Genomic DNA, 57671 nt, shown 5'->3' on the forward strand with positions numbered 1-57671 from the left:
TATGACGATATTGTTGAGCAGTGTTCCATTGCATGGAATCGATTTATTGCAGAGCCGGAAAGGGTGATTCAACTATGTTCTAGACGGTGGACAAAATTGACCAATTAATTAATGTAAATGGTATAAATCATGCACAACAACCAATATCGTTACTGCAAGCGTAATTGATATGTCTCTAAAACGCCTCAATAAAATGATTCTGTCAACATAAGGGTGAACGTAAAGATAAACGCAAACAGCGCACATTATTCATTACAAAAATCAGCCGAAGTAAATGCTCCGTAACGTGGTAAACTAGCGTCGATTAAATTAGCATCTTCTGCAACACCTAAAGCACACGAGGTTCACGTGGTATCGCCATCAAAATCCGACTCATCTCCAGTCTCTGCGGGTATTCCCCACTTAGCTATGCTAATCCCTATGCTGGCCGCTATTGTTGCCATCACGCCTTTAGCTATCGATATGTACCTACCGGCAATGTCCATCTTGGCATTAGGTTTTGATACCGACATCACCACAGTGCAGCAGTCACTCAGTATTTATCTTGCCGGTTATGCCTTAGGTATGCTGATTTTTGGCCCTCTTGCCGACAAAATTGGTCGTCGACCCCTAGTTATCTTTGGGTTGTTAGGTTTCACCATTATCAGTTTGTTAATTGCACTCAGTACCAGTATTGAACAGTTTTTGATATTGCGTTTTGCACAAGCTCTCATTGGTGCTGCGGCCACCGTTGTAGTACCGGGTTACATTAAAGAGATCTATGGCGACAATACTGCTAAAGGTATGTCTTATGTCAGCCTTATTATGATGTTAGCGCCATTACTTGCCCCAACGATGGGCAGTTTAATTATGGAGCTCGGCGATTGGCACCTTATCTTTTTAAGCCAAAGTTGTTATGCCATCACATTATTGGCGTTAGTATTATTCAAGCTAAAAATGCCCAGCGATAAAGACCTAGGCGGTCGTAGCCAAAAGACTTTTTTAGGCGGTTACTACACAGTCTTTGCTCGCAATGGTGTAAAACTGAATTTATCTAGCGGTGTATTAACGTCGTTTGCTTTCTTTTGTTACTTAACCGCTTCGCCATTTATTTACATGGAAGTGTTTAATTTAGATAAATCGCTGTTTGCGATTTTATTTAGCACCAATGTGGGAGCCTTGATGCTCGCCAACATTGTTAACTCTAGAGTGGTTACCCGGTTCGGATCTAAACGGATGTTGCATGTGTCAACATTCTTCGGGATTATTGCCGCAACGGGCTTGCTCGCGGTTAATTTACTTGATTTAAGCTATCACTTTACCGTATTAATGCTTATCCCTTTAATGGGTTCGCTCGGGGTAATGTCGGTCAATGCCGACGCCATTGTATTAATGAAGTTCAAACAAGAAACCGGCACCGCAACGGCCGTTATCGGCACGTTAAGATTTGGTTTTGGCGCAGTAGCAGGGCCATTGTTGGCGTATTTTTATGATGGTAGCGCCGTGCCCTTTTCTGCACTGATGCTTGGTTCAATATTGCTAGTTGGTGTATGTCAGTTTTTTCAAAGCACTTTAACTAGAACTGAATAACACCACATATTCCCGTCAGAACATTATGTAAAGGCCACTATTTTAGTGGTCTTTTTATTGCCTATTTGTTGGCTTTAAACATTATAAATAGCTTTCCTAAACGCCTATAACCGTACGTAAATATCAAACTCGCCACAACAACCAAAACCAGCCCATAAACATGAAATGATTTCAACCTTGATAAATAATTAACTAAAGGGGTTGCAGTAAAAATAAATTTACATAAGATGGAGGCTAGTTACTGATTCAGTAGCAATGAAACCAGCCATTGAATATTGCGACAGCAATTTCAATTTTCGAGTTTGAATTATCCTTCAAACTTATTGATTAAAACGATTACCGTCGTTGTATACAAGATACTGTTTACCATACGGTAACTTAACAAGGATTCATTTCATGGAAAAGCTTTCTGGCGCGAGTATGATCGTGCGCTCACTAATAGATGAAGGTGTCAGCCATATCTTCGGTTATCCCGGCGGTTCGGTGTTAGACATCTATGATTCTCTGCATAAAATATCTGGTATTGAACACATCCTAGTTCGTCATGAGCAAGCAGCTGTGCACATGGCTGATGGTTATGCCCGTGCAACTGGCAAAGTTGGTGTCGTGTTAGTCACTTCAGGCCCTGGTGCTACCAATGCTATTACAGGTATTGCCACCGCTTATATGGATTCAATCCCACTGGTTGTGTTGTCTGGTCAAGTACCGAGTAATTTGATTGGTAATGATGCTTTTCAAGAATGCGACATGATTGGTATTTCTCGCCCAATCGTTAAGCACAGTTTTTTAATAACAGACGCTAAAGACATACCAGAAACAGTTAAAAAAGCCTTTTTCATTGCCGCTACCGGTCGCCCTGGCCCTGTGGTCATTGATTTGCCTAAAGACTGTTTAAGCCCAGATATACTGCATGATTATGTTTATCCGGACAGCGTTAAAATGCGTTCGTATAACCCCACTACATCAGGTCATAAAGGCCAAATTCGTCGTGGTTTACAAGCCCTGTTAGCGGCTAAAAAACCAGTATTATACGTCGGTGGTGGCGCGGTTATTTCGGGTTGTGATGCACAAATACTTGCCCTTGCTGAACGTTTAAATATCCCCGTCGTGAGTACCTTGATGGGCTTAGGCGCGTTTCCTGGCACCCATAAGCAGAGTTTAGGCATGCTAGGGATGCATGGTTTATACGAAGCAAATATGGCAATGCACAACACCGATTTAATCTTTGGTATTGGGGTCCGTTTTGACGACCGCACCACCAACAATGTTGAAAAGTATTGTCCTAACGCAACCATTTTACACATCGATATTGATCCATCTTCTATCTCTAAAACAGTTCGGGTCGATATTCCAATTGTTGGCTCTGCCGATAATATTTTAGACGGCATGTTAGATCTACTTGATGAATCAAAAGATACTAATGATGCTACCGCGATGGCTGCATGGTGGAGCGACATTGAAATTTGGCGCTCACGCAAGAGTTTAGAGTTTGATCGCACAACAGATAGAATCAAACCACAACAAGTTATTGAAACATTGTACAAACTCACCAATGGTGATGCTTACGTGGCTTCAGATGTCGGCCAGCATCAAATGTTTGCCGCGCTATATTACCCGTTCGATAAACCACGCCGTTGGATTAACTCAGGTGGATTAGGCACAATGGGCTTTGGTTTGCCTGCGGCAATGGGCGTTAAAATGGCGTTCCCTGAAGCTACCGTGGTGTGCGTTACGGGCGATGGTTCTATCCAAATGAATATTCAGGAGCTTTCAACGGCACTGCAATATGATACTCCGGTTAAAATTATCAACCTAAACAACCGTTTCCTTGGCATGGTAAAACAGTGGCAAGACATGATTTATTCAGGTCGTCATTCCCATTCTTATATGGATTCTGTGCCTAATTTTGCCAAAATTGCTGAAGCCTATGGTCATGTTGGTATGAACATTAGTCACCCAGATGAACTTGAATCTAAGCTCGCTGAAGCGTTGGCGATGAAAGACAAGTTAGTGTTTGTTGATATCAGCGTAGATGAAACGGAACACGTTTACCCAATGCTCATTCGCGGCGGCGCGATGAACGAAATGTGGCTAAGCAAAACGGAGAAAAGCTAATGCGTCGTATAATTTCTGTATTACTTGAAAACCAACCAGGCGCATTGTCACGAGTAGTGGGATTATTTTCTCAACGTGGCTACAACATCGAAAGCTTAACCGTTGCGCCGACTGAAGATGTGACCTTGTCACGCTTAAATATTACCGTGATTGCCAATGAAAATATTCTTGAGCAAATTGAAAAGCAATTGCACAAGCTTATCGATATTTTGAAAGTGGCTAACATCACAGAATCGGCCTACATTGAACGTGAAATTGCGTTGGTGAAAGTAAAAGCCCAAGGCGAACAACGCGAAGAAGTGAAGCGAACAGCAGATATCTTCCGCGGTCAAATCGTTGATGTTACCGCCAATATTTATACGATCCAAATGGTTGGCACCAGTGATAAAATTGATGCGTTTATCCATGCTATTAGCGACACAACTAAGGTGATTGAAATATCACGCTCAGGCGTGGTCGGTTTAGCCAGAGGTGAAAAGTCAATGAGAGCCTAATGGCTTATTGATATAAAAAAGCAGAGCCCTATTGGACTCTGCTTTTTTATTGGCTATTTAGTGCTGAATGGCGTGATAACACGTTCACTGAATCATTAATTGAAATGATTCTTTAATAATAAAACGTTCAGCCCTCATGACGTTCAAATAACATAACCTCTAAAGCACATAACCTCTAAAGCACATAACCTCTATATCTTATGGCATTCAAACCTCAAAAAGTCCCGACGGTCTCAAACTTATCAGCCACCCCAATCGAACACGGAAACCTTCCTGTAATTTAACTGTATAAAGGGTTGATCACTACCGGCTTAGCTTCAACAATATAGCGATACTCAGCATTGCCACTCAATTGGTCAAACGGATAACAGGTTATCAAGGTTAAATGACTTTCAGCTGTGGGAGCCAGCACATCTAAGTCGGTTTCATGCACCACATGCGTGGTAGTAATTTGATATAACACTCGCTCACCTGCAGTGCTATAAAGCTCAATCATGTCGCCAATCTTAACGTATTGTAAACGCATAAAATGACTGTCTCGATGGCCGGCAATAATCATATTGCCCTGCTCACCCAACGCCGCCCCCGCTAACATTAACCCAGGCCCAAAGGCTAAATTACGCCCAGAGGCCCCTGCTAATACGTACAAGTCACTGCCTAAAGGTTGCAAGCTATCATTGTGTTGTTGCAACACACGCATCTTAGCTACCGGATGAGTGTCTGCCCAAGACCAGGGTTTATGTGGTTGGCTATCTGCCAAGGTTTTTTCAAAAGCCCGTTCAATTAAAAACTGGGCAAAATGGGCTTTAGCTTGCATATAACCTCCCTGTAATAATAATGCACATCCCAGTACGCTTAGAAGCACAATCACAATCCAATGCTTGGTCGGTGATATTGTTCTCTGCATATTTCCGCTCCTGTTTAATCATGTGATTCAATCACTAACAATTGGCCTGGTAAGCGTTGTCTTAACCATAAATAGTGCAACAATCCTAAGCCTAATAAACTAAAACCAATTAATAACCATAATCGACTAGCGGTACCGGTTTGTGGCAATACTTGCGACGATTGAGCTGCATTTAATCCATGGGGCATATGCGGCTGTAACTGCACATCTATTGGATTATCAACCAATGGGTTAACCGGAGTGACATCAACAGCAACTAAACTGGTTTGACTGGTCACTAAATGGTATAGCAAGCCTAATGCTTCTACTTGCTTATTGACGCGGTCGCGGCTGGCATTGTCTTTATAAAGCTCAAGTGATGTTATTTGCGCATTTGCCCATAATAAATCAATGCCTTTAGCTGCTTGGTTTTCTTCAAAATCAAGTTGTTGCTGCCAATACTGACCATTAATGCTGCCAGACACTATGATAGGCTGTTGTTGGTGTGACGCCGATTTAATGCTTACCCAAAGGGGTTCATTTTGGTATAAATCACTAATGGTGGTCGGCCAATAATCCGGTACGCTGCCATCAAGATAGTACAAACCAATATTGGTCAACACGGGTTGCTCTATTTTATTAAGTAATTGCTCAATTTTTTGCTGCACTTCAGACTCTTTGCCAATGTAGGTAAATGTTCCTCGCCCCATTGTTGCCGCTCGGCGCATAAAATCTGAGTTCGGCGCAGAGCCAATACCAACCGTAAATAATCGGCTGTCACCTAACTGATCGTTAATAAGCTGATACAACTCATGTTCATTGCCAGCGGCACCGTCGGTCATAAAAATCACTTGGCGTAGCATTTCACTGTGGGCATCGATTTGATCAAAATCTTGCTGTACGCTGTCCACCAACGCAGTTTGTAATGCAATGCGCATTTCGGTGCCGCCATCAGCGTCTAATGACTGAATAAATCGGTTTGCTTTGCCAATATTACGGCTATTAGCAGACAATGGAGTGGCAGATAACATTGTTACGTCACTATTAAATTCAATAATATTAAAGCTGTCTATGTCACGCAGTCCCGCTAGTGCGAACTGTAATGCTTGCTTGGCTTGAGTGATAGACTGGCCTGACATAGAACCAGACGTATCGATAACTAAAATCAGTTCTCTGGCAATAAGGTGTTGCTCGCTTACTTCCACACTCGGCGGCATTAACATCACTAGCGAGTACATATTGTTATCAACCGGATTAGGTTGTCTTTGTGCAGTTTCTGAACGCTCATCGCTATTGTCAGCTACATGGGTTTTACCGGTTTGATAAAACGTCGCAGCTTGTGGTACTGCGCCAACATTAGCTTGCCATTGCAATACAAAATCACGGTCGGAAATTTGTTTGCCGGCAAAGTTAACACTGTAATGATTACCTACATTAGATTGCTTAATCGGATGATAGAGACTGTCGAGTGACGTTAATTCAAAACCAGCATCAATGTTCACCTGCATCTTTACATCTAGTGCAGGCCTGACGTGCTTAACAGTTGTCGCAGTATTAGCACTCGATGGCATGGCCAATGGCAGCTGCTCGGATATGTGCTCAGCTTGCGGGTTATAACGCGGCGTTATCGCTAATGGAAAACGTAAACTAAACAGCCCATCACGATACTCAACCTTTTGTTGATAACTAATTTCGACCACGAGTTGTTCGTGTGGCCCTAAATTGGCCACATCTGAGGTAAACAAATTGCGTCGTTGTTGCTGTAACAAACTCGCTTGCTTACCTTGTTTTTTGGCGTTTTCAAAAGTCTGTAATGCTTGTTTTTTAGGTTGAATTTGTCCTGCTATGACTTTGTCGCCAATGCGTAACTGCATGCTATCGACCGCTGCATTTTCAGGTAACGGGAATAAGTATCGCCCATTCACCCATTGATCAGAATCATTGATAAACACTTGCTTAACCGTGACCCGATTGAGTAATCCCGACACATCCATGCTCACTTGTGTATCTAGCGCAAAAGCTTGTATTACTTGATTTTGTTGAAAGTACTCTAATGTGCCTTGAGTGATATCGTCTTCTTGATATCCAGACGGTGATGCAAATGCCGTTGTAATACTGGCATAAATGACAAACAACAAACCAAAACACAGCGATTTACAAACATTTTTAATAGACAAATGTGAGATTAAAAACAACGGACGCATACTAGCTCCTCACCCATTTAGGCTACAACATCAATGTTTGCGCCTAGATGGGTAATATTCAAAACAAAAAGGAAAATCGACGTGTAAATTTAGTTAGCAGCAAGTTCAGCACCTGGGGCTAATAACTTGAGCGTCACGCGACGATCAAAAAAGTCGTTTTCAAAGTTTTGTTCCTGGTGCATTGGCAACGTTGAACCATAAGCCTGTCCATGCAAACGCTCGCGGGCAATGCCTTGGGTAACTAAGTATTGTGTCACTTCGGCTAAACGCTGTTCAGACAAGGCTTGGTTGAAATCATTATCACCACGTCGATCGGCATAACCGGTTAAATCAATGGTTAATTCTGGTGACAAGCTCATCATGTAAGCCACATTATCTAATTGTTGTTCAAATAACGGCTCAATATGGCTCGATCCGGTTTTAAACTGCACATTCATCCCAATGGTTAACTCATTAAGTGTTTGTTGTTGATTCGCTTTTTGTTCAGCCAAGTTAGACTGTAATTGATAATATTTCTCCGACACTTGCTCCAACGACTGCTGCTTAGTACTCAATGCCATTAATTGCTCATTAGTTTGCGTTAATTTTTGCTCTTGCTGCACCAATTGTTGTTTCTGGACACTGAGTTCAGCTTCATCGCCGACCGACTTACCAATAAACGTACCGGTAAATGCACCAATAATGGCACCCACTGGGCCGCCGATAACTGCGCCAAGTAAAATCCCAGAACTCAAACCCACTAGCTCTTCTGTGTGTTCGCGCTCTTCGCTCATGTCATTGTCATTTGCCCAACTGACGTTTGAAATCATCATGGTAGAAATAATTGTTGCGGCAATAAGTTGCTTTTTCATAAAGAATCCCTTTTAGCGGTTGTTTAAAGTGGTTGTTAAAAAATGATGGTTATCATCAATACATGGGTTAATGCGTTGCTGATTAACTCTATGTCGCTATTAAACACCTCATAGGTGGCTTTATTGGGGAGCAAAAATGGCAATGTGGCGATCAAATGTGGCAACAATATGGCAATTGCCGTCAACGGCTTTTTTGGACCATAAAATCCTGTATAGTCAGCACTGTATCTATTTATCAGCCTATTAATTGAAATCATCCCATGAAACGAATTGCCATTGTTGAAGACGAAGCCGCTATCCGCGAAAATTACAAAGATGTCCTGCAACAGCAAGGTTATAGTGTTCAAGCCTATGCAAATCGCCCCGCAGCCATGCTCGCCTTTAATGCTCGCTTACCAGACCTAGCCATTATTGATATTGGTTTAGAGCATGAAATAGACGGCGGTTTTACCCTATGCCAGGCACTGCGTGCAATGTCGAGCAGCCTACCAATCATCTTTTTAACCGCACGCGACAGTGACTTTGACACCGTGTGTGGTCTGCGTTTAGGGGCGGATGATTATTTAACAAAAGAAGTCAGTTTCCCCCATTTAATGGCCCGTATCGCGGCCTTATTTCGCCGTTCAGAATTAATCGGTTCAAGCCCAATAGAAGACAACTTACTTGAGCGCGGCCACCTCACCATCGATGGCAATCGCATTCAGGTATATTGGAAATCGCAACCCATTGAACTGACCGTGACCGAGTTTTGGATGGTTCATGCCATGGCCAAACATCCAGGACATGTGCGCAGCCGTCAGGATTTAATGCAAGAAGCTAAAATTTACGTCGACGACAGCACAATCACCTCGCACGTTAAGCGCATTAGGAAAAAGTTTATCGTTATCGACGCTGAGTTTGACTGTATCGATACCGTTTATGGCATGGGCTACCGCTGGGACAATATCTAACAGATGAATTTACCGATAGGGCTGCGTGCCAAGGTCGTCATTTTGTCGCTGTTTTTACTCTGCCTACCATGGCTTGGGTATGAATATGTGTGGGAAATGGAAAAGTACCTGCGTTATGGCCAAGAAAAAACCCTTGAAGGCACCACTCAAGCGCTTGCTACGGCGCTACATGAGCGACCAAAGTTATTTGACAACCAAGCTAGCTTTTTAAACCAAGTCGAGAAAGGCCGCGACTTATACGCCTACCCGTTAGCTGGGCCCATTCAACTCGACGGTAAACTGAGTGACTGGGACTTATACCAACATCGCACCCTTAACTATTCGGACAAACATGTTATTTATCAGCTCAGCGAAACTGAGCCAATCGATATTAGCTTTAGCCATATGGTGGGCAAATACGGCGGCTATTTATACGGATTTTTCAACGTCAATGACCCGAACCTGATTTTCCGTAACCGTAAAAGCTTACGCATTGATAGAAACGATCACTTAGTCATGGCGACTCAATCACCAGACGGTCAGTTCAGGCGTTATATTATTGCCAATACCAAAAGTGGTTGGCTTAGTGCGTTTGAATTACCCGCCGACCCCAGCCAATCGATGCCCGTTACCCCCGAGTCACGCATTCAAGGCCAGTGGTTAAAAACAGCCAAAGGATACAATATTGAATTTAGACTGCCACTTGAAATGGTAGGCAGTAAATTAGGTTTTGCGATTCATAATGTAAACGATACAAAAACACGTCAATTAGTGAATGTTATTGGTACCTCAGCCACCGATTCAGTAGCCAGTTTAGGTACGGTATTAGTGCCCTCGCCTGAAATTGAAAATATCATTAAAGGCATGAGCCACAATAGCTCACGTATTTGGGTAGTGGATAATCATGGCCGCGTACTGGCAAAATCTGGTGATATTCGTTCATCGTCCAACACCTGGGCAGATGATATCGAGGTCAATCAACCTGACTCGTTTTGGCTGCATTTTAAGCAGCAATATATTCTGCCGTTGTACTACAAAATATTGACTCGTCCGCCACAAGACTTTATCGATTCACTGCAAGACTCAACTGAACTCACTGGCAGCCATATTGAAAAAGCCTTAAGCGGCAAACAAGGCTCTACATGGCGCTTAACCCCAGACAACAAAGCCGTAGTATTAGCCGCTGCAAGCCCTATATGGATTGACGATAAAGTCATGGGAGTCGTTATTGCAGAAGAAACCACTCACGGCATTCGCAGCCTGCGTAACCGCGCACTGGAAAAACTGTTTAACGTTATTTTGACCATTATGAGCATGGGCACATTAGCCTTGTTTATTTTTGCCTCGAGTATTTCAAGCCGCATCCGCCGTTTACGTGATCAGGCCGAACTCGCTATCGACAGCCAGGGCCGAGTAAGACAGCAAATTGTCGCATCCAAAAACCGAGATGAAATAGGTGACTTGTCACGCAGCTTTTCAAGTATTGTCAGTCGCCTAGGACAATACACTCATTATTTAGAAAACATGTCGTCACGTTTATCGCACGAACTGCGTACCCCTGTTGCCGTGGTGCGCAGCTCACTTGAACACTTAGGCTTGCAACAACTGGACGAGCAATCACAAAAATATGTTAGCCGCGCCCAAGAAGGTGTCAGCCGCTTACACCTTATTTTAAATAACTTAAGCGAAGCAACTCGTCTTGAAGCCAGTTTGACACAAGCTGAAAGCTGTCGTTTTTCATTAAAGAAAGTGATTAGCGGTTGCATGCAAGGCTACCAAATTACTTATCCAGACCAACTGTTTGCTGTTCACATTGAAGACAAAGTTATGTTTTGCGACGGTGTGCCGGAATACATCGCCCAATTAATGGATAAACTGATCAACAATGCCATTGAATTTCATCAGCCCGACAGCGCCATCACCGTCAGCCTGACCCAATATCATAAACCGGCAATATTAAAAGTCAGTAACATCGGTCCCTTACTGCCAAAAGACATGAACAGCCAAATTTTTGAATCTATGGTGTCTATCAGGCCTCAAGGTATTAATGGTAAGCCTCATCTTGGTTTAGGCTTATACATTGCCCGATTAGTTACCGACTTCCACCATGGCAGCATTAAAGCAACCAACATGATAGAGAACGGCATTGAAGGGGTTGAAATATGCCTGACGTTACCCTTGAGTGATGAAAAATAGTCAACCACAGCATTTAGGCGCTTTTATTTAGGTTTGTTGGTGCTAGGATGATGAATATCAGTAAATCATTCACCGTAGCGCATTTATCCATGTCATTGATATTTTGCTAATAACATTAGCTAAAACATAAACCGTGGACTCTACACATAATGGAAATAAAAATATGAGCAAAGACGATAAACTGGCCACCCAAATTGTTAGCGTTGGCCGCGAAAAAAAGTTCACTAAAGGCATTATTAATCCACCTGTATTTAGAGCATCTACCGTGGTGTTCGACACCATGGATGAGATGCGTTTTGCGATTAAAAACAAAACCAACGGTGAAATGTTTTACGGTCGTCGCGGCACCCCAACCCATTTTTCATTTCAACAAGCCATATGTGAACTTGAAGGTGGTGCTGGCACTGCGTTATACCCTTCTGGTGCGGGCGCGATCAGTAGCGCTTTGTTGTCATTTTTAAAAAGTGGCGACCATTTATTAATGGTCGACACCGCCTATGAACCAACGCGCGATTTATGCAATAAAATGCTGGCAGGTTTTGGTATCGAAACCACCTATTACGACCCAATGATTGGCGCAGGCATTCGTGAGTTAATTCGTCCTAACACCAAGGTATTATTTTTAGAATCACCAGGTTCTATCACCATGGAAGTTCAAGATGTACCAACGCTTAGCCGTATCGCTCACGAACATGATGTCATTGTAATGCTGGATAATACCTGGGCATCACCGATTAATTCTCGTCCATTTGATATGGGTGTCGACATCTCTATTCAAGCCGCCACCAAGTACATTGTCGGCCATTCAGATGTCATGATGGGTACCGCCACTGCCAATGAACAACATTGGGAACAACTGCGCGAAAACAGTTACTTAATGGGCCAAACTACCTCGCCGGATGACGTCTATTTAGCTGCGCGAGGCTTACGTACCCTAGGGGTACGTATGGCACAACATAATAAAAATGCCTTAAAAGTGGCGAATTGGTTGGTGACTCGTGCAGAAGTGGATCATGTCCGTCATCCAGCATTTGATACTTGCCCAGGTCACGAGTTTTTTAAACGCGATTTTAGCAGCGGTAACGGTTTGTTCTCATTTGTACTTAAGCAAGGCGACTTAGCGTCAGTCACAGCTTTTGTTGAAAACATGGACCATTTTAAAATGGGCTTTTCATGGGGCGGTTTCGAAAGCTTAATCTTAGGGGTATTCGGTATTAACAATATCCGTACTGCTACCCAATGGGACAGCAGTAAACCATTAATACGCTTACACATTGGACTTGAAGATGCCGACGATTTAATTGCCGATCTCGATGCTGCCTTTAGTCGATATAATGCAATATTACAGAAATAGCCATTACTCATTATTGACGGTAAAATCTGTACACTGTTTCTAAAAAAACGTTTATGGAATGTTCAAACGATAAGGAAATAAATGAATATCATCAAATTAGTCATACTCAGCCTGTGCATTAGCATTGGCTATTATGCATTGAGCATAGTGGCAATCGGCCAGTCTGCTGCCGGCAACTTATTTTGGCGATTAAATAGCAGTGAATATCCATTACTGGCTCACCTTGCGCAGAACTTTATTGGTATCGGCTTAGCCGCGTTAATTCCTGCATTTCTAGTCAAAAGTTACGAGGCAGCAAGACAATGGATAGCCATCACCATAGTGATTTTAGGTGCTATGTTATTGCACGGCAATATTCATTACATGCCATGGGATCCTATGGGTATTGTGAGGTTTGTAAACAACACCTTGTTTTACGGTGATATCGGTGCAAAAGTGCTGTTTTTCTATATCTTACTGCTCCCTGTATTGTGGTTGTTACTGCTTAAACGTATAGCTCGTATTTAACAAAACCCGAATTTGGGCGCTAAACCAAAACAGATTTAACACACCTTACTAGTTAGGATGACCAATAATCTAAGCCCTGAGCCATTATCGTCTCAGGGCTTTTTTACTCTCAATAAAAGCTATTGAAATAATCACTAAGCATTTAGCGAAACCGTTGTTCAAAACATACTTTTGGTCACTGTGAAAATGATAAAAATCTCAGCGTGCTCATGCGATGATATCGCCCGCCAAATGTAAATTACTCAACCAATGAAATGTAATCTCACCCTAGTCGGTCTTATTAAGTACACCAGCATTTGCCAACTAGGGTATGACTATGTGTAGCACACCAAAAACCAGTCTAGCCGCCAAGCCCAAAGTTCCCTTTCGAAGCTTTATGGCCAGCATGACATTGGCACAACGACAACAGTTCGCCGAAGTCGCGAACCGTGCCGATGAACGGCGCAAAATAAGAGAAGATCGACTTAAAGGTCAATCTAATAGCAAAAGTGCAGTAAGGGCATCAAACTCGACTGGAAACCAAAACATGCCATTGATGAAAAAGCTGCTTCAATTTTGTAAGCAACACATTGTGATATAAGCCAATATATCTTTAATGGCTAAACGGCTTATTGCAGATTAGTCTTCTAGTATTGAGATAAAAATTCTGTCAGCATTCCACAGTTCAATGATCTTGCGAGTCTTCTTTGAGTTCCAAAAACATTTTCCAAACAAAATAATCCCCGCTCCTTCTAACTGACGCCCTTCCGATACATTGAAACGTTTCAATATTATCGATTTATATTTAGAGATAGGAATGCCAACATCAGTACAATCAGATGGATTCAACCAATCAAGCTCTTTATCTAGATGTGAAATAGTACCCCAGTACATTTTAGGCTTTGCCTCTTTGGCATTAGCATTTGGCTCAGCCTCAGCAAAGTTAACAAATAAATTCTTGGCTTTAAATTTATAACCCGTATCAAGCTCAATCAAAGTACTCGATTCAGCTAAGTCGCTGCCGCGCATTAAGCTATTGAGGATTTTCTCTAGCCCTAATACTTTGACCTTAGCTTGTTCATTGCTGCCAGCATGTTTGCGACTGGCATTATCGATTTTTGGGAGGCGGGTTGAGATGAGGCTTGATGTGGCGGCGACAGTTTGCACCTCTGTAACTGGCTTTTTGCTGTTTGATAACATGAAATCAATGCTAATAATATCAGCATCAGAAATGACCTTATTCACTTCTACACTATGTCTGGTCTCTCGGTCTCGTTGAGTTGAAGGATGGCCTTCATCGCATCCTGCAACATGATATCGAGAGCCAAAACACGCCGCTTTACCGTCTGAGCTTATCTTACGATAGTAAGCCTTTCCTTCGCACTCTGGGCATTGTAAAAACTGCCTACATTTTTCAATTTCAGTTTCAGGTAACGCCTGAAATTTCAAAATTGAAAAAGTGTGTCTTTGCCCACCATAAGTACAAACAGCATCAATCATTTAATACCCACATCATCTATAAAAACGGACCTTTAACATTCGCGATAAAGGAACCTTTAAGCCCAACAGAACAATATCAAGTTATTAATAGGAATACTATTTTACAATAGTCACATTGGCCATTCCTTTGGCAGATATTAGAAAATTGAACTTAACAGGCTAGAATCAGCCCATGAATTTGGCTGTTAATTGATTGTGGTTTGATCAGCGCGACTATCCATAATAGACATAATTCAAATTGGAGTGAATCCACCAGCGACTGACAATATGATTTGATCACTTTGTAGACCATTGGGTTGTAAGGGATTAGAGCCTAAGTCCAAAACTCACCATTGGCACTATTTGTAGTCGTTAAGATAAGTAAGATGCCATAGTCTCTTTGTATTTACGGTTTACTCGAATGTTTTGCCGGATCATTGTATTGCCACAAAACGTTAATTATTTTCCACTCATTATTTTCATTTTTATATAGATGCATGTAATCAATCCAATCATCGACGGTTAATTTTACCGATGCAACTCTATTATCAATATCCAAAATATTGATATCAACTTTAGGAGATGACGGGAATTTATTACCCTCTTTGTTATAGTTTTCAGCCACCCACACCATAGTGTCAAAGTCAGTTTCCATTATAATTTCTGAGCCATCTTTAGATTGCCAATAAGTTCTTTTAGCTAACTTTTTATCAACGCCTCTTCTCATCAACTCCGGCTCGACGTTGTGTTGCGATTCTATATAGTCGAGCACCGCTCTTGTTACATTTTGACTATCAACATTTGTATCGGCTGTTGCCGTACAAGAAAAAAATACTAATAAGATTAAAACTATCATGCGATTCATTTGACGTCCTTGAGTAAGCGAACAGCGGATTAGTGAGAATGCAGCTAAACGTCCTGAGAAGCCCAGTAACACTCAACATTCAAATTAAGATAATTGTTAATAACGTTAGTTACTTATCAGCTTAATTAACTCGAATCAATTAAACTAAAACACTGCCTATTTTTATGATAATCCAACAATCGTGGCCATATTAATTTCTATGCTTACCCCAGCGGAAATTAATGTTTGTTAGTTATTATCTTCCTTTGTGGCTTCTTTCAACTTCACAACAAAGCCGAAATAAAATGAAACACATACAATTAAAGATTGCCACACAACTGCAAAGTAAAACTTACCTGGATTAGAGCTTGCAGATACATAATACACACTCCCTGTATTTTGGTACTTATATCCGCCTTCTATCAACATATCGATAACCGTTATGGTAAAGACAACACAAAATAATCGAGCAACAAATCGCATCTTATTATCAATTTTAATAGTCAAATCCTTACTAACACTTACTGACGGTAACGAACAACTAACGCTTATTGAACAGAGAACCCTATAAAGTCAGCTGTTTAAATTATTGATTACAATAACCTTATACTTACTATGCCTTTGGTGTAAATGATAAATTATTAGTGACACTCAAAACAAACCAAGTTTTCCAATATAAAGTGTTAACAAACTACCTGTGAAATTTATTGTACACAATAACAATATATTAAGTTAGGCCACAAAATTTAACAGCCCTACTTTAGACCGACCGGCTGGATTATTTGATTAGCAATAGGCCTAAACTCGTTATAACTTTATATAAAACCAGCTTGTTCGATTACACCATTTACACAAAACACAATGGTATTTGTAGTAAAGCGATATCAATTTTCTTTTATAATGAAAAGAAGAAAAGCACGAGATCTAACTCACTTTGGTACAAAACAAGTTAGTGTTCTTTACTTGAAAATGGACAAATTCAACGCTGAACTTAAGGACATCTGGTGAGATTTCGTGGCAGAGGTCGTTTATTGGCATCTGACCCACTGTAGATATGGAACATGTTTTAAACGAGCATTTACGTTGCCATAAAAAACGGGATTGGCGTACTGGAGCCAATCCCGTTTTCAGTTTTTAATGCATAGTGCTTAGTGCCTAGAGCTTAGAAATTGCTACTTGTTACTTAGCACTGGCGTGCGATGAGGAATAACGCGCTTGCTGCCCGTTGCCTCAAATGCACTCGCAAACCGAAGCAAGTCGTTGTCATCATAAGCACGGCCAGCGAAAGTCAAACCAACCGGCATGCCAATGTCGGCCATTACGCCCATTGGCACAGTCACAGTCGGTACACCTAAGTGGCGAATAGCAAGGTTACCGTTGGCAACCCAAACACCATTACTCCACGCAATGTCAGCAGAAGCAGGATTAACATGCGCATCTGCTGGGCCTACGTCTGCCACTGTTGGGAATAACACTGCATCAAGTTTTAGCTCGTCCATCCAGTCTTCCAGATCCAGTTTGCGAGTCTTCTCTAAGCCGCGCAGACCATCCGGTATGCTGTCGATTTGGTTATACGACTTAAGGCCTCTTTTGGCCATATTGACGTATTCATCCATGCCAGCAGCAAGGTCGCCCTCACGATTGGGCAAGGTGCCCAGATCATGCGGGAAAATCAAATGGCCGTTGACGTCTGCCAGTTTGTTCAGTTTAGGATCATTATTAGCACGCAAGAACTCATCTAAAGCCCAGCCTGATAATGCCCATAGCTCATCATCGAGAAACTCAGGGGTGACGATGCCGCGATTAAACACGGTCGGCGCACCAGGGCGATCACCTTCACAGTTAGAAACCAGCGGAAAATCGACTTCAATGACTTCAGCTCCGGCAGACTCCAGCGCTGAGCGTGCAGCTTCCCATAGGTCGATAACTGACGCACGAGTATGGATTCTCTGACCAGTCGGGCCGCCGATGCCTGGGTTTTCGCTGGTGCCAGCCAATTCATCTTTATTGATGTACATGCGCGGCACCCCAAAACGCTTGCCTTTAAGCGTATCGGCTTGAGCGGCAAGAGCCAGATAAGATGTTGGACGCACGGTTGATGCTTTTGGGATTTCAACCCAAGGTTGTAGACGCCATAAATCGCCACGAGTAATAGGGTCGTCTGCCACGATAACGTCAAGTACTTCGAGCATATCGGCCATAGTACGAGTGTAAGGCACCACAACATCCATAGTCGGTGTCAACGGCCAGTTACCACGCACAGAAATCACCCCACGTGACGGAGTATAAGCACACAGGCCGTTGTTCGATGCTGGCCCACGACCGCTCGACCATGTTTCTTCGGCTAGGCCGAAAGCAGAATAGCTTGCCGCCGTACCTGTACCCGCGCCATTTGAAGAACCAGAGGCAAAGGGAGCGGTAAGATAATTAGCATTATATGGGCTTTCGGCACGGCCATAGTGACCGCGCTGCATACCACCATTAGCCATAGGCGGCATGTTGGTTTTGCCCAAGCAAATAGCACCCGCTTCGCGCAGACGTTCAACGGCAAATGCGTCGTATTGAGCAATTAAGTCCTTAAACGCTGGACTACCAGAAGCCGCAGTGAGCCCTTTAACTAAGTAGCTATCCTTCGTAGTGTAAGGAATACCATCGAGCGGGCTCAGTGTTTCACCACGAGCTCGGCGAGCATCAGAAGCCTCAGCTTCTTTGATGGCATCGGGGTTGTGAACCACCAGTGCATTCAGCTTAGTCTGCGTCGCGGGGCCGTCATAAACCTCAACCCGAGCTAAATAAGACTTCACTAACTCAACCGCTGTGGTGCGACCGGATTCAAGGGCTGCACGCAGCTCGGCAATAGAAACCTCAGTGACTTCGAACATGTTACGACCTCTTCTTAAAAGCCAAAAGTGTTGAAACAACAGTGATATAAATGATCATTGTGTTCTCCTTCGCGGTTACTTATTTTCCAGAAGGGATCTGTTGAGTAATACAATGGATATTACCACCACCTAATAAAATCTCACGGGCAGGCACACCGACAATCTCATACTCAGGGAAAATTTCCTGCAATTTCTGTGCAGCAATTTCGTCGGTTGCCGGGTCGAGTAACGGGAAAACAATACGATTGTTGGTAATTAAAAAGTTCGCATAAGAACCCGCTAAACGTTCACCCGCTGTGCGCGGAACACCAGTTCCTTCTGCTACACCTTGCGCTTCTTCTTCTGTGCAATATAAAGGACCAGGCTGTGGTATTAGATGAACTTTTAACTTACGCCCTTGTGCATCAACAGTATTTTGCAAAATATCCAAAGCGGCTTTTGAACGAGGATATTGCGGATCACTTTGATCATCAGTCCAGTGTAAAACCACTTCGCCTGGGCGAGCAAAACAGCATATATTATCAATGTGTCCGTCAGTCTCGTCCATGTACACGCCGTCTGGCAACCAGATAAACTGCTTAACATTTAAATATTCAGCCAGTAATGCTTCTATCTGTTCACGAGTCAAATCGGGGTTGCGGTTGCTGTTAAGTAAACATTCAGCCGTGGTCATGCAAGTGCCTTCACCGTCGACATGAATAGAACCACCTTCAAGAATAAGCGGAGCCTGATAACGATCAAAACCATGCTGACTTAGCATCTTTTGCGCGACTTGCTCGTCCTTATCCCATGGTGAATACAAACCACCGTTATCGCCGCCCCAGGCATTAAAGCCCCAGTCAACACCACGGCATTCGCCCTTGGCATTGACAACTACTGTAGGTCCGGTATCGCGAGCCCAGCAATCGTTGCTATCTATTTCGACCAAAGTAACGTGAGAAGGCATAACCGTCTTGGCTTGTGCCAAAAATGCCTTGGGTACACCCATATAAACAGGGGTAACCGCACCAATGGCATCTGCTACCTTGGCAAATGTCGCCTGAGCATAAGCACCTGCAGAGCGCCAGTTATCAGGACGATATGGCCAAATCATCCACACAGCCTGCTGCTGCGCCCATTCGGCTGGCATGCTAAAACCATCTTGGGATGGTTTAGTCGTTAACTGCGTGGCATCCACATTCATGTTTGTCATGAGTTTTGTCTCCGGTAATGCTGAAAAACTATAAGGGAGTGCGCCCTAACATAGGACGACAGAATAAAAATACACCTAACATTAATCAAATGAATAAATCGAATTTCCACATTCATCATGCGGACAGTTAGGCCGAAATTGCCACGTCTACACTCGTTGAGTTTTAGTTTCGATGAAATATCACTGTATATCATATCATTTAAGACAGCTTGCGCTAAAGAATTGTATGTAGTGAATAAATGAGTTAATTCCCGAACCCACTTATAGACATAAATGCATTAACGTTAATGCCTATTTTCCAAATGAAAATATGCCATCGGAAGTGTTTAACACCTGCAAAGTAATTTCAATCAATTGAGAGATTAGTTGCTTCACTAACTCTTCCGTAGGATTTTATTGGCTTCATTAACCCTCAATTCACTTTTATTCTTTCCACTAAAAAGTCTACTGCCGCTTTTACTTTTGGCACTAAGTAGCGCTGTTTTTGATACAACAAATAAACCGCCATATCAGAATGTTGAGTTATCGCTAACTCATGTTCAAACTTAAGCTCTACCAATTTACCAGACTCTAGGTAAGACGCTAACGCCCATCGAGTTGACATTAAAATGCCCTCTCCGTTACAAGCTTTTTTTGCCAGCCAAGGGCCGTTATTTGAAATCGCTACCGCCGGTCCAGAGACATCATGCCATTGGCCGTTCATATTACATAACCAAGGTGTTGGCCCTGTTGGCGCTTTAAAATACAGGCCGTTATGCTGCGTTAGCTCCATCGCATTGTTAGGTACGCCGTGTTTGTCTAAATAACCAGCTGACGCGACAGGAATAAAACCATTGTCCATTAACCTTATCGCTAACACTCGCTCATTTGGCGCGTAACCACCGCGAATAGCAATATCTACATCGTCACGTCCGAGTGTTGATAATTCGTCACTTAAACTGACATCTAATACAATTTCAGGGTATAACTCACTGAATTCATCTAACAACGGAAGCAATATCTTTTCACCAAAACCCACCATCGAACTGATCCGCAAACGCCCCATTGGTGTTGTTTGGTAACTACGAACAGTCTCATTGCTTTGTGACAGTTGATTCAATATTTGCTGTACATCGTTATAATAAATTTGCCCTACTTCGGTTAGTTTAACGATTCGAGTAGTACGCTTTAATAACGTCGCTCCCAAACTCTTTTCTAAATCAGCAACGCGCCTCGACAAGGATGATGGCGGTACATTAAACGCACTCGCCGCTTTGGTAAAACTGCCTGTTTCGACTACTTTACTGAAATACCGCATGGCTCGTAGTTGATCCAACTCACTTCTCCCTTAAATAAATATTTTGTATTTTTGTTTTATTATTGTCTTAAAAGCAATAGTGATTAGCGTTTTCCGTTATATATAACCAAATTAAAACCAGTAATAATGAGCTTAACTTAAGCATTGCAACCACTATCCTGTTGCAACATGTTAAATACAGGGACATTAATCGCATTTTTCGGCAATTAAAAAAAACCTTTACGTTAATGATGGAAAACTCACTTATGATTACTTTGCACGGTTTTGCCGCTAGCAACTATTACAACCTAGTGAAACATGTACTGCTATACAAACAACTGCCATTCCAAGAAAATCTTATATACGGTGGTAGTGAAGCGTTACTGGCAATCAGTCCTGCTGGCAAAGTACCTGTTATCTCAACGGCTGAAGGTTTTTACCTGTCAGAATCGAGTGTCATCTGTGATTTTATCGAAGAGACTTACCCTGCCATTCCGCTATATCCTGAAAATGCCTGTGAGCGTGCTGTTGTACGTCAAATTATGAAAATGGCTGAGCTGTATTTTGAACTGCCAAGTAGACGACTCATACCTTATGTGTTTTCAGGCACTGAAATACCAGAGTCAGTTAAAGCTGAAGTCCGCCAGGTATTAACCCGTGGCGTTACAGCCTTAAGTCGCTTGTGCCAGTTTTCACCTTGGATTGCCGGTGAACAATTCACCATGGCAGACATCTACGTTTATTACGTCAACACCATTGTTAGCGCGTTTGGCTCGAGCCAGCTTAACTGGGATGTACTGGCAGAAATACCAGGCATGAAACAGTGGAACGATGCCATGAGCCAAACGGTTATTGCCCAACAGGTAGAAGCTGATCGCCTAGCAAACATGCCCGACTTTATGCAAAAAGTGAAAGCTCAAATCCAAGCCGCGAACGCCGGATAACACTTACTCTAACGAATTGATAGTAGGTATAAAAACATCTAATACTGATGTCTGATTTGAATTACAAACAGAACATAGCCGACACATTAAAATGATTGGCTTAAAAAATTAATTATTTTGCAGGAGCAGATCCCAATGACAGATACCAATATTCAACTGACTTCATTAATCAGCGAAGACAATAAATTAACACTCGCATTAAAACACATCGACATGCCACAACCAGGTGCCGATGAAGTGGTTATTCGCATTGAAGCTGCACCATTAAACCCGTCGGACTTAGCGGTGCTATTTAGCGTCGCGGATATGACAACAGCGGCACAAGCAGGCACTGAACAAAGCCCAACTATTGTTGCCGATGTTCCGGCTAAATTTATGTCAGCAGTTAAAACCCGAGTCGGTAAAGCCATTCCTGTGGGTAATGAAGGTGCTGGTACCGTTGTCGCAGCGGGTTCATCGCCTGCAGCGCAAGCATTAATGGGTAAAACTGTTGCTGTTATTGGCGGTGGTACGTATCGCCAATATCTCTGTGCCAATGTGCAAAGCTGCTTAGAATTAACAAACGGTACTACGGCTAAAGAAGGCGCATCTTCTTTTGTTAACCCGCTCACCGCATTAGCGATGGTCGAAACAATGCGTGCTGAAGGCCATAAAGCCATCATTCATGCAGCGGCTGCGTCTAACCTCGGCCAAATGTTAAACCGTATTTGTATTGCCGATGGTGTCGATTTAATTAACATCGTCCGTAAAGCAGAACAAGAAACACTACTACGTGACATGGGCGCTAAATATATTGTTAACTCAAGCAGTGATACTTTCCTAGCTGACTTAACCGCAGCGATAATTGAAACAGGTGCAACGATTGCATTTGACCCAATTGGCGGCGGTAAACTAACCAGTGACATTCTTAACTGTATGGAAGTGGCTGCAGCGCGTGATATGAAAGAACACAGCGTTTATGGTTCTGACACTTTCAAACAAGTTTATATTTATGGCGCATTAGACCGCGGCCCTATTACGCTTAACCGTAACTTTGGTTTTGCTTGGGCTGTTAATGGATTCTTATTATTCAATGCGCTCGGTAAATTAGGCACTAAAACGGTTATGGCAATGCGTAAACGTGTTGCAGATGAAATCACCACCACATTTGCAAGTCACTACACCCATGAAGTGTCATTGGCTGAGGTATTACAATTAAAATCGATAGCGGGTTATTCAAAACAGGCTACCGGTGAGAAGTACTTAATTACCCCGCAAAAGTAATCAAACCTCAAAGCTTATAATCGCTTAAGTGATTAATTGTTAACGTAATAAAAGCAGATACTGATTATAGTATCTGCTTTTTTATTAATTCGTTATCTATCAATAATGACGGCTATAAAAGCGCGAATATCCAGTTTGGTTATCCCACTTACGGATTAAGGGGCTTTTTTAGATATGGCCTGCGGCCACTAATGTCGTGGCGCTTCGCCCACACCAGACCAAGAGGAAACCAACGGCTGCTCTTAACTCTTTTAAAAAATTGGCCCAGCCGCCCCGCAACATTTTCTCTAATGACTTAAACAACAGATGCGAAAGGTCGCCATGTGGGCGTTAAAAACCCAAAAGTATCGATTAGCTCACAATGATATGCTCAGGAATACGTTTCAGCTGGTATCTTTAAATGAATTTCTTTGCTGTATGCTAGTATAAGCAGAGTCGCACAATAATTTATTTCAGGAGAGAATGTGGGGAGATCACTTGTATTGTTTTTTTTCTTAACTCTAACACTCATATCTTCTGTCTATGGAAAAGAATGGAAACTTGCCGTGGTACCTAAATTTCATAGTGTTTTTTTTGATCAAAGCAAAGCTGGCTGTATAGATGCTGCTCAAATAAAAGGCGTGGAATGCATATATCGTGGACCAGATATAAGTAATGTTAGGATGCAAGATCAGGTAATAAATCAACTGATCGATGAAGGTATAGATGGTATCGCTGTAGCCATTACACAATCTAATTATCTCGTTAAAAATAGCCTTAAGAGAGCTAAAGAAGCCGGTATCCCGATAATTACCTATGACTCTGATATTGATGCTTCAATCAACGAAGACCCTAATAGTATACGCCTAGCCTATATAGGCACTGACAATTTTGAATTGGGTAAGTCATTAGGTGAAGAATTAAAAAAACATCGGCCCAATGGCGGGACGCTAATAATGCAATCTGGGCGACCAGATTCTCCCAATCTGAATTTAAGACTGATGGGGGTCCGTTCCGCATTATCGGGAAAAATATACGATAAACCTCCTGGAGAATTGCTTAATAACGATTCGGGATGGACTGAAGTTAGAGAACCTTTCTTTAATTTTGATCAACTGGCTCAATCTGTTAATCAAATGGAGTCTGTAATGAAAGGGAAGCCTGTAAAAGCAGACTCTTTTATTGCTGTTGGTGGTTGGCCGCAAAATGACCAAGCACTTTACCGTAAAATGATTGCCCCGTACCAGGCAAAAATTAATAACAACAAGATCATCATTGTTATTACGGATACATCCTCTGAACAATTAACGATGTTGGAAGATCATCTTGTTCATATCAATATTGGTCAAGACCCATATGAAATGGGAAAACAAGCCATTTTGACGTTGTATAAAATTGTAACAGAACAAAAATATGACAAAATAATTTACACACCTATCACATTTTGCACACCAGAGAACGTTAATACATGTACCAAGGTTTCGGGATTGTAACCATATTTAATTTCGCCTGATCCAAATAACGTTACACAACCTGATTAGATTTAGCTTATGCTCATATATGAATAGATGATTGCTAACAGCCTTCTCGTCGTCCCAACTCTCACGTCGTCCAGGTAATGCTTTTGAGCCGGGATCCAGGTGTTTTTTTGTTTTGTATGGCCTTTATGTATTTATGCCATTTATGTATTTATGGCCTGCGGCCACTAACGTCGTGGAGCTTCACCCACACCAGACCAAGAGGAAACCAACGGCTGTTCCCTCTTAACTCTTTTAAAAAAATGGCCCAGCCGCCCCGCAACATTTTCGCGATTTACAAAACAAGAGCTGTGAAAAGTCGCAATGGGGATTTATCCAGCTTTGAATCTCGTTTGTAATCGGCCTCGGCCCATCTTGTAATAAAGAGTGAAAATGCTAACACTTCCGATGGTACATCAGATGTAAATGGATTCACGAATGTCGTGATGGCAGGACGCCAAAGAACGACCTGTACCGCGAAAGCGTGAAGCTCACATCCATGTGAGCTTCACGCTTTCTTTTATATAGAGTCTCAAGTTCAAAGCTGAATTTAGATATTTTCAATCAATAACTAGCTCGTTTTTGGACAGAATTTTGTTACTAATTATATAAGACTGAAAGATTTCGAATAAATCTCTGCTATGGCAAGGTATGCATATTGCCTATAAAGTAGTGGCCAACTTCACTGCGCCACTACAATACATTTAATGCAACCATCAGAAAAATTAAAACCAAAGAAACAGCCTAGTTCACCATAAACTGTTGAGACATAATACTGCAGGTTAAGCACTGACAGTATGTACAGACATTGACTAAAAAAACTCGCTCATAGAATTCTTTCCATCGTAAATCTTCTTATGTTCAATAATTAGGCGATCTAAATTGAGTATATCTGTTACAAACATTTTTGCATGCTGACCATCTAAGAATTGTATAATTTGTCTTTCACTCACTATGTCAAGCAGTGGAATGGTAATCCCATCTAATGTTGAAGATGCAGATTTTAATATCGAATATTTAGATAGAAAACCCTTAGTGCTTACGACTTTAATAATTTCTAATTCTAAATTATCTTTATCTAGATTAGGCGTATATATATCCAATACAGATTCCATTGTAAGCATATATTTTATGAAATGGTCATTATCTTTTTTCAATGGTTGAAATGACACTTTCCCACCAGGCAACGTAACAGACACGGTAACGTTAGAGTAAAACTTATATAATAATAGCGACTCAATAGACATCGAGTTATCACTATTCAGTAAATTAGCGATCTTGTTAATGTTTAGCAATAGGTTTTTTGTATAATGAATATAAAACATATCCTCATCAATTTTCGATAAGAATTTCAGAACATTCTCTTGATTAGAATGTGGACTGATAGCCATGCGTTCATAATACGAAACCCTAGCAGCATCTGATAAGTTTAAAATATGTTTTGCTGCATTAAATTCAATAATTGATTTGTGAATATAAGAGTACTCATTACCATCAACTTGGATAAGTGATGTTTTATTAATAACATCTAAATGTGTATTGTAATCTTTTAAACCTAATTTTTCTGTTGAAACTAAAAAAGTTTTTTCTATTTCATTTCCTGTAAAAGTTACATCATTCCTGCTCGATAACAATCTAAATGACGCCCCCCAAAAGACTTCTTCTAATTGTTTCACATTAAGTGATGACTGACTTTCTCTTTGAAATGAAATTTTCAATCTATCGTGTGTCGATATTAATGATGTAAATAACTGTTCATATACATCAATCAAACTTGTTGGGTCAGCCGAAAGCTCAGGGTAAGTAGTAATAAAAACATCAAGTATGATTGGAGTAACTAAAAAATTGGCAATTTCTCTTTTAGAATCGAGCAACGTTAATATTTGAGTCTTATCTACATCTAAAATCCTTGAATTTCGTTCGACAATCTTTTTTACATCATCATATTCTAAATCTAATAATGTATAATTAATAACTATTCCGCTTAACAATTGAATTTCAGTGCCTGGTCTTGTAGTAACTATGCAAGCACAATTGTATGTGGAATATGCAGAAGTGATCAGAGCGATAGCCTTGCTTCTGTTGGCAGTTGTTACTTCATCAAAGCCATCAAAAAATATCTTTATTCTGTTTTTTATAAGTAAATACGCATAAGCTTCAAGCGAAATATTATTAATGCCGAGTTCTTGAAATTCTACACTTACTATTTCTTTTAAATCTATTGAAGGCTTTGTCCAATCAACATTTCTTAAAGTAATAATTATTGGAAACTCATTAGAGTCCATATTTAAATGATTATAAACCATTTTCCTAAGGATTGTTGTTTTCCCCTGACCGGCCTTACCTACAATACAAGCAATTTTTGTACTTATAAATTCATTATCAACGAGCGTAACTATGTTTTCGTCACTATCGGTTTTTTTAATCTTTAAAGGATGATAAATATCACCAATAAAAATATCTTGGGTTCTTGATTGTAAAGTTCTAAAAGTTAAATATTTTTCAGTTACTTTCAAGCTTATTGCATCGAATGAATGTTCATCTATTGGTGCAATTGTATCGAAAACGTCTCTAACATCCCTGTCAATATCGTTACTTTTAATGAGGGCGTTGAACCTACCAAACAACAAGTTAGCAAGTTTTTTACCAAGTTCTGACTCTAAAGCTTTCGACAACCCAGACTCCATCATTTTAATCCCTTAAAAATCAAATGCATACCCTACCTAATATGGTTATTCTATTATGTACTCGAAATTGTGACTATGCCAATAATATTGGATTATTTATTAAATGTATAAAAATATAAACGTAAGGAGTGTAGTGGCTAATTAATACTGGCCACCGTTTTAGATTCATTCTTGCAGAACATGTGAAATTAGAAAAGCTATGGCAAACGGAAATAAATATTTTAGATTGAGCAATAGCACTAACTTATATTGGGGTAAAACGAGTTAGTTTTTTGGCTTTAAAAGGGACAAATTCAACTCTGAACTTGAGGACGTTGAAGAAAATAGCGTGAAGCTCACATGGATGTGAGCTTAGCTTTCGCGGTACAGGATGTACCATCGGAAGCGTTAGCATTTTTCGAATAAGACCGAAGAAGGATTCAAACGAGGCCAAAAGCTCGATTAATTTCCGTCGCGACATTTTCGCTTTTCAGAAAATGTTGCCGGAACGCTGAGGGTTTGCAAAGGGGTACAAGCGCTTTACCCATTTGGTCTGGTGTGGGTGAAGCGCCACGACGTTAGTGGCCGCAGGCCATAGCCTAAACAAGCTTTGGGGCATAAATAAGTTAAAGATTTTACTTTCAAAAGGTGTGATTCAACTCTGAACTTGAGGCCGTTGAAAACTCTTTATACAAAAATGCATGATGCTCACATGGCCTTTCTCGCACCAAATTGCTGAAATGGCCGTTGACGGGAACCTCAGTCAGCATGTGAATGAGGTTTCGTCGGATTTGTTCGGCTGCGCCTCATATCTATCCATATATGTTAGTTATCCTTAGGACATCATTAATAACGCCTATGAATCTCGCAATTCTCGACGTAAGATCTTGCCAACATTTGATTTTGGTAATTCATCTCTAAATTCGATTATCCTTGGGTTTTTATAACCGGTAAGATATTTTCTACAATGTTTTTTTATTTCGTCAACGGTCACATTACCTTTGCGTACAATAAATAATTTAACTTTTTCTCCTGTGGCGTCATCGGGAATGCCAATGGCCGCAGCTTCGATGATGTGAGGGTGAAGGGTTGCAACCTCTTCAATTTCAGTTGGAAAAACATTAAATCCCGACACTAGAATCATATCTTTTTTACGGTCTTCAATATAAAAAATCCCATCGTCATCCATTCTTCCTATATCGCCAGAGCTTAACCACCCTCCTGCATGCATTACAGTATTGGTTTCGGCTTCTTGTTGCCAATAGCCTTTCATCACTTGGGGCCCTCTAATTTGAATTTCACCAATTTGGTTAGGACCTAAAGGTTCATTTTCATCATTAACGATACGGAGTTCAGTGCTGGGTAAAGGGACACCAATTGAAGAAATAAATGATTGTTGTTGATGAGTACCAGCAGCGACTACTGGGGAACATTCAGTTAAGCCATAACCTTCTATGACAGGCATTCCAGTAAGCTGTTGCCAACGATCAGCAATAAGTTTCTGCGTCGGCATTCCACCTGCAATAGTAAAACGAGCGTGACTAAAATCTAATTTTTGAAAACCAGCATGATTGTTTAGGCCATTAAAAAGAGTATTTAAACCAAAAACCATTGTGAATGGATATTTACTTAAATCTGCTACGAAACCATCTATATCTCTTGGGTTGGTAATGAGTAGATTCGTTGCACCGAGAAAGAGCATAAACATCATACTCACTGAGTTGGCAAAAATATGATAAAGCGGAAGTGGGGTTACGGCATATTCCTTATCATATAAGGTTCTTGGGCTAAAATGAGCATGAACCTGTAGAACATTAGAAATAATATTACTATGAGTCAGCATTGCCCCTTTCGCAGGCCCCGTCGTTCCACCTGTATATTGGAGATATGCTAAATCATCTACTGTTATTTGGGGATCAATAAAGGGAAGTTTCTTGCCTTCGGTTAATGCTCTACGCAATGAAATAGCGTCGGGAATATGATATTTAGGCACTATTTTTTTGACATGTTTGATAAGAAAGTTAACCAATGTGCGCTTATGCATCGCTAACTCATCGCCGATTTTGGTTAACATAACATGCTTAATGTTAGTCTCATGCAGTATTTGCTGAAGGTTATTACCAAAATTTGTTACGGCAACAATAGCACTGGCCCCTGAGTCTCGTAATTGATGTTTTAATTCTCGAGGGGTATAAAGTGGATTAACATTGACAATAATGAGTCCTGCTTTTAATGCACCTAAAATAGTGATCGGATATTGCAATAAATTAGGCATCATTAAGGCGATTCGTTCGCCTTTTTTCATTTTTAGTTCAGATTGTAGATAAGCAGCAAAAGCGTTACTTTTACTTTCAAGATCTTGGTAGGACAAGCTATGTCCCATATTAATATATGCTGCTTTTTTAGCATGCGCATTAAAAGACTCTTTAAACAAATCATTGATATTGTTATACATACTTGAATCTATTGTTGCAGGCACATCCTCAGGATATTGTGTTAGCCACGGTTTATCATTTGTCATTATAGCCATCATTAATGTTGTTTAAACATCACTATTGTAAATTAACTCACCTAGTTAGTATAAAAATAATAGCTTGAATTCAAAGGATTAACTACTGTTCTAGGGAGTTAGCAGTAGTTAATCTCTCGGAGTGTGACTCGTCCCTACTTTTATCGCTTTTCCGCCTAACTCTATCTTTCTTCATCCATGAAAAAAGCATTTAGCTACTGCACTATCATGACCGTTTCTACTGTGGCACATGCGTGTATCAGGGTTTGTTATTAAAGAAAGCTTCGTCAGTCAGACAAATGAACTAAAAAGCAGGATAAATCCCCATGGCGACTTTTTCGTATCTGTTGTTTAAGTCATTAAAGAAATTGTTGCGGGCTGGGCCTATTCATTTATAAAAAATAAACAGGCGACAGCCGTTGGTTTCCTGTTGTTTTGGTGTGTGACGCGCCACGACGTTAGTGGCCGCAGACCATTTCCATAGACAGTCAGCTGAGTCTGTAACGAACAACCTGAATAATCTTGGGCGACCATGTTGCTGTGGCAAACTTCTAACCTAAACAAGTCTCTACAATGCTACTTTTGAATATCTGATTTGCCACCCACCACTCGTTCAATTAATAATCAAAACATTTGTTGACTTTAATCTGCATACAGACTATCTTTATGCATACATTATTAATGAGGATTGACCAATGAACGCGATTGAATTTTTTGAAGCCAAAATGCAGTGCACTATTAGCCCAATGGATTGCATGAGTGAAATGAAAAAAAAGCCAGATGCTTATGTTGTTGTCGATGTTAGAAATGCACCAGCACATATTCGAAAAGAAAAAATACAGGGTGCTTTAGAAATTGCACAAATTGACTTAGAAGCTAATTTGGACAAGCTAGATAAAGACAAAACCATCATCGTCTATTGCTGGGAAACCTGGTGTAACCTAGCCGCAAAATCTGCCGTTACATTGATAAATAATGGCTATAACGTCAAGGAATTAGGCGGTGGAATCGCAGCTTGGAACACGCTTAACTTACCTACTGAGCAGCTTTAATTTTCGAAAAAGGTGGATTAATACCACCTTTCTTATTTCATAATCATGTTAATACTTAGCCGTGAAAAACCTTTGTGGCAGATAAATAGAAGGACTTTAAACGTGGAGTTAGGTTTGTCAGAATATAGATTTCCTGAAACGCTCATTAAAGGACTGATTAAATCTCGCCCAAATAGATTCATTATGATGGTAGAGATCGATGGCGTTATTGAAAAATGCCATTGCCCATCAACGGGTAGAATCGGCAATATTGATTTCTGTGATATACCCTGCTTACTGTCTAGATCTGACTCCAAAAAGAGAAAAACAAATTATACTGTTGAGGCCATTTATCCTGTCAGCAAAAGTGATACTATCGTCGGCATCAATCAAGTCAAAGCCAACACCTACATTAATTTCTTTCTAGAACATAACTTACTGCCAGAAATGTTGTTAGTTGAAACAGTAAAAAGAGAGGTATTTCTCAACACTTCTAAGATAGATTTTTTAATAAACGATAATTGCTATGTCGAGGTTAAGACGTTACTTAAAGATATTCCATTCGGTATCAAAAAATCAGACAGTAAATTTACTTCCTTTGAGAGATTACTAAGACATTACACCGAAATTTCGACACAAATTAATGCTAATCAAAAGTCTATTGTGCTTTTATGTAATTTATTTGATGCCAAACCGTTTGCTCCACCGTTAAATAATGCTACTGGAACAAGTCAAGTTAGGAAAGTCGTTAAACAAGCTATTGATAATGGTATTGAACATTGGCAAATTAACTTAAAAGTAACTGCTGACGGAGTATCTCTCATTGATTACTTTAAAGTTGATTTGTTGCCAAACTTGAAGTAATCACAAACTAATGAGTACCAGGTTAGAATGAAAGATATTGTATTTAGAAATGACAAGCCAGAAAATCATAGCGGCTATTTGCTTTGGCAAATTACCAATATGCGTCAAAAGTTGCTCAATAATGCGTTAAAAAAAATAGAGCTCACCTACCCTCAATTCATCATAATATCGGGTATTCAATGGCTTAATACCAATACTGAATTAGTTAATCAAGTTAAACTAATACACTTTACTAAGATGGATAAGTCAGTTGTTTCTAGTGTGCTCAAATCTCTTGAGAAGAGAGGCCTAGTGATCAGACAAGTTGACCCTCTCGATACCCGAGCTAAAACATTGCAGTTGAGTGCAGAAGGATTATCACAAATGAAAAATGCTCTTGCTATCGTTAAAGGTATTGACGATGTTTTCTTTGATGAAAGTAAGTTTGATATCCAACAATTTAACAGCACTATAATTGAGCTAATTAAAGAGAACAGCGATTAAGGCATCTCTTGTTTTAAATGCATATGTCATTAAGCTGTAGATTAACCATTCCACCCATTTTTGATTTCCAGAAGCTGGGGCAATTCCGTTGCGACCTTTTCGCTGTTCGAAAATGTCGCCGCAAAGCTAAAGGTTTGCAAAGGCTGATTTATAACAAATAATGCGCTTTACCCCTTTGCTCTGGTGTGTGAAGCGCCACGACATTAGTGGCCGCAGACCATATCGACAACAACAAACGCTATAATCAATATCCCCAACTCCCCAAACAGTAATAAGCAACCAATATCCCCTCACTCACAAAGAGTAAATCAATCACCCAACAGGCATTTTTTATATTTAATCGTTGTTTTCTTAATTGAATTAGCATTAGATGTAAGCAGGTTGTATTTGAAGGAAGAAATGACTGAATGAAAAATATTATTTGCGATATTGATGGTGTGCTACTGCATGACAACAAGCTAATCCCAGGAAGCGACAAGTTTATTCACCGCGTACTTGAACAAGGCAATCCGCTGGTTATCCTCACTAATTATCCCGTTCAAACTGGTAAAGACTTACAAAATCGACTCGGCGCTGCAGGTATTAATGTACCAGAAACCTGCTTTTATACCTCAGCCATGGCTACAGCAGACTTTCTGAAACACCAAACAGGGAATAAAGCCTATGTGATTGGCGAAGGTGCGCTGACTCACGAGCTTTACAACGCAGGTTTTACCATAACTGATATTAACCCAGACTTTGTCATTGTGGGTGAAACCCGCTCTTACAACTGGGACATGATCCATAAAGCATCTCGTTTTGTTGCTGGCGGCGCACGCTTTATTGCAACCAACCCAGACACCCACGGCCCGGCATTTAGCCCAGCATGTGGCGCATTATGTGCAGCCATTGAGCGTATTACAGGTAAGATGCCATTTTATGTGGGTAAGCCTAGCTCGTGGATTATTCGCTCGGCGTTGAATCATATTCAGGGTCATTCTGAAAACACCGTTATTATCGGCGATAACATGCGCACCGATATTCTGGCTGGCTTCCAAGCGGGCCTGGAAACGATTCTGGTGACGACTGGTGTGAGCCAAATGAGTGATATAGACAAAGAACCTTTCAGACCAAATCACGTGTTTGCCTGTGCTGGTGATATCGACGTCGTTTAATTTGCACCAGTTAATGTCCGCCAGTTAATAAGCTGAGCATCCAAGACACAATTTACATTAGGTAACACAATTCCAAGCCAGTGAACTTGTTTTCAAGCACTGGCTTGCTTCATTATGCTTGTCTGAAATAAAAACGAATAACAATAACAGGATATAGCATGAAACGATTGTTTCCTTTTTGCGCCATTGCTTTACTGTCAGCATGTAACGGCGATGATGCTAAACACACTGCAACCGACGATATTATTCCGGCTAAAGTGACTGCGGTAACCTTTGATGAACAACGCTTTAGAACTGATATCGAAACATTATCGTCAGATAAATTTGAAGGTCGCGCGCCGACAACCCAAGGCGAAAAGCTTACCCTAGAATATTTGTCTGCCGCCTTCACCAAAATGGGGCTTAAAGGCGCTTATAAAGGAAGTTTTTTGCAACCGGTTCCAATGGTGAGCTACACCGCAAGCGAGCAACAACAAGTTACTTTAGCTGGGATGGATTTACAGTATCGCCAAGATATCGTGTTAGGCAGTCGTCACGATAGCAATCAAGTGAGTATTAAAGATGCGCCATTAGTGTTTGTTGGTTACGGTATTAATGCGCCTGAATATGGCTGGAATGATTACCAAGACCTCAACATGAAAGGCAAAATTGCCATCATTTTGGTCAACGATCCAGGCTTTGCACATCCAGAAGGTGCCAAGTTCAATGGTAAGGCGATGACTTACTATGGTCGTTGGAGCTATAAGTTTGAAGAAGCCAGTCGCCAAGGCGCGTTAGGCGCAATTATCATTCATGATACAGAACCTGCCTCTTACCCTTGGTCGGTAGTTGAAAACAGCTGGACTGGTGCTCAACAAGATTTAGTTCAAAGCAAAGCAGAACAAGATCAGCGGGTCCAAGTTGAAGGTTGGTTAACCTTAGACAGTGCTACAGCCTTATTCGATAAAGCGGGCCTGTCATTAACGTCATTAATGGATCGCGCCGCAACCAATTCACTCAATGTCGATTTAGCCCAAACAGCCAGAATTGAATTTGCCAATAAAGCCGAATATGCCGACAGTTATAATGTGGTTGCAACATTAGCTGGCAGCAAACAAGCTGATGAGCAGATTTTATTTACTGCCCATTGGGATCATATCGGTACAGATGACACTAAAGACGGCGACCAAATTTATAATGGCGCGTTAGATAATGCCACTGGTACCGCCGGTATTTTAGAAATTGCCCGTCAGTTTGCCCAGCAAGCTAAACAAGGGCATGGCTTAGCCCGTTCATTAACCTTTATTGCTACTACTGGTGAAGAACAAGGCTTATTAGGTTCACGTTATTATGCCGCTAACCCAATTTATCCAATTGATAAAACCGTGGCAGTATTTAACCTCGACAGCACTAATATTTATGGCAAAACCAAAGATTACACGATTGTCGGTAAAGGCCAGTCTGAGTTAGAAAACTATTTAGACCGCGCTGTCGCTAAACAAAATCGCACCAGCCAAGGCGAGCTAAACCCTGCATCGGGCGGTTTTTTCCGTTCAGACCACTTCAGCTTTGCTAAATTAGGCGTGCCAGCAGTATTTGCCGGTGGTGGTAACGAACCACTTGATGAAGCTACCGCACAATACAAAACGGCAATGTTGGTCAAAATGAAGGGCTGTTACCATAACGTTTGCGATCATTATCGTCCTGAATGGGATTTATCCGGTTCATTACAAGATTTAGGCGTGTACTACCAAGCCGCTGCTGAGTTAGGTAATAATCAAGATTGGCCAGGATACTTTGCCGGTTCTGAATTTAATCAATTACGTCCTGCAGATTAGTACCGCACCACCCTATTCCTTCCCCCCAAGCAAGGATTGGCCCATCATGTATTTGATGGGCTTTTTTTATTGGTATTTGGCTAGTACTGGCTATTAGCATCTGTGTCATTAATCTTTGTCTCATCAAGCTTTGTGTCATTAGCCTCTAAGCTAAGCCTCTAGATAAACGTGACTTACACTTTACTAAATTCATTTAGCGCTTCGATGGCTAAAGCCGCCTTTTCTGTTTGCACAAAAATATGGTCATGATAATAAGCGGCAATAACATTGGCGCTTATGCCTTTTTCGGTGAGCTTATTGGCTACGGCGGCCGTTAAACCAACGGCATCAAGACTAGAGTGCACCGTTAAGGTAATGCCTTTAAATACTGATTCAAAAGACAAGCCGCCCTCTATAGCTGCCGTTTTGGTTAATACTAACGTCAACCCTTCAGATTCGCGAAAGGTCGCAATTGGCGATAAGCTTTGATAATCACCATATTGGCCGCCCGGCACTGAGCAAAAAACGTATTCGTCATCTAACAATACCGGTGACATCGATGCGAGTAGTGCCGTTAAATTTGTTTCACCTACCATACTTTTTCCTTAAATATGTTTTCGTTATAAAGTAATTTTATTAATCACGATCGTCTAAGTGATCCAATATAAGTCACCAACAGAAGTGACCCAGATAACCCTATCGAGAATTAAAACACTTAACAAGTTAGGCATTGATTGGTCGGCTATCACCGAGTGAATAGAAGCCCCATTACCGCGCATCAACATGTCACACTGGCGCTATTATGGCGATGTTAACGTCGTAAAATGACCATTAAGCCCCACTTTTGTTCAAATAAACATCAAGCGCACAGCATTAGTGCAATTATGGCTTTTAGTGGTATTGGATTATCAAATCTTAAAAAAAACAGCCATAATCGCGATAAAAATGAAGATACTTCAGCGAAGCAATGATTTAACAAAACATTACTCAAACAAAAAGATATTTAAAAGAGATAAAATCATTAAAATAGCCATATTTATGATGTTATCTCAAAAAACATGCTTGGCAGTTAACGAAAATGCTGGCAAAGTAGGAACCAGATAAAGATTAGCCAACGCTGCTGGAGCCGTATTATGTGTTCAATATTTTCAATTTTAGACATCAAAACTGATGCAAGCAAACTTCGCCAAGTGGCGTTAGAAATGTCAAAACTACTGCGTCACCGCGGCCCAGATTGGTCTGGCATATATGCAGATGACAAAGCCATTTTAGCGCATGAACGTTTATCGATTGTTGACGTTGACCACGGAGCGCAACCGCTTATCAGCCTTGATGGCAACATAGTATTAGCCGTAAACGGTGAAATTTATAACCACAAGCAGTTAAAAGCTCAGCTAGGTGACAAATACCAGTATCAAACTAACTCAGACTGCGAAGTGATCTTGTCACTATACCAAGAATACGGTTGTGACTTTTTAGACAAACTGAACGGTATCTTCGCATTCGTACTGTATGACAAAGCCAAAGGCACTTACTTAATCGGTCGCGACCACATGGGCATTATCCCACTTTATACAGGCCTCGATGCATCTGGTAACTTCTACGTTGCCTCTGAAATGAAAGCTCTCATGCCCGTGTGTAAAACGGTTGAAGAGTTTTACCCAGGACAGTATTTATATTCTGCCGACGATAAACCAACCCAGTATTATCACCGTGACTGGCGCGATTTTGACGCCGTTAAAGATAACCCAGCTAGCATTGAAGAATTACGTGAAGCATTAGAAGCAGCTGTAAAACGCCAGTTAATGTCTGATGTTCCTTACGGAGTATTATTGTCTGGTGGCCTAGATTCATCAGTGATTTCTGCCATTACTCAAACATATGCAAAACACCGTATTGAAAACGACGGCGAAACAGGCGCATGGTGGCCACAATTGCATTCATTTGCAGTAGGGTTAGCTGAGTCTCCTGATTTGGTCGCGGCGCAAAAAGTGGCCGACGCCATTGGTACAATTCATCACCCTATTGTGTATACCTTCCAAGAAGGCTTAGATGCGATTAAAGAAGTGATTTATCACTTAGAAACTTACGACGTAACCACTATTCGTGCCGCTACGCCAATGTATTTAATGGCACGTAAAATTAAAGCCATGGGCATTAAAATGGTGTTGTCAGGCGAAGGTGCTGACGAACTATTTGGTGGTTACCTGTATTTCCATAAAGCGCCTAACGCCCAAGCGTTCCATGAAGAATTAGTGCGTAAGCTTGATAAGCTGCATTTATTTGATTGCTTGCGTGCCAACAAAGCCATGGCCGCATGGGGACTTGAAGCGCGAGTGCCTTTCTTAGATAAAGAGTTTATTGACGTAGCAATGCGCATCAACCCTGAAGCGAAGATGTCTAAAGATGGTCGCATCGAGAAGCACATTTTACGTCAAGCGTTTGAGCACAAATTACCAAAAGAAGTGGTATGGCGCCAAAAAGAGCAGTTCAGTGACGGCGTAGGTTACTCGTGGATTGATGGCTTAAAAGCTCATGCGGCAGAAAACGTAGATGACGTGCAATTTGCTAACGCAAAATTCCGTTTCCCATACAACACGCCAGAGTCGAAAGAAGCCTATTTCTACCGCAGCTTCTTTGAAGAGTTTTTCCCATTAGCCAGTGCCGCTGAAACAGTGCCAGGTGGAAAAACCGTTGCGTGTTCAACCCCTGAAGCACTATTGTGGGATGCAAGTTTACAAGGACTTAACGACCCATCGGGCCGCGCAGTTAAAAATGTTCACGCTAGCGCATATTAGATTTACGTGCTCTGTTCTTAAAATGTAAACGCATTTCAAGAACTGATGGCATTAACAGAAAAGCACACCAATTAATGGTGTGCTTTTTATTTTAAAAAATTACGACTTAAAAAAGTTTATATATAATTAGTCATTTTCTGACATTTTTTTATTGAGATGAATAGTGCCAGTTTCTTTTCTCTTCTTGATTTTTATGTTGATAAGTTCCACCGTTAACGAGAATGCCATTGCAAAATAGATGTACCCTTTTGGTACATGGAAATCGAGACCCTCAGCAACTAAAGTGAATCCAATTAACAATAAAAATGACAAGGCGAGCATTTTAATCGTCGGATTTTCTTCAACAAATATACTGATTGGTTTGGCGGCGAACAACATCACAATGACAGATAAAACGATAGCAATAACCATTATCGATATATTATCAACCAAGCCAACAGCAGTAATGACTGAATCTAATGAAAATACAATATCGAGAATCGCGATCTGAATTAACACTGAGTAAAAGCCAACTTGTGCAACACCATGAGTTGATTCGGTCGGAATATCAAAGCTCGTATGAATTTCATGAGTTGATTTGGCTAATAAAAATAAACCGCCAAAAATTAAAATCAAATCACGACCTGAAATAGCATTATCTAGCAAGGTAAAAATAGGCTCTACGAGCCCCATGATCCAAAATAAACTTAATAGTAGACCTAATCTAGCTACCATCGCTAAACCTATCCCAATGAGTCTTGCTTTATCTCTTTGATGAACAGGTAACTTTCCAACCACAATCGAGATAAAAATAATATTATCAATACCGAGTACAATCTCGAGTGCTATCAGGGTTAAAAGTGCCACCCATGCTTGCGGGTCTGCTATCCATTCGAACATATACTACCTCTATAATTGAATTTCATTGCCATAGGTTACTCTCGCAGAGAATCTACATTAGCCAAAAATCAACCACAATAGACAACATTTGTTTTGTGAAAATATATTTTTTCTAAGCATTTATTTTAAATTTGCTATGAATGATTTTAAAAGTTAGTTTTAAGAAATAAACTTTATTTATATTGAGATACCATGACAGACATCAGCATTTTTAATCTTGAGATGACCGACCGCAGTCAATTAAAACCTAAGCACGATGCCAACGGCTTAACCGTGGTTGAAGTGAAAATAAAACAATATCAATTCAATCGTTTTTTATATCAATTTGTGGGTGCAGCCTGGGAGTGGACAGACAAATTAGCGTTGTCCGATAGTCAATGGCAGGAATACAGCGAAGCGGATAACTTGCATTTATTTGTGGCCTATAAAGACGGTGCACCAGCGGGTTACTTTGAATTACAGCAGCAAGATGATGCAACTGTCGAGATTATGTATTTTGGTTTAGGAGAGCGCTTTATAGGTAAAGGCTTTGGTGGCTATTTACTGACTCAAGCCATTGAACAAGCGTGGTCGCTACCTAACACCCGCCGAGTTTGGGTGCATACTTGCTCGTTAGATCATCCAAGCGCTTTACAAAACTATCAAGCTCGCGGGTTTAGCTTATTTAGAACAGATACCGAACCCAGAACTAACCCAACAGCGGTGTAGCTCAATACGATATGTAGTGATCAACAATTATAGATTAGCGCCCTACTAGCGTTTTTTACGTGCAATAGCGCGTTGTTGTAATGTTTCTAGCAACGCACTTTTTTGTTGTTGGTCCATAGTATGCCAAGCCAAAATCTCATCGAGCGAACGATGACAGCCTAAGCAGATATCACGCTGGTCTAAACAACATTGCCTCACACAAGGTGAGGCAATTTGATTGTCGTTATTCTGACCAGACGGCATATTCGTTACCATTGACGTCGCTAAAATGGAAACGCCTACCGCCAGGAAAACTGAATACGGCTTTGGTGATGAGTCCACCAGCCTGAATGATTTTAGCTTCTGTGGCGGCCAAATCTTGGCTGTAAAGCACAATTAACGGGCTGCCATTTGCTAAGGTGAATTGAGAGTCTGCTTGATAAAAACCACCATCAATTCCGACCTGCAAAAAACAACTGTATTGAGGACCATAGTCTTGAAACTGCCAACCGAAAACCTGAGTAAAAAAGGCTTTGGTTGCGATGAGGTCTTTCACGGGTATTTCTAAATAATTAATACTATGATGTTGACTCATACTCACCTCTGTTACTTTGTTATTTGGCTGACAATATTATATGGCTGACAGTGCCACAAAAATAATAAGATTGCAGATTAACGTTATTGCTGCAGCAATGCCGCTACGGCACCAATAATACCGCCGAACACACCACCCCACACAACTAACCAACCCAGATGGGTTTTAATCATGTCTTGAATGATTTGTTTCACTAATTCTGGCGTAAGTTCATTTAAACGCTGTTCCACAATATTGGCCACTTTAGCTTGCATGTCTGCGATGACATCCGGCTTTTCAAGCTCATTGACTAAAATAGCATTGAACTCTTCACTTTGAGCCAGTTCAACTAACGACAATTTCATTTTTTCAATAAACGGCTCTTTCAGTGGGATCAACGCCTCGGTACCACCAAACATCGCTAACATGCCACCAAACGATGACTTTTCGATAGTCGACACTAATGCATCAAATGATGGCGCTAAATCAATCTTTTCAATCACAGGGGTTAAATCAATACTGCTGGCGCTGCTGGTTGTCAAAAAGCGATCGATATTCTCTTGAGTAAAAAATTGCTGCATCATTAAATGTTTAATGCCCGCTTTAAACTCTTCAAATCGTGATGGAACCACACCGGAACCATATAAACCGGGGACTTTTTCAAACAACATATGGATTGCTAACCAGTTGGTTAATGCACCCGACAACGCAAATAACCCTATTGTCATGACGATTTGTTGTTGTAACACATACCCAACCAGCATGAAGATAGCCGCGATAAGGTTGGTTAATACGCTCTTATTCAATCTCTTTTCCTTAACATCTATGATGAAAAAATAATAAAAAACCTCAGCTATTTTATCAGAAATAACTGAGGTCTACATAATTCATCGTTCATCTCAGCGCAGGCTTGATTACCATGGATAATGGCAAACAAATAATACGGATCAATTTACGCCGTACAACTTAAGGATTCAGGTTCGATAGGTACTTGAGAATCATGGTGGTTAATCAATAATACCCCAGTACTTTGTGCCAACAATTGGGCCTTTTGGTACATTTGGCTAACAACATCCTGCTGCTGATATTGAGGTTTTACAAACACATCTTCCAAATACCACACGGGAGCAAGGCGCAATGAAGAAAACGACGGGTACAATTGAATAAAACCCACCATTTCATCGTCTCTGATGGAGACAAAAATCATCGAATCATTTTCGGCCAAGCGGTGCTTCAAAAAATGATGGCACGCGGGAAAGTCTGAGGGTTGTTGTAATTGCTGCCGATATAGATCAAATAGCAGGCTCAATGGTTCTAAATCGACGCTCGAAGCTAGACGTATTTGCATTTCTCATCCTTGAAAATAGAATTAAATACCGCGTATGAATATCGCAAGTATTATGCCTATTGAGTGATGGCATCGAGCCACCAGGTTAAAAACAATATGTCACTATAAGTATTTAACGCATAAAACAAAATTAACCGATGTAAATAAGATAAATAGAAAATCTATTAATTACATAAGCTTAAACATAAAGCTAACATCAATAAACATAAATGTAAATTAATCTATTTCACAAACAAAATAATCATCCCTTACGATTGTTTCTTTGGTAAAATAGCCAGCTGTTGCCACTGTTTTGTATCAAGATTACCTCATATGACCTCGTTTTTCGCGCAATTGCGCTCAGCGGTTACACCGCGCTCTCGTATTCTAAAGTTAGCCCTTTATGGATTTACTGTTTATCTATTGGGTTGTGCTGTTCTTGGCGGATTAATTCCATATATTGCCAAACAACAAGCACCAACGATATTAACCGAGCAATTAGGCAGAAACGTTACCCTACAAGACATTAGTATCAACCCATTTACGTTAGAACTAACGGTATCGGGTTTTGCGATCAATGAGCTTGATAGCCCGAAAACCTTTGCATCATTCGCCACGGCCTATGGCAACATTCAATTATGGCAATCGATCACATCTTGGGCGGTAGTGATTGAAGATATCCGTCTACAACAACCCACCTTTAGAGTGGCGCGTTCTGAAACAGCAAATCAACACGTTGTATTTAACTTCAGTGACATTATTACCCGCCTAAGCCAAAATACCCAGCCAGCGCCAACCAGTACTGAACCGACTATTATACCGGCGATAAACATTGCTAACATTCAAATCCAACAAGGCGTGTTTACCCTAGACGACAACGTCACAGATACCCACATTAATTATCCCAATATCAATGTGTCATTGGCACAATTCAATAGCTTGAGTAGCGCATTAAACGACAAGCAAGACCAAGTAAATCGTTATAACTTACGCATAGAAGATCAATTCAAAGGCTCGGTCGCACTGCAAGGACAATTCCAACTAGCGCCACTGGCAATAAAAGGCGATGTTAAGGTGACTGGGATTGATTTATCGCGTTACTGGTCTTTTGTTGATCAACTGTTTGCGATTAACTTAGCTGAAGGCACGCTGAGCCTAAACGGACAGTATGCTGTGACTTTACAAGACAAAAACTTAGCACCAATAAGCCATATCAATGTCACCAAAGCACAAATAGTGATTAATCATTTTAAAGCGCTACATCAGCAAGATGAAAAAATCGCCATTGATGTACTAGCGTTAAACAACATCGACCTAGATAGCCACAAAAAGCGCGTTAGCATTGGTGAGTTCCATACCGAAAAAGGTAATATCAAACTCAATATCACTCCTACTGGTGCTGATTTGGTTGCTTTATTGCTGCCTAAAGACACTGAGTTAACAACTACCGTAGATACCTCAGATTTACCTTCTACAGCCTCAACGACTACCGAATCTGCTATTACAGACACGACAAATTCAGAGACAGCTAACTCAGATGATCCAAAAGCTGACAGCACAGATGTGGCTGATACCATTACTGATAAAGCCATCGAGGCAGTGAAAAAAGTCACCACTGAGCTCAAAACAAAAGCAGCTAGCGATGCAACTGAAAAAACAGATACAGATGCAGAGCCACTATTAGCGCAGCAATCACCACCATCAGCGACACAGGATGCTACAAAAGAAGCGACGGCTGAGTCAGGCTCACAAATTACTCAACAAAATACAGCAATAGCGGCAGACTCCATCGAGGCTGACTCTCCTTGGTTAGTCACACTAGACAAAATCAGTATCGCGCAGTATCAAGTTAAACTGGGTGAAGGCATTGCCAGTGATAAGATTATTCTTTGGCAAATCGGCCCAATTGACTTCACTACAGGGGTAATAAAATCAGATCTATCCAGCCCGATTGATTATCAATTTTCGGCTGGAATCAATCAACAAAGCTTATTAACATCAACAGGACAAGTAGATGCATTAGCGCAAACGGTGAATGCTGAAATCGACTTTAGTAATATGTTGTTGTCACGCTTACAACCTTATATTGCTCCTTACATCAATATCACTATTGAAGATGGCATGTTTTCCACTAAGGGCATTTTGCATGCAGACGCTAAAGACACGCTAACCTACTCTGGCAGCGCAAACATCAGCCAATTACACATTAACGATAACGTGTTAAAACAACCTTTGCTGACATGGCAAACTATGGACATCAACCAGTTATCGTTTGATCGCCAACAAGCTAACATTGATATTGATGAAATAAACGTTGATAAGCTGTTTAGTCGCCTTATTATCTCACCCGACCGCAGCACCAATATTAGCGAGTTAATCAACACTCCTGCAGACATAAAACAAACCACTGCTAGTGTTGAGACAGATAAAGCTGCTGTTAGTCCAAGTAAAGCTGACCAAGCGACCTTATCGGCAGGTAATGAGCAACCCGTCGATGCACCGCAAATGAAGCTCAACATTAATAAGATTGGCTTTACAGACAGCTCTGCCTTCTTTGCTGACAATTCGTTAACGCCCAATTTTGCTTCGGGCATTGAAATGCTTAATGGTCAAATCACCAACTTATCATCAAACCCAGAAACCACCGCATCAGTGGATTTAGCCGGCAAAATAGACAAATACGCTCCGGTGACATTAAAAGGCGATGTTAACCCGTTATTAGCACAACCTTACCTTGACCTTAACTTGAACTTTGACAAAGTAGAGCTCACCTCGGTTAACCCTTATTCAGGCACTTATGCTGGTTACTATATTGATAAAGGCCAACTGTCATTGGACCTAACCTACCAGCTCAAAAACAATGAATTAGTTGGCAGTAATCATGTAGTGATTGATCAACTCGAGCTAGGTAAACGCAGTAACAGTAGTTTAGCAACCAGCCTACCGGTGACATTAGCGATAGCATTATTGCAAGACCGACATGGCGTAATTGATTTAGGCGTTGATGTGTCTGGAGACATTGATTCTCCTAGCTTTAGTTTTGGTAGCATCATCATTAATGCATTAGGCAATATCATAACCAAAGCGGTTACCTCACCATTTTCATTCTTAGCTGGCCTTGTGGACAGTGATGAACAAATAGATAAAATCAGTTTTGAGTATGGACGTAGCAACATCTCACTTAAACAAAAAAGTACTTTAGACAAACTGGCTAAAGCGTTAATAGACAGGCCGCTGCTTAATCTGAATATTAAAGGCAGTGTTGACTTAATTAACGATAAACAAGCATTAGCTGAAACCAAACTGCATAAACAACTGGCTAACGCTGCTGGGATAAAGTTCAAAGATTTCCCAAAGAGTATATCTGCCAGTAAATACCCTGCTACGGGGCCGTTAGCAGATGCATTGTATCAATTGGTTGAGCAAGAGTTATCGCAGGACCCATTAGACATAAAACAAAAGTTACAGCAGAAAAAACCAAAACTGACTGAAGCAGAGCTCATTACGCGTTGGCACATTGGCTTGTACAATATGCTTAAAAATCACCAACAGTTTACTGCAGATGAATTTGGCCTTTTAGCTCAAAAGCGTGCTAAGGCGGTTAAAGCCTATCTAATTGCTCAAACAGAGATTGATCCAGGAAAAATATTTGTGCTTGAAAGCCGTATCAACACCGCAGAAGATGCCGCTGAAGCATTGCTGGAGTTACAAGTAAAATAACCTGTCTGTGGCTGTTAACCGCTATCGACATCGGGTAGACTGCGCATACATTGCAAACGAGTAATAACAAGCGTTTGCAATCATGACGTATCATTAATATTGTTAAGATTGAGGTTATCTATGTTTATCGTTCGCTGGATTTTAGGTCGAATTATTTTGTTGTTAAATTTTATGTTTGCTCCTAAAAAGCGCCAACGTCCGCAAGATCAACAAGCTATTGTCGATCAACAAACTCAATCATTGGCATTGTATCAATACGCCGCCTGCCCTTTTTGTGTCAAAGTTCGTCGTGATATTCGTCGCCAAAATTTAACCATTAACTTAGTCGACGCCAAACAAGATGACAACAAAAGCGTGTTAGTAAGCCAAGGTGGCAAGCTACAAGTGCCTTGTTTGCGTATTGAGCAAGACGGCAACACCCAATGGTTATATGAATCAAAAGCCATTACCAGCTACCTCAACGAACGTTTCGCATAAAGCACTGGTTATGTCATGTCGCCACAGTTTCTTTCAACACTGTGGCTAACATATTGCTGCATAGATATTTTCAAATCGGGCCATGCTTGTATCAATAAAGGTCATGACAATATTTTGCAGCATTTATTCACGTTTCATTTAACATCAAAACGAATGAGGTTATGAGTGTCAAAAATTAGCTTAATCATCTGCAGTCTCATACTGCTTAGCGCCTGTAGCGCAAGCGAACCTGATCCTATGGACTTTGCGGGGCAGTTTCGCGATGCATTCAGTACTCAAATTAAAGGCAATGGGATTAAATTATTTGTTTATAAAGCCAAATTAGCTACTGCCCTTGATCGCAGCATTCCTGGTGACGCCCCGCATGAAAGAAGAATTCGCAGTAAACAAGATGTCCAGAGTTATCAAATTGAACAACGTAACGCAGAGAATCGCCTAGAATTATGGCATCAACAAATTGATCTTGGCCTTAGAAAAACCATCGAAATGAATGGTTATTGTAAAGCCGGTTTTATTGAATTAAGTCGTTATGTTGAAACTGAGCGCGGTGAAATTCGTGGCGAATGTAACGATGGTGCTACCGCTGAAGATATGAAAAAATTCGGCGCCTAATTGCCAAGCCAATGCGGCTTTAACTGACTTAATAGGTTAATTATTGTCGCTGACGGATAAAACACTATATCCAGCTAAGCAATTAAGCTAAAATTAGCATCCAAATTTTCTCGTGATGTTGCCGTAGGCTCCAAGACCAGCGTCATCACGCTCCGATAAGCCGTTTATCGTCTAAAATGATATTAATAGTTTGTCGTTTACAAAGTAAGAAATCAGATGAATAGAAAGCAAGAGATGATCAAAAAATTGGCCAAACGTGCCAAGGCTCGCCAAAATAAAGTGGTGCCAGCCAACCCAAGTAACAAGCCTGTAGAGCGTTATATCTCTAAAGCTGAACGTGAGAAAATTGCATTAGCAGAAGCGGCTGAACAAACGGTTGCCACAGAAGCCAGCACAGAAACAGACAAAGACTAACACCCATTCCATTTACAAGGTGTCAGCATCAAAAAGCCCCTACTCTTGGCCTTGGCCAAAAATAGGGGCTTTTTATTGTCTGCTCTTAGGGCATTAGCCAGAGATTAAATATCGACCAGAGCATCACGCCTAGATCCCAATCTAATCTAAATCCACTAAGAACTGCACTCAATCACATCTACACAGAATTAAATCTAAAGAGCATCCAGCAGATCAATTGGTTTTTTCGGTGCTTTTGTCACTAGCGGTTTTATCGGTACTCGTGTTATTAGCACCCACTTTTTCAATATCGTCTGTATCGGCGTTATCTTGTTGAGCCAATTGTTTACACAGCGGCTCTTCATCTAATTGGGCCATCTGAGTGCGCCCAGGCATAGGTGAAGGAGCAGCCACCATATCAATGTTGATGGCATCGTCTTCTAGCAGTTGTTGGTTGGCACCCGCCGTTAGCATGCCTTGGCGGCTAATTTTATCGACTAATCGATATGCACATAAAATACCTATCACGCCAAATATAATGGCCCCAATCACCTGACCAATTAATACTCCAAATACACCGCCCCACTGCGCGCCAAAATACACAAATGGTATGGTGCCTATGGTTGCTTTACCCACATTAAAAAAGGTCGAGTATTTGGCTTTACCTAAATTATTAAATGAGGCGTTAGCAATAAACAAAATGCCCGAAAAGATAAAGAACACCGCGATGTACTGACAGAAAAACAAAATAAGTTCTGCCGCATCGCCTTTCATATCAAAACTACTAATAATGACATTTCGTAACAGATACAGCCCAAGAGACATCATCAACACATAAGCGACACAAAATTGAATCGCTTTGGTTAAACTCAATCGGACACGCTCAATTTCATTGGCTCCAAAGTTTTGACCCACAATCGGCCCAACAGCGCCAGATAGTGCAAAAATCATCCCGAACGATACTGGGATTAAACGCCCTAATACCGCCCAGCCAGCCACATAACTATCACCAAAATCTGCTATGGCACGGGTTACCACCGCATTACCAATTGGGGTTGCCACATTGGTTAACATTGCAGGCGCGGCAATTGAAAAAATAACCCCTAAATCTTGCTTAAACTCATCAAACGAAAAGCGACCTAATAATTTATGTTTTACCACCACACCGCGGGCAGAAATAATGAACACGGCTATACGAGCAAGTACTGATGCGGCCGCCGCCCCTTCAATGCCCATTGATAAGGAGAAAATGAAGATAGGATCGAGTATGGCATTGACACCACCACCGGCTAGCGTCGACATCATCGATAGTTTGGCATCACCCACAGCGCGCAGTGCGCCGCCAAGCGCCATTGCTAAACAAATAAACGGTAAAGATGGCACCAGAATATACAAGTAGCTTTCAGCCAATTCCGCAGTGCGCCCAGTTGCCCCCACTAACGCTAACAATTCTGGAATAAACGCGATGACAACTGCGGCCACCAGCACACTGGTAATTAAGGTCACTATGGCACTGTTTAAAAACAATCTCTTAGCTAACTTTATGTTCTTAGAACCCACGGCTTTTGACACCAAAGCCCCAAGAGCAATGGATAAACCAATACCTATTGATGTGGTAAAAAATGAAATTGTGCTGGCATAACCAGCTGCAGCGGCAAGCTCTATTTCACCAAGCAGACTTAAAAAGAAAATATCGAGTAAGTCGACCACAAACAGCGCCGAAATACCCACTGCAGCAGTAGAGCTCATCACCAAAATATGGCGTAAAATAGAACCCTCAACAAATTTAGCGGCGGTCATTAGTATCCTTGATTGTCAATAGTAAAAAGCAAACCTCACTCAGGTTTAAGGGCCGTTGCCCTAGAGTTTTTCAAGCTCGCTACCACAATGATTACAATATTCGGCATCGTTATCGTGGCCTTTTTTACCACAATTACTGCATTTACGTAAATCACGGGTTCTGACCATTTCATGTGAAATTTCAGCAGTTAAAATACCGGTTGGGATTGCAATAATCGAATAACCAATCAACATAGTGAGTGCTGCAATTCCCTGGCCCAATGGGGTTTGCGGCGTAATATCTCCGTAACCAACGGTGGTAATAGTCACCACGGTCCAATACATCGACTTAGGAATGGAAGTAAAGCCATTATTAGGCCCTTCGACCACATACATAACCACACTTAACACCATGATAATCAAGCTGACCGAAAAGAAAAATATAAACACTTTACGGCTCGACTGCATCATTGCTTTAATCAATAAGTTGCCATCACTGAGATAGCGCAGCAGCTTTAACACTCTAAATACACGGAATAAACGCAGTACTCTTAGCGCTAGCGCGACATTGGCACCAGGGAAAATCAACCCTAAATAACTGGGTAAAATGGACACTAAATCCACTACACCAAAAAAGCTGCGTGCATAGTGTAACCGATTCAGGGAGCAATAGAGCCTTAATATGTACTCAACGGTAAAGAATACCGTAAAGGTCCATTCTGCGATACTAATATAGTCGCCATACCGCGAGTTAATATGCTCAATGGTATCGATAAAAATCAATATCACACTCAATACAATACACACCATAAGGGTGATATCGAAACGTTTTCCGGCTGGGGTTTCGGTACCAAAAATCACACTTCTAAGTTGCTGTTTTAGTGGACTGTCGGCTTTTTCTTCGATATTCATCTTATTATTCACTGTCTCGGGCAATAAATTGCAAATAAACTCGGTTAACTAATATCAATTAACCCTTGTTGTCGTTAAAATCTAACATTGACTGTCGAGTTTTAACATTCGAAATAGAGTCATTTTACAATAAAAATTAAAAAGGTCATTGGTTTACGGAGATTTCATGCGCGCGTTGTACATATTATTTATAGCCTTAATTTTCAGCCAGTCATTGGCGGTCGCTTCTTCAAGCCAAACAACAGCAAAAGTAGATTTAGTTGTTGTTAATAAATCTGAATCTCGCTTATCTGTCATGCGTGATGGAAGAGTGGTTAAAAGTTACCTTATTGCCATGGGCGATGTGCCAAGTGGTCATAAGCTTAAAGAAGGTGATCAACGTACTCCGCAAGGTCGTTATGTATTAGATTATAAAAAATCTGATAGTGCATTTTATAAATCGATTCATATCTCTTATCCCAATGAAGAAGATAAATTACGAGCTGATGCATTAGGCATTAGAGCCGGTGGCATGATTATGATCCACGGTGAAAACCCTCGTTCAACTTTACCGCCAGAAGAAGCACAAAAGTACAACTGGACCAATGGATGTATTGCCGTCACCAATAAAGAAATGGATGAATTGTGGCAAATGATTGATGCTGGTACACCGATTGAAATATGGCCATAAGCTCATTCAATCTCAACCATACCATTTTTGCTTTGTTTCTTGGGTTATTAAATGAATTACCAACATCTACAACATACTTGGGCAGACTTTAGCCAGCGCATTAGCGCGTTTATTCATCGGTTAGGTTTAGATAACTTAGCATTGGATTGTGATCATGCTGCTTTGCGGGTGAACGATAATCAAACGGCGCAGTTACTCGTCGATGAATTTTGTCAGCACGGTAAAATCATCTCTAATAACATCATCAATGGTCGGCCGATTTTAATCATTAAATTAGCCGAACCATTAGTTATCGGTGCGATGAAAATTCAGTGTGTAGAGCTGCCCTTCCCATCTGACAAAGCCTATCCGGTTGAAGGTTGGGAACATATCGAATTAGTGTTTCCATCGCAGGCACAAACCTGTGATGAACTAGTCGCAGAGCTTATTGAAAAAGTGCCACGACTCGCTGATGTTATTGCGGGTAATACTATTGCAAGTAATGCTATTGCAGGTAGTGACGAAAACAATGATATTAAGGTTAAACAAAGTTCGCCAAAAGGCGATAAAGAGCGCCTTGCTAACCCAACTATCGCGTTTAAGGCCAATGGCATTTGCGTTAAAGTACACCCACACGATATTCAAAAAATTGTTGAGAGTGAACAAGCCTGCTAAGCACGAGCTTTTACTCGTCACGCTTTATCTTGAAACATCAGCACTGATATATAAAAACCAAACCTAGATATGTAATGCCATAACTGAGTTTGGTTTTTTAGATAATAAAATAAAAATTGTACATCATTAAGCTTTTCAAACTAATTTGGATTTCTGTTTTTACGCTTAATTAAAAAATCTTAGCGCTAAGTAATGCAGCACAGGCAAAACAGTGTATGTCAGTAACAATGAATCAAACAAAAAAATCCACTTTACGATAACCCACTTATCTTTTCCTGTGCACAAGCTATGGCTAAAAAATGCTACGCACTCACCTTCTGGAGTCATTAATATTACGATGGCAATGCCAAATATAACGAAGAAGAGTAATAGTCGCTTACACATTTCATAAATTAGCGCTTTGCTAGGCTTTACCTTTATCACAAATCAATTTACTCAATGAATCGCGTCATAAACAAACTATTAGGATCTAGCTCATAATCCGCAAATGGGTCGCAGTAATCAAATTGATGTCGTTCATATAAACGCCTTGCTGAAGCAAAAAAGTCCATAGACCCCGTCTCTAAGCTCAACCGCTGATAACCACGAGACTTAGCGACGTCCAATATATGCAGTAACAATGTCGACGCTACACCTTGGTTTCTCGCCATTGCAGCCGTTCGCATAGACTTAATTTCGCCATGGGTTGGCGTTAACTGTTTTATCGCTACGCATCCTAGTACTATGTCACCTTGTTTGGCACACCAAAAAGTAATTGATGGGTGTTTTAAGGCTTCAATATCTAATGCATGAACACTCTCTGGTGGCGACGTTGCATACATGTCAGCCAAATGTGCTTGCAGTAACTCAATCACGCCAGAGCCCTGTAAATCATCAATCATAATATCCATGTACAAAGGCTTCCTGTAGAACTGTTACCGCTTATGCAATGCATTGTTATCAAGTAGCTTAATGACCAAATCGATGCGCTTATGAGCTAAATAATCATCCCTATGACTAAAACCAATAACGACAAATAACAGTAGCAACCACACAAAGTTTTGTTCTACGAGTAAGTCTACTTTTACAATATATAAAATAGTGCCAATAGTCGCCAAACACATCAGCCATTGAATTAACCAAGTATATGGTTTGGGTCTCAGTTTATCTAAATCAGCACGTAGTTGGTTATTTTTTTCCGTTTCCATTGATTCAACAACATTATCTATTTGGATTTCAATCATTATTACACTTCCATTGTAAAAATTTTCTCAATTAGGGTCTGTTGATCTTTGCAGGTTAAATTTTGTTCATTGCAATAAACTAACTCAGTATAAATTACTTTTATTTTTAATAACATAACGAGTCGTTTCATCTATAAAAGAAAATAAGACATAAACCACTTTTTTGTATGAGCAACGCCATAATCAATAGATCTAATTTCATCCAAGCAACATCCAATAACATCATGTGCACCAGGGCTGGTCCATAAAACGACCAACATCTATTTAATCAAGTCGACAAAAACGGGTTTTGGAGTGTCACTTACTATCCAATGGGTTTACTCGAGAAACACTAATAGATAAAAACCTTAAAAATGATTAGCGCATATATCGCTCAATTTTAGTGCCGATTAATTTAGCCAATAATGCGCTTAGTTTCTATGTTAATGGTTGTATTTTTTATCGCGTCTTTATCAATATTTAATAATCCAAACAAAAACAGCGTGCCCATCATTACCACAGTGGCAGATAGGTATAAGCCAATATCATAGTTCCCCAGTGCTTCAACAAGATATCCGGTAGACACGGGGGCAATAATTTGTGCTGCACCATAAGCTAAGGTCATTGTGCCCATAAACTTAGCCGGGTTACTCGGGTAAAACTTGCCCGCCATGGTCAAGACTAGGCTGACGCATGCGATAAAAGTGCCACCAAACAACAGAGCACTTAATATAACAACAGGTAAGCTGTCATTGATTGCAGGAAGAATAATGCCTACGGCCTGTAAGATATAGGCGGCTAATAGCGTTTTTAAGTAACCCACTCGACGGGCGATTTGATCCCATATTAAAGGTGCTGGTGTTGCCGCGACGCCTACCAATAGAAAAGCAACACCTCCTTGTCCTTGTAAACCTTCAACACGTTCGACAATATCAACAATAAAAGTCGAACTGACGGCATAACCATAACCGGCACAGAAATAAGCCAACATCATTAACGATTTAAAGGCTTTACTTGGTGGATTATCTTTGACCCCTGCTCCCGCTTTACCACCAACAAAAGGATGTGGCATCCATAACCATGCAGGGATCGAGAATATTGCTGCCATCACGGCTAACGCTAGCCACTGTTGCTGCCAGTCGGCTGACATGGTCAGCATGGCTTCTATTAGTATCGAGGTAACAATGATGCTCAAGCCCGCACCAGAGAAGTGAATGCCCAATTCTGCACGGTGATTATGGTTAACTAGCCATTTTAATATCAAGCCAGAGGCAATAATAAAGCCTCCTGAAGCGCAGATTCCGGCAATAAAGCGTAATACCGCCCAAGTCACCATATCAGTGGTCATTACCATTGCAGCTGAAGTGACGACACTCAATATAAGGTACAACCGGTGTAAGTTATATTTGTAGTTAAGGTTGTGCATGCTAGCGGCAAGTAACACCCCACACATGTAACCCATAAAATTAGTACTAGCTAACCAACCTCCACCAGATTCAGTTAGGCCTGCACCGTCCTGCATTATCGGTAATAACAAGCTATAGGAAAATCTAGCCACCCCAACCGTGACAATTAAACTACAGATACCAGCAAAATAGACGCGGACTTTTGTTAGCTCTAGTAACATCAAAATCACTTTTTAAGTGAAACCATTAACAAACAATACGTCAATCTGCTAATCTTAAAAATTGAATTATTTAGAACAAAAACTTCTTATTAAGAGAACCATATGGAAATATTAATGCTAAAAACGTTTAAAGCCGTTGTTGATGAAGACGGCATTAAAGGTGCTGCTGATAAGTTGCATACGGTTCAGTCCAACATCACCAGCCGGATTAAAAAACTCGAGAAAGAACTGGATACTAAGCTATTTACTATCATTGGCCGAAAATTACAGTTAACGCCTAGTGGACAACAGCTTTGCGAGTATGCAGATCAGATTTTACAATTAGAATACCAAGCAACCTCTGCCATTTTGCGCAATAAAGGAACTTACGAATTACGAGTTGGTATGCCAGAAACATTTGCAGCGGTTCATATGCCTATGGCACTCAAAAAACTCAAGTTGAATCACGCTGAAATTAGAACGAAAATTCATACTGACACCAGCGAAAGACTGGTATTTTCGGTGTTGAACAATAAGGTTGACTGCGCTGCGATAGGTAATGCGCCTAAACATGAAAACCTTATTATTATCCCGATTGTGAAAGAAGAACTGATTATGGTGACTCCACGAGACAGTGAACATGATCCGGTTTTGTTTGTACGCGATGAAGGCTGTGGCTATAGAAAACATGCCCTTATTTGGCAACAAAAGGCTGGCCGAGGTAATGATGAACTCATGGTAATGAGCAGTGCTGATGGTGTTTTAGGTTGTATCGCGGCGGGTTTAGGTTACACCATTATTGGTAAAAATATGGTTGCTGGCAGTCGGTATGAAAAGTCACTGGTTATGACACCAGTGAGCTATGGTCCAAAACATGTTCAACTATCAATTGTCTATCGTAAAGATAGTCCATTAGAGTCAGGTATATTGACCCTAGCAAAGCTATTAACCAAGTAATTCATTCTGACTATCTAAGTCATTAATATCGGCTTATTAATAACCGTTACGGCTATGGCTCTGTCATATCAATCTGCTAACGATTTATTAAATACAACAATCATCCAGATAACACATTTTGTCTGACAATCACTCCGATAGAGTCACACCAGCAAAGTCATAATGACACTTGGTAGTCATAAAGACACAGCTGTCAATTGTTATAATGACACTGAATATTTTACCAGCCATAATACTACTCATACTTATCAGTCACTTAACTAGTTGGCACGCCACCTGCAATAACGAAGTTAACTTTTGAAACTTTATCTTTGAACTTTAACTTCTCATTTATTACAGGTGTACATATGACAATTCACATTAAAAATAACATCGATTGGGTTGGACAACGTGACTGGGAAATATTGGACTTTCATGGCACTGAATATAAAACCACTAAAGGGACGAGTTATAATAGTTACCTTATCCGTGAACAAAAAAATGTCTTAATCGATACTGTTGACCATCGTTTCAGCCTGCAGTTTATTCAAAATCTTGAGATGGAAATTGATCTCGATAAGATTGATTACATCGTCATTAACCACGCAGAAGAAGATCACTCAGGTGCGTTAGCAGCTTTGATGGCTAAAATCCCTAATACGCCAATTTATTGTACCGAAAATGCTATCGACTCCATTACTGGCTTACACCACCATACCGAGTGGAATTTTAATATCGTTAAAACCGGCGATACTCTTGATATTGGTAATGGCAAGCAGTTGGTGTTTATTGAAACCCCAATGTTGCATTGGCCAGACAGTATGATGACCTATTTAACGGGAGATGCTGTGCTATTTAGTAATGATGCGTTCGGTCAGCATTATTGTGATGAGCATTTGTTTAATGATGAAGTAGACCAAATTGAATTAATGGATCAGTGTTTACGTTATTACTCCAATATTCTTACCCCGTTTAGCTCACTGGTTACCGCTAAAATTAACGAAGTGCTGAGTTTTAACCTGCCTGTAGACATGATTGCTACTGCCCATGGCGTGGTGTGGCGCGACAACCCTACCCAGATTATTCATCAATATCTGCAATGGGCAGATAATTATCAAGAAGACAGAATCACCATTTTTTATGATTCAATGTCTAATAACACCCGCATGATGGCCGATGCCATTGCTCAAGGGATCCACGACGTTGACCCTGTAGTATCCGTTAAAGTGTTTAATGTGGCTCGCCATGATAAAAATGACATCTTAGCTAACGTGTTCCGCTCGAAGGGTATTTTGGTGGGTTCATCAACCATGAACAATGTCATGATGCCAAAAGTCGCGGGCATGTTAGAAGAGATCACAGGCTTGCGCTTTAAAGATAAAAAAGCCGGTGCATTTGGAAGTTATGGTTGGAACGGCGGCGCGGTTGACCGTATCCACACCCGTCTTACGGATGCCGGATTCGAAACTATTGTCGGCTTAAAAGCAAAATGGCGACCTGATGGTAAAGCGATGCGCGAATGTCGTGAGCATGGTCGCCAGATAGCTAAAAGCTGGGCATGGCATGATTTAAGTAATGTAAAATCCATTTCACCTGCATCGCTAGCTAAAAGCGCTCAAGCGAGTGTAACCACGAAGCCAACGCCAGCAGTTCAAATAACGCAAGCAATCAAACCGACATGTACAACAGCGGCAGCAATGAGTGATTCACAAAATATGCTCTGCACTGTGTGTAATTGGGTATATGAGCCAGTATTGGGTGAGCCTAATCAGGAAGTAGAACCAGGAACACCGTGGAGCGAAGTACCAGACTTTTTCCTTTGCCCAGATTGTGGCCTTGGCAAAGATGTATTTGTCCCTATTGCTGAGAGGAAAGCATCATGAGTGCACCTATCATTATCATTGGTAGCGGCTTTGGCTCATACCAACTTATCAAGACCATTAGACGCACAGATAAGCACTTACCGATAACCGTTTTTACCCTTGATGAAGGCCACGATTATAATAAACCGGACTTGAGCCATGTATTTAGTAACAAGCAAAACAGTGCTGATTTAATCCGTCTGAGTGCACAAGAGTTTGCCAGCGAGAATAATATTACTCTGCATGCTTTTACCAAGGTTGATTGTATTGATAGCGTTCAACAACAAGTGTTTGTTAATGGCGTTGCTTATCCATATGCAAAACTGGTGTTAGCGACGGGAGCAAAAACCTTTGTACCCCCTATGCTTGGCAATGCCACTGACAGTGTTATTACCTTAAACAGTTTACGTGAGTTTGATAGCGCGCAGTTGCAACTACAAAATGCACAGACGGTTCTAGTGATTGGTGCAGGCATTATCGGCACTGAAATAGCGATGGATCTTAACCATAGTGGCAAAATAGTCGTGGTGGTTGATCCAAGCCACGGCGTGATGGCGAGCATGTTGCCAGAGTTAGTCGCCAGTGCTTTACAAAAGAAAATGGTTAATATGGGCGTGGTGTTTGAGTTTGGGCGCACGATTAGTTCACTAAATAAAACTGAATTAGGTATATGTGCCACACTCAGCTCTGGCCAAACATATACCGTGGATTGTGTTATTTCAGCCGCAGGCTTAAAGGCTAATGTTGGCTTAGCACGTCAATCTGGCTGTAAAGTGAATAACGGTTTAGTGGTTAATAATCAGCTGCAAACCTCAGTGAATAACATTTATGCCTTAGGCGATTGCGCCGAAATAAACGGCAAGGTGATGTCCTACTTACAGCCAATTTTGTTAAGCGCCAATGCATTAGCAAAAACCTTACTCGGCCAACCAACAGATTTGAAGTTACCGGCGATGTTAGTCAAAGTTAAAACGCCGCACATGCCGATCCAATTAGGCGGTAACACTGTAACCGATGTAGCCTCTTGGCAGGTGGATATTGATGCTCTGGGTTGTTCAGTAAAAGCCTACAACGAGCAAAAACAGATTATCGGTTTTGTAGTAACAGAAGGACACATGAACAATACCTTCCCGCTACTCAGAGCCTTACCAGCAAGTCTTTAGTATTTTATCGAGTAGGCTTTACTCATAAAGCCTACTCATCAATCAACTTAACTTGAATTTGGGATAAGGGATGAACTTATGCTATTTAAAATCAGCATGTTACCCCTCCTCACTTTCAAGCTTGTCATTTGTTATGCTAACAAGGCGAATTGACGCGTCAATAGCTAGCCTATTGTAAGTCGATTCAACGCAGTTAGCAGGGCAAAGGACTGTTTGAAAGGCGTTTATTATCCCGAGTTCAGGTTATTTAGGAGAACATTATGTCTCATCAACGTATCCCAGCAAATTGGACTATTCAGCGTTCTACGCCATTTTTCACCACTAAAACTGTGCCTGATGCACTACTGACTCATCATAATACCGCCGAAGGTGTATTCGGCCAGTTATGTGTAATGGAAGGTGTAGTGACATATTTTGGTTTTGCTAACAGCGAAGCAACTGAGCCTGAAGTGAAAGT

General features: G+C 40.9%; 49 protein-coding genes and 1 pseudogene (1 of these 50 running past the window's edge). 29 read left to right on the forward strand and 21 right to left on the reverse strand.

All coding sequences use genetic code 11. The features are described 5' to 3' along the window. The 4 genes and pseudogenes from H5181_RS13150 to ilvN form a co-directional block, all read left to right on the forward strand. Positions 1-108 (forward strand): annotated as a pseudogene (locus H5181_RS13150) (IS630 family transposase); the annotation flags it as partial. Between the two features lie 300 nt (positions 109-408). Continuing rightward, positions 409-1569 (forward strand): multidrug effflux MFS transporter, encoded by a 1161-nt coding sequence (locus tag H5181_RS13155; protein ID WP_049763580.1) that lies wholly within the window; start codon positions 409-411, stop codon positions 1567-1569. Between the two features lie 396 nt (positions 1570-1965). After that, positions 1966-3684: an acetolactate synthase 3 large subunit gene (locus H5181_RS13160; RefSeq protein ID WP_011637095.1), complete on the forward strand. Its 1719-nt coding sequence runs from the start codon at positions 1966-1968 to the stop codon at positions 3682-3684. Continuing rightward, entirely contained in the window at positions 3684-4178 is a 495-nt protein-coding gene (ilvN, locus tag H5181_RS13165) for an acetolactate synthase small subunit (protein WP_182751247.1), read from the forward strand. Before H5181_RS13160 ends, ilvN begins: the two co-directional genes overlap by 1 nt. 280 nt (positions 4179-4458) lie before the next feature. Here the strand turns inward: ilvN and H5181_RS13170 are convergent, their stop codons facing one another. From H5181_RS13170 to pdsO, 3 genes are all read right to left on the reverse strand, one after another. Beyond that, a complete protein-coding gene (locus tag H5181_RS13170; RefSeq protein WP_182751248.1) occupies positions 4459-5085 on the reverse strand; it encodes a class GN sortase in 627 nt (208 codons plus the stop codon). A 14-nt stretch (positions 5086-5099) separates the two neighbouring features. Further along, positions 5100-7268: a marine proteobacterial sortase target protein gene (locus tag H5181_RS13175; protein ID WP_182751249.1), complete on the reverse strand. Its 2169-nt coding sequence runs from the start codon at positions 7266-7268 to the stop codon at positions 5100-5102. An 89-nt stretch (positions 7269-7357) separates the two neighbouring features. Continuing rightward, positions 7358-8119 (reverse strand): sortase-associated OmpA-like protein PdsO, encoded by a 762-nt coding sequence (pdsO, locus tag H5181_RS13180; RefSeq protein WP_182751250.1) that lies wholly within the window; start codon positions 8117-8119, stop codon positions 7358-7360. Between the two features lie 260 nt (positions 8120-8379). Between pdsO and pdsR the strand changes: the two genes are divergently transcribed. The 5 genes from pdsR to H5181_RS13205 all read left to right on the forward strand — a co-directional run bounded on the left by pdsR (position 8380) and on the right by H5181_RS13205 (position 13685). Continuing rightward, positions 8380-9069, forward strand: a complete 690-nt coding sequence (gene pdsR, locus H5181_RS13185) for a proteobacterial dedicated sortase system response regulator (RefSeq protein WP_011637090.1) — start codon at positions 8380-8382, stop codon at positions 9067-9069. Between the two features lie 3 nt (positions 9070-9072). After that, positions 9073-11244 carry a proteobacterial dedicated sortase system histidine kinase gene (gene pdsS / locus H5181_RS13190; RefSeq protein ID WP_182751251.1) on the forward strand — a complete coding sequence of 724 codons (2172 nt, stop codon included), beginning with the start codon at positions 9073-9075 and terminating at the stop codon, positions 11242-11244. Between the two features lie 163 nt (positions 11245-11407). Then, positions 11408-12598 (forward strand): cystathionine beta-lyase, encoded by a 1191-nt coding sequence (locus tag H5181_RS13195; RefSeq protein WP_123884556.1) that lies wholly within the window; start codon positions 11408-11410, stop codon positions 12596-12598. Between the two features lie 81 nt (positions 12599-12679). Next, positions 12680-13105: a hypothetical protein gene (locus H5181_RS13200; RefSeq protein ID WP_182751252.1), complete on the forward strand. Its 426-nt coding sequence runs from the start codon at positions 12680-12682 to the stop codon at positions 13103-13105. 316 nt (positions 13106-13421) lie between these two features. After that, positions 13422-13685 (forward strand): hypothetical protein, encoded by a 264-nt coding sequence (locus tag H5181_RS13205; RefSeq protein WP_182751253.1) that lies wholly within the window; start codon positions 13422-13424, stop codon positions 13683-13685. 38 nt (positions 13686-13723) lie between these two features. Here H5181_RS13205 and H5181_RS13210 read toward each other — a convergent pair whose 3' ends face one another. The 5 genes from H5181_RS13210 to H5181_RS13230 form a co-directional block, all read right to left on the reverse strand. Then, the gene (locus tag H5181_RS13210; RefSeq protein WP_182751254.1) at positions 13724-14584 is read right to left on the reverse strand and encodes a hypothetical protein; all 861 of its coding nucleotides are present in this window, start codon (positions 14582-14584) and stop codon (positions 13724-13726) included. 385 nt (positions 14585-14969) lie between these two features. Further along, positions 14970-15428 (reverse strand): nuclear transport factor 2 family protein, encoded by a 459-nt coding sequence (locus H5181_RS13215; protein ID WP_123884695.1) that lies wholly within the window; start codon positions 15426-15428, stop codon positions 14970-14972. A gap of 1151 nt (positions 15429-16579) precedes the next feature. Beyond that, positions 16580-18289, reverse strand: a complete 1710-nt coding sequence (locus H5181_RS13220; RefSeq protein WP_182751255.1) for an amidase — start codon at positions 18287-18289, stop codon at positions 16580-16582. A gap of 79 nt (positions 18290-18368) precedes the next feature. After that, positions 18369-19481 carry an agmatine deiminase gene (aguA, locus tag H5181_RS13225; RefSeq protein ID WP_182751256.1) on the reverse strand — a complete coding sequence of 371 codons (1113 nt, stop codon included), beginning with the start codon at positions 19479-19481 and terminating at the stop codon, positions 18369-18371. Between the two features lie 412 nt (positions 19482-19893). After that, complete coding sequence (locus tag H5181_RS13230; protein ID WP_182751257.1) at positions 19894-20796, reverse strand: LysR family transcriptional regulator; 903 nt, start codon at positions 20794-20796, stop codon at positions 19894-19896. A 227-nt stretch (positions 20797-21023) separates the two neighbouring features. Here H5181_RS13230 and H5181_RS13235 point away from each other — a divergent pair, with 227 nt between their 5' ends. From H5181_RS13235 to H5181_RS13245, 3 genes are all read left to right on the forward strand, one after another. Next, positions 21024-21701 carry a glutathione S-transferase family protein gene (locus H5181_RS13235; protein ID WP_182751258.1) on the forward strand — a complete coding sequence of 226 codons (678 nt, stop codon included), beginning with the start codon at positions 21024-21026 and terminating at the stop codon, positions 21699-21701. Between the two features lie 135 nt (positions 21702-21836). Continuing rightward, positions 21837-22964, forward strand: a complete 1128-nt coding sequence (locus tag H5181_RS13240) for a zinc-binding dehydrogenase (RefSeq protein WP_182751259.1) — start codon at positions 21837-21839, stop codon at positions 22962-22964. Positions 22965-23428: 464 nt separating this feature from the next. Further along, positions 23429-24436 (forward strand): substrate-binding domain-containing protein, encoded by a 1008-nt coding sequence (locus H5181_RS13245; RefSeq protein ID WP_182751260.1) that lies wholly within the window; start codon positions 23429-23431, stop codon positions 24434-24436. Between the two features lie 836 nt (positions 24437-25272). Here H5181_RS13245 and H5181_RS13250 read toward each other — a convergent pair. Next, a complete protein-coding gene (locus tag H5181_RS13250) occupies positions 25273-27150 on the reverse strand; it encodes an NACHT domain-containing NTPase (RefSeq protein WP_182751261.1) in 1878 nt (625 codons plus the stop codon). 832 nt (positions 27151-27982) lie between these two features. Continuing rightward, positions 27983-29659: an AMP-binding protein gene (locus H5181_RS13255; RefSeq protein WP_182751262.1), complete on the reverse strand. Its 1677-nt coding sequence runs from the start codon at positions 29657-29659 to the stop codon at positions 27983-27985. Between the two features lie 671 nt (positions 29660-30330). On the opposite strand from H5181_RS13255, the gene H5181_RS13260 reads away from it, so the two are divergent. The 5 genes from H5181_RS13260 to H5181_RS13280 all read left to right on the forward strand — a co-directional run bounded on the left by H5181_RS13260 (position 30331) and on the right by H5181_RS13280 (position 34984). Beyond that, positions 30331-30687, forward strand: coding sequence for a rhodanese-like domain-containing protein (locus H5181_RS13260; protein WP_123884516.1), 357 nt, complete (start codon positions 30331-30333; stop codon positions 30685-30687). Between the two features lie 102 nt (positions 30688-30789). Further along, a complete protein-coding gene (locus H5181_RS13265; RefSeq protein WP_182751263.1) occupies positions 30790-31530 on the forward strand; it encodes a DNA/RNA nuclease SfsA in 741 nt (246 codons plus the stop codon). A 27-nt stretch (positions 31531-31557) separates the two neighbouring features. Beyond that, positions 31558-32013, forward strand: a complete 456-nt coding sequence (locus tag H5181_RS13270; RefSeq protein WP_102035735.1) for a MarR family winged helix-turn-helix transcriptional regulator — start codon at positions 31558-31560, stop codon at positions 32011-32013. A 407-nt stretch (positions 32014-32420) separates the two neighbouring features. Further along, complete coding sequence (locus H5181_RS13275) at positions 32421-33167, forward strand: HAD-IIA family hydrolase (RefSeq protein ID WP_011637074.1); 747 nt, start codon at positions 32421-32423, stop codon at positions 33165-33167. A 158-nt stretch (positions 33168-33325) separates the two neighbouring features. Beyond that, positions 33326-34984, forward strand: coding sequence for a M28 family metallopeptidase (locus H5181_RS13280; RefSeq protein ID WP_182751264.1), 1659 nt, complete (start codon positions 33326-33328; stop codon positions 34982-34984). Positions 34985-35157: 173 nt separating this feature from the next. Here H5181_RS13280 and H5181_RS13285 read toward each other — a convergent pair whose 3' ends face one another. Further along, positions 35158-35559, reverse strand: coding sequence for an ACT domain-containing protein (locus H5181_RS13285; RefSeq protein ID WP_011637072.1), 402 nt, complete (start codon positions 35557-35559; stop codon positions 35158-35160). A 537-nt stretch (positions 35560-36096) separates the two neighbouring features. Between H5181_RS13285 and asnB the strand changes: the two genes are divergently transcribed. Further along, on the forward strand, positions 36097-37761 hold the full coding sequence (gene asnB, locus H5181_RS13290; RefSeq protein WP_182751265.1) for an asparagine synthase B: 1665 nt from the start codon (positions 36097-36099) through the stop codon (positions 37759-37761). A gap of 126 nt (positions 37762-37887) precedes the next feature. Here the strand turns inward: asnB and H5181_RS13295 are convergent, their stop codons facing one another. Further along, on the reverse strand, positions 37888-38640 hold the full coding sequence (locus H5181_RS13295; protein ID WP_011637070.1) for a TerC family protein: 753 nt from the start codon (positions 38638-38640) through the stop codon (positions 37888-37890). 192 nt (positions 38641-38832) lie between these two features. Between H5181_RS13295 and H5181_RS13300 the strand changes: the two genes are divergently transcribed. Beyond that, positions 38833-39348 (forward strand): GNAT family N-acetyltransferase, encoded by a 516-nt coding sequence (locus H5181_RS13300; protein WP_011637069.1) that lies wholly within the window; start codon positions 38833-38835, stop codon positions 39346-39348. A 45-nt stretch (positions 39349-39393) separates the two neighbouring features. On the opposite strand, the gene H5181_RS13305 is transcribed toward H5181_RS13300, so the two are convergent. The 4 genes from H5181_RS13305 to H5181_RS13320 form a co-directional block, all read right to left on the reverse strand. Beyond that, the gene (locus H5181_RS13305; protein ID WP_011637068.1) at positions 39394-39591 is read right to left on the reverse strand and encodes a DUF1289 domain-containing protein; all 198 of its coding nucleotides are present in this window, start codon (positions 39589-39591) and stop codon (positions 39394-39396) included. Beyond that, the gene (locus H5181_RS13310; protein WP_011637067.1) at positions 39572-39922 is read right to left on the reverse strand and encodes a VOC family protein; all 351 of its coding nucleotides are present in this window, start codon (positions 39920-39922) and stop codon (positions 39572-39574) included. Before H5181_RS13310 ends, H5181_RS13305 begins: the two co-directional genes overlap by 20 nt. Before the next feature lie 83 nt (positions 39923-40005). Continuing rightward, a complete protein-coding gene (locus H5181_RS13315; protein ID WP_011637066.1) occupies positions 40006-40707 on the reverse strand; it encodes a hypothetical protein in 702 nt (233 codons plus the stop codon). 146 nt (positions 40708-40853) lie between these two features. Further along, entirely contained in the window at positions 40854-41249 is a 396-nt protein-coding gene (locus H5181_RS13320) for a GNAT family N-acetyltransferase (protein ID WP_011637065.1), read from the reverse strand. Positions 41250-41561: 312 nt separating this feature from the next. Between H5181_RS13320 and H5181_RS13325 the strand changes: the two genes are divergently transcribed. The 4 genes from H5181_RS13325 (at position 41562) to H5181_RS13340 (ending at position 46451) form a co-directional block, all read left to right on the forward strand. Next, positions 41562-44948, forward strand: coding sequence for a DUF748 domain-containing protein (locus H5181_RS13325; protein WP_182751266.1), 3387 nt, complete (start codon positions 41562-41564; stop codon positions 44946-44948). A 120-nt stretch (positions 44949-45068) separates the two neighbouring features. Then, complete coding sequence (locus H5181_RS13330; RefSeq protein WP_182751267.1) at positions 45069-45425, forward strand: glutathione S-transferase N-terminal domain-containing protein; 357 nt, start codon at positions 45069-45071, stop codon at positions 45423-45425. A gap of 165 nt (positions 45426-45590) precedes the next feature. After that, positions 45591-46037 carry a hypothetical protein gene (locus H5181_RS13335; RefSeq protein WP_182751268.1) on the forward strand — a complete coding sequence of 149 codons (447 nt, stop codon included), beginning with the start codon at positions 45591-45593 and terminating at the stop codon, positions 46035-46037. A gap of 216 nt (positions 46038-46253) precedes the next feature. Continuing rightward, positions 46254-46451: a DUF2986 domain-containing protein gene (locus H5181_RS13340; protein ID WP_011637061.1), complete on the forward strand. Its 198-nt coding sequence runs from the start codon at positions 46254-46256 to the stop codon at positions 46449-46451. 213 nt (positions 46452-46664) lie between these two features. Here the strand turns inward: H5181_RS13340 and H5181_RS13345 are convergent, their stop codons facing one another. Both H5181_RS13345 and H5181_RS13350 read right to left on the reverse strand, forming a co-directional pair. Continuing rightward, complete coding sequence (locus tag H5181_RS13345) at positions 46665-48230, reverse strand: MATE family efflux transporter (RefSeq protein WP_011637060.1); 1566 nt, start codon at positions 48228-48230, stop codon at positions 46665-46667. 60 nt (positions 48231-48290) lie between these two features. After that, positions 48291-49121, reverse strand: a complete 831-nt coding sequence (locus H5181_RS13350; RefSeq protein ID WP_011637059.1) for an ion transporter — start codon at positions 49119-49121, stop codon at positions 48291-48293. Between the two features lie 166 nt (positions 49122-49287). Here H5181_RS13350 and H5181_RS13355 point away from each other — a divergent pair, with 166 nt between their 5' ends. Beyond that, positions 49288-49791 (forward strand): murein L,D-transpeptidase family protein, encoded by a 504-nt coding sequence (locus H5181_RS13355; RefSeq protein WP_182751269.1) that lies wholly within the window; start codon positions 49288-49290, stop codon positions 49789-49791. Between the two features lie 51 nt (positions 49792-49842). Further along, the gene (locus H5181_RS13360) at positions 49843-50445 is read left to right on the forward strand and encodes a VOC family protein (protein WP_182751270.1); all 603 of its coding nucleotides are present in this window, start codon (positions 49843-49845) and stop codon (positions 50443-50445) included. 431 nt (positions 50446-50876) lie between these two features. On the opposite strand, the gene H5181_RS13365 is transcribed toward H5181_RS13360, so the two are convergent. The 3 genes from H5181_RS13365 to H5181_RS13375 form a co-directional block, all read right to left on the reverse strand. Continuing rightward, positions 50877-51335 (reverse strand): GNAT family N-acetyltransferase, encoded by a 459-nt coding sequence (locus H5181_RS13365; RefSeq protein WP_182751271.1) that lies wholly within the window; start codon positions 51333-51335, stop codon positions 50877-50879. Between the two features lie 24 nt (positions 51336-51359). Further along, positions 51360-51668 (reverse strand): hypothetical protein, encoded by a 309-nt coding sequence (locus H5181_RS13370; protein WP_182751272.1) that lies wholly within the window; start codon positions 51666-51668, stop codon positions 51360-51362. A 394-nt stretch (positions 51669-52062) separates the two neighbouring features. Further along, positions 52063-53274, reverse strand: a complete 1212-nt coding sequence (locus tag H5181_RS13375) for a YbfB/YjiJ family MFS transporter (RefSeq protein ID WP_182751273.1) — start codon at positions 53272-53274, stop codon at positions 52063-52065. Positions 53275-53388: 114 nt separating this feature from the next. Here H5181_RS13375 and H5181_RS13380 point away from each other — a divergent pair, with 114 nt between their 5' ends. The 4 genes from H5181_RS13380 to H5181_RS13395 form a co-directional block, all read left to right on the forward strand. Then, on the forward strand, positions 53389-54210 hold the full coding sequence (locus H5181_RS13380; RefSeq protein WP_257984970.1) for a LysR family transcriptional regulator: 822 nt from the start codon (positions 53389-53391) through the stop codon (positions 54208-54210). Positions 54211-54557: 347 nt separating this feature from the next. Then, positions 54558-56072 (forward strand): anaerobic nitric oxide reductase flavorubredoxin, encoded by a 1515-nt coding sequence (gene norV, locus H5181_RS13385; RefSeq protein WP_182751274.1) that lies wholly within the window; start codon positions 54558-54560, stop codon positions 56070-56072. Continuing rightward, positions 56069-57214, forward strand: coding sequence for an NADH:flavorubredoxin reductase NorW (norW, locus tag H5181_RS13390; RefSeq protein ID WP_182751275.1), 1146 nt, complete (start codon positions 56069-56071; stop codon positions 57212-57214). Before norV ends, norW begins: the two co-directional genes overlap by 4 nt. 260 nt (positions 57215-57474) lie before the next feature. Next, positions 57475-57671 carry the 5' portion of a DUF1971 domain-containing protein gene (locus H5181_RS13395; protein ID WP_182751276.1) on the forward strand. 139 nt of this gene lie beyond the right edge of the window, so only the first 197 of its 336 coding nucleotides appear in the window; it begins with the start codon at positions 57475-57477; the stop codon falls past the right edge of the window.

Source organism: Shewanella sp. SG44-2, from assembly GCF_014164215.1.
Classification (GTDB): domain Bacteria; phylum Pseudomonadota; class Gammaproteobacteria; order Enterobacterales; family Shewanellaceae; genus Shewanella; species Shewanella frigidimarina.

Coding starts and splice junctions, on each gene's coding strand:
- H5181_RS13170 (WP_182751248.1), bottom strand. CDS start 5,085: ATGCAGAGAACAATATCACCGACCAAGCATTGGATTGTGATTGTGCTT.
- H5181_RS13270 (WP_102035735.1), top strand. CDS start 31,558: ATGAAAGATATTGTATTTAGAAATGACAAGCCAGAAAATCATAGCGGC.
- asnB (WP_182751265.1), top strand. CDS start 36,097: ATGTGTTCAATATTTTCAATTTTAGACATCAAAACTGATGCAAGCAAA.
- H5181_RS13350 (WP_011637059.1), bottom strand. CDS start 49,121: ATGAATATCGAAGAAAAAGCCGACAGTCCACTAAAACAGCAACTTAGA.
- H5181_RS13285 (WP_011637072.1), bottom strand. CDS start 35,559: ATGGTAGGTGAAACAAATTTAACGGCACTACTCGCATCGATGTCACCG.
- H5181_RS13215 (WP_123884695.1), bottom strand. CDS start 15,428: ATGAATCGCATGATAGTTTTAATCTTATTAGTATTTTTTTCTTGTACG.
- H5181_RS13195 (WP_123884556.1), top strand. CDS start 11,408: ATGAGCAAAGACGATAAACTGGCCACCCAAATTGTTAGCGTTGGCCGC.
- H5181_RS13155 (WP_049763580.1), top strand. CDS start 409: ATGCTAATCCCTATGCTGGCCGCTATTGTTGCCATCACGCCTTTAGCT.
- norW (WP_182751275.1), top strand. CDS start 56,069: ATGAGTGCACCTATCATTATCATTGGTAGCGGCTTTGGCTCATACCAA.
- H5181_RS13295 (WP_011637070.1), bottom strand. CDS start 38,640: ATGTTCGAATGGATAGCAGACCCGCAAGCATGGGTGGCACTTTTAACC.
- H5181_RS13275 (WP_011637074.1), top strand. CDS start 32,421: ATGAAAAATATTATTTGCGATATTGATGGTGTGCTACTGCATGACAAC.
- H5181_RS13355 (WP_182751269.1), top strand. CDS start 49,288: ATGCGCGCGTTGTACATATTATTTATAGCCTTAATTTTCAGCCAGTCA.
- H5181_RS13320 (WP_011637065.1), bottom strand. CDS start 41,249: ATGCAAATACGTCTAGCTTCGAGCGTCGATTTAGAACCATTGAGCCTG.
- H5181_RS13300 (WP_011637069.1), top strand. CDS start 38,833: ATGACAGACATCAGCATTTTTAATCTTGAGATGACCGACCGCAGTCAA.
- H5181_RS13370 (WP_182751272.1), bottom strand. CDS start 51,668: ATGATTGAAATCCAAATAGATAATGTTGTTGAATCAATGGAAACGGAA.
- H5181_RS13220 (WP_182751255.1), bottom strand. CDS start 18,289: ATGTTCGAAGTCACTGAGGTTTCTATTGCCGAGCTGCGTGCAGCCCTT.
- H5181_RS13235 (WP_182751258.1), top strand. CDS start 21,024: ATGATTACTTTGCACGGTTTTGCCGCTAGCAACTATTACAACCTAGTG.
- H5181_RS13375 (WP_182751273.1), bottom strand. CDS start 53,274: ATGTTACTAGAGCTAACAAAAGTCCGCGTCTATTTTGCTGGTATCTGT.
- pdsO (WP_182751250.1), bottom strand. CDS start 8,119: ATGAAAAAGCAACTTATTGCCGCAACAATTATTTCTACCATGATGATT.
- H5181_RS13325 (WP_182751266.1), top strand. CDS start 41,562: ATGACCTCGTTTTTCGCGCAATTGCGCTCAGCGGTTACACCGCGCTCT.
- H5181_RS13260 (WP_123884516.1), top strand. CDS start 30,331: ATGAACGCGATTGAATTTTTTGAAGCCAAAATGCAGTGCACTATTAGC.
- H5181_RS13345 (WP_011637060.1), bottom strand. CDS start 48,230: ATGACCGCCGCTAAATTTGTTGAGGGTTCTATTTTACGCCATATTTTG.
- H5181_RS13380 (WP_257984970.1), top strand. CDS start 53,389: ATGCTAAAAACGTTTAAAGCCGTTGTTGATGAAGACGGCATTAAAGGT.
- H5181_RS13365 (WP_182751271.1), bottom strand. CDS start 51,335: ATGGATATTATGATTGATGATTTACAGGGCTCTGGCGTGATTGAGTTA.
- H5181_RS13310 (WP_011637067.1), bottom strand. CDS start 39,922: ATGAGTCAACATCATAGTATTAATTATTTAGAAATACCCGTGAAAGAC.
- H5181_RS13240 (WP_182751259.1), top strand. CDS start 21,837: ATGACAGATACCAATATTCAACTGACTTCATTAATCAGCGAAGACAAT.
- aguA (WP_182751256.1), bottom strand. CDS start 19,481: ATGACAAACATGAATGTGGATGCCACGCAGTTAACGACTAAACCATCC.
- H5181_RS13200 (WP_182751252.1), top strand. CDS start 12,680: ATGAATATCATCAAATTAGTCATACTCAGCCTGTGCATTAGCATTGGC.
- H5181_RS13305 (WP_011637068.1), bottom strand. CDS start 39,591: ATGCCGTCTGGTCAGAATAACGACAATCAAATTGCCTCACCTTGTGTG.
- H5181_RS13360 (WP_182751270.1), top strand. CDS start 49,843: ATGAATTACCAACATCTACAACATACTTGGGCAGACTTTAGCCAGCGC.
- norV (WP_182751274.1), top strand. CDS start 54,558: ATGACAATTCACATTAAAAATAACATCGATTGGGTTGGACAACGTGAC.
- H5181_RS13175 (WP_182751249.1), bottom strand. CDS start 7,268: ATGCGTCCGTTGTTTTTAATCTCACATTTGTCTATTAAAAATGTTTGT.
- H5181_RS13255 (WP_182751262.1), bottom strand. CDS start 29,659: ATGATGGCTATAATGACAAATGATAAACCGTGGCTAACACAATATCCT.
- H5181_RS13330 (WP_182751267.1), top strand. CDS start 45,069: ATGTTTATCGTTCGCTGGATTTTAGGTCGAATTATTTTGTTGTTAAAT.
- H5181_RS13340 (WP_011637061.1), top strand. CDS start 46,254: ATGAATAGAAAGCAAGAGATGATCAAAAAATTGGCCAAACGTGCCAAG.
- ilvN (WP_182751247.1), top strand. CDS start 3,684: ATGCGTCGTATAATTTCTGTATTACTTGAAAACCAACCAGGCGCATTG.
- H5181_RS13160 (WP_011637095.1), top strand. CDS start 1,966: ATGGAAAAGCTTTCTGGCGCGAGTATGATCGTGCGCTCACTAATAGAT.
- pdsR (WP_011637090.1), top strand. CDS start 8,380: ATGAAACGAATTGCCATTGTTGAAGACGAAGCCGCTATCCGCGAAAAT.
- pdsS (WP_182751251.1), top strand. CDS start 9,073: ATGAATTTACCGATAGGGCTGCGTGCCAAGGTCGTCATTTTGTCGCTG.
- H5181_RS13210 (WP_182751254.1), bottom strand. CDS start 14,584: ATGATTGATGCTGTTTGTACTTATGGTGGGCAAAGACACACTTTTTCA.
- H5181_RS13280 (WP_182751264.1), top strand. CDS start 33,326: ATGAAACGATTGTTTCCTTTTTGCGCCATTGCTTTACTGTCAGCATGT.
- H5181_RS13250 (WP_182751261.1), bottom strand. CDS start 27,150: ATGATGGAGTCTGGGTTGTCGAAAGCTTTAGAGTCAGAACTTGGTAAA.
- H5181_RS13205 (WP_182751253.1), top strand. CDS start 13,422: ATGTGTAGCACACCAAAAACCAGTCTAGCCGCCAAGCCCAAAGTTCCC.